This window comes from Domibacillus mangrovi (genome assembly GCF_001906925.1).
In the GTDB taxonomy this organism is placed as follows: Bacteria; Bacillota; Bacilli; order Bacillales; family Domibacillaceae; genus Domibacillus; species Domibacillus mangrovi.
In genome coordinates, this window is sequence record NZ_MRWQ01000007.1 from 1 (window position 1) to 57,671 (window position 57,671).

Genomic DNA, 57,671 nt, shown 5'->3' on the forward strand with positions numbered 1-57,671 from the left:
TCAAACTCTCCAAAAAGTGTTTGACTTGCTCATTTGTTTATCTGGCAGATGACAAGCATCTGCCAGATAAGATTTAAAACTAAAACGTTGACGTTTTTATTGATTTTGTTCAGTTTTCAATGTTCAATTTATTATGGAGCGGGTGATGGGAATCGAACCCACGACATCAGCTTGGAAGGCTGAGGTTTTACCATTAAACTACACCCGCACGATTGACTTTCACTATCAAAAGAAATGGTCGGGAAGACAGGATTCGAACCTGCGACCCCTTGGTCCCAAACCAAGTGCTCTACCAAGCTGAGCTACTTCCCGTTTTTACAATTTATATGGCGCGCCCGAGAGGACTCGAACCTCTAACCTTTTGATTCGTAGTCAAATACTCTATCCAATTGAGCTACGGGCGCTTATTATATTGGTGCGGCCGAGAGGACTTGAACCTCCACGGGGTTGCCCCCACTAGGCCCTCAACCTAGCGCGTCTGCCATTCCGCCACGACCGCATTAAGCATTTCGCACACCTTAATTTCTTTTACCAACAGAATCAAATTCTACACGATCCACATGAGTGTGTCAACACTTTTTTCAAAAAATTAATGGTGAGCCATGTAGGATTCGAACCTACGACCCTCTGATTAAAAGTCAGATGCTCTACCAACTGAGCTAATGGCTCAAAATGGCTGGGCTAGCTGGATTCGAACCAGCGCATGACGGAGTCAAAGTCCGTTGCCTTACCGCTTGGCTATAACCCAATCAAAAATAATAATGGCGGTCCGGACGGGACTCGAACCCGCGACCTCCTGCGTGACAGGCAGGCATTCTAACCAACTGAACTACCGGACCAAACGTAAAATCACATAGAGAAGAGAAGCCTTAAAAAAGCCGGCTTCCCGACAATGACCCCTACGGGATTCGAACCCGTGTTACCGCCGTGAAAGGGCGGTGTCTTAACCGCTTGACCAAGGGGCCTTTATAAAATGTTGCTCTGGCGGAGAAGGAGGGATTTGAACCCTCGCGCCGGTTACCCGACCTACACCCTTAGCAGGGGCGCCTCTTCAGCCTCTTGAGTACTTCCCCTAATAAATATGGCTCCGCAGGCAAGACTCGAACTTGCGACCGATCGGTTAACAGCCGATTGCTCTACCACTGAGCTACTGCGGATCAACAACAGTGCCTTATCGACAATTAATATTATAGTTTTTCTTTCTTTTTTCGTCAATACTTTTTTATAAAGAAATATATTAAAAAAAGCTGCTCAATTAAGATAGCAATTGAAACAGCTCTTGTCAATACATTAATTGGTTATTTCTGATATTCGTCCCTGGCATGCTCCACACATATATTTATGTATATTCATCTTCCTATATCGTTTATAAACAATTCCACATCCCTGACAACGATAGTGCAAAATCTGACGTATCTTCTTTTTCTCTTCTTTCCTTGGCAGTGCCCGACAATAACGGGGAGAACTTGTTTCGATCAACAGCTTTTTAAAATCAGCATCTCCATGCTTATACCCTTTTCCTTGTAAATGCAGGTGGTAATGACACAGCTCATGCTTTATAATACCGATCAATTCCTCCTTGCCATACTCCAACGCATATTTTTCATTTACTTCAATATGATGTGAATGTAGCAAATAACGGCCGCCGGTTGTACGCAGCCGTTTATTTATATATGCTTTGTGCCGAAATGGAAGCTTGAAAAACTGAAGCGACAATTGTTCTGTCAGTTGCTGAACTATTTCATCCGTTATAATCATTGCTGATCTGTCTGAACCATCGTTAGTGCGATCCGTTCTTTATCTGCATCAACACTCTCAACCCAGACCGTTACAATGTCGCCAACTGACACAACGTCAAATGGATTCTTCACAAATCCCTTTTTCAACTTAGATATATGGACGAGACCATCTTGTTTTACCCCTATATCTACAAACGCACCGAAGTCCGTTACATTCCGTACCGTCCCTTCTAGTTCCATGCCTTTTTTCAAATCTTCCATCTTTAATACATCTGTTTTCAACAACGGCGCTGGAAGTTCATCGCGCGGGTCGCGTCCTGGTTTTTGCAGCGATTCAATAATATCCCTCAATGTAATCTCACCGATATCAAGATCCACAGCCATTCGCTGCACATCAAGTGACTGCAGTGATTCAGCCAATTCTTCCGATCCGATTGCTTGCTTAGTAAAGCCTAGTTTTCCCAATAAAGCAGACACTTCTTTGTAACTTTCTGGATGAATAGGTGTCTGGTCAAGCGGTTCCTCCCCCCCTGTAATACGTAAAAAACCGATACATTGTTCAAATGTCTTCCCGCCGAGACGGGGCACTTTTTTAATGACAGCCCGCTTTTGGAATTTGCCATTTTCTTCACGATACTGAACAAGATTACGAGCAACGGTTTTATTTAGTCCAGCCACATGTTCAAGCAACGATGGAGAGGCTGTATTTACATCTACCCCCACTCTGTTGACCGCTGTTTCAACGACAAATGAAAGAGATGCGGATAATTTTTTTTGTGAAACGTCATGCTGATACTGACCTACACCGATAGACTGTGGATCAATTTTAACGAGTTCCGCAAGCGGGTCTTGAATACGTCTTGCAATTGACACAGCGCTTCGTTCTTCTACCTTCAAATCCGGAAATTCTTCGCGGGCAATTTCAGACGCGGAATACACACTTGCACCTGCTTCGTTCACAATGATATAAGCCGTCTGTTTTTTCAGCTGCGGGATCATTTCAACGACAAATTGCTCCGATTCACGCGAAGCGGTTCCATTTCCAATCGCAATGATATCCACTTCGTATTGATTGGCGATTTGTTTAAAGAGCTCCTCTGCCTCTTTCCTCTTCGCTTTTGGCGGATGCGGATAGATAACGTCAATAGAGAGTACCTTCCCTGTCTCATCAACGACAGCCAGTTTGCAACCTGTCCTATAAGCTGGGTCGACAGCCAAAACAACCTTTCCTTTTAATGGTGGCTGCAAAAGCAGATTTTTCAAGTTTTCAGAAAAAATATGAATCGCTCGTTCTTCTGCAATTTCTGTTAGTTCATTACGCACTTCACGTTCAACGGACGGGCGGATTAACCGCTTATACGCATCACGCGAAGCTTCAATAACAATTGGTGCTGCTTCACTTCTGTCTGTTGTGATAAATGTTTTTGTTAAAAAGTGCATGATCCGCTCTTCGTCGAACACAATGGTGACTTTCAAGACATCTTCGCTCTCGCCTCGGTTCACAGCAAGCGTTCGGTGAGGTGCAATTTTACTGATTGCTTCTTCGTATTCATAATACATTTTAAATATTTCTTTTTCGTCTTCGCCTTTTAATTCTGTTTTTATTTTTCCATATTTCATCATATCGAGACGGATGCGCTGTCTGACCGATGCATTATCCGCTATTTTTTCAGCAATAATATCAGACGCCCCTCCAATGGCTTCTTCTATATTGGTCACCTGATCTGACATATATTGTTCAGCTTCTTGCTTCACATTTACCTGCTTGGGAAAGGTTAAAAGCCATTCAGCAAAAGGTTCTAGCCCTTTTTCTTTCGCAATCGACGCTTTCGTTCGCTTTTTTTGTTTGTAGGGCCGATATAAATCTTCCACGGCCTGTAATGTGTCCGCTGCTTTTATATGCTGTTCGAGTTCAGGTGTCATTTTTTCCTGTTCTGTAATAGAACGGATCACATCTTCTTTACGTTGTTCCATATTTTTTCGGTATGTAAATCGTTCAAGTATAGTTCGAATCTCTACTTCATCGAGTGATCCCGTCATTTCTTTTCGGTAGCGAGCAATAAACGGAATCGTGTTTCCTTCTTTTGTTAATTGAATGACTGCACGTACATTTTTTAGTACGATATTCGTATCTGCCGATGTCGCTTTTAATAATTGCTCTTCCATCATCAAGCCTCCGCTTCTTTTATTGAATAATTTCATTTTAGCAAAAAAATAAAAAACCCGCTGAATCACAGCAGGTTTCCGACGACAAACGTTGCATCATCATTTGATTTTGCTGCTACCTCGTTGAGTTCGGCAGCGATTTGCTCTGTTGTTCGATAGCGCATTAATTCTTTCGTATTCAACAAGTTCACACCATCTGAATGGACGAGAAATTTACTGCCTTGCGCATACGGAAACCGTTCCATCCGGTAACGTTGCGGACGCCCAGACAAATACCCAGGGAGGGGAAGCGGATACGTTAATTTCTCATCTGGTCCATACAAATAAAACCGAATATTGCCGACACAGCTATATTCAAATTGACGGGTGCTGAATTTGATTTTAAAGAGAGCTGTAGCTGCTCCTCGTTTTTGATAAAGCGATTGATTAATCAATTCCAATAAACTCTCTACCGTCTCCGAGTGCCAGTTCTGCTCTACCACTTCAGCAGCAGCATAGGAGGATTCATAGGCGTACCTCCCGCTTCCAAGACCATCAGCAAGCAGACAAATAAATTCATCCTCTTTCTGATCAACATAATACGTATCTCCACAAAAAGAATTCCCATCTTTTGAATGACTGCCGGCAATCATTTCAATGAGTGTATTTTTCATACACTCCATCAAGATAGATGCCCCTTTGAATACGCCTCTGCATGAATCGCTTCTTTCAGTTTTTTAATAGCCCGTCTTTGCAGCCTTGATACATGCATTTGAGAGATACCTAACTTGTCACCGGCTTCTTTTTGGCTTAAATTTTCCAAATAAGTAAAATGAATAATTTGCTTTTCACGATCAGACAGGACATATAATACTTTTTCAAGCACAAGACGCTGATCAACACGCTCATAACCTTCTTCAGGGTTCCCCACAATATCAAGAAGCGTTACCGTACTGCCATCCGAGTCTGCCTCAATCGAGTGGTCGACAGACAATGCCTGATAGCTTTTCCCCATCTCCATCGCTTCAAGCACTTCTTCTTCAGAAATATCAAGATATTGCGATATTTCGTCGACACGCGGCGAACGCTGCAACGATGTTGTTAATTCTTCATTTGCCGATTTAATTTTTGGCCCAAGCTCCTTAATCCGGCGCGGAACATGCACGCTCCAGGTTTTGTCACGTAAGAAGCGTTTAATTTCACCGACGACTGTTGGGATCGCAAACGCTTCAAAGCTTTTGCCCAATGAATCATCATAACGACGAATAGCACCAAGTAATCCCATCATACCGACTTGAACAATATCTTCGTGATGGGAGCGGCCTTTTGAGTATTTACGTGCGATTGATTCCACGAGACCTTGATAATGTTTGACGAGCTTCTCCTGTGCCTCTCGATCGCCGTTTGCCTGAAATGCTTTAATCCATTCTATGGCCTGAAGCTTTGCGGCTTGATTAGGTCGAGACGGTTTCTGCATCCATCTCCACCTGCTCTCCTTCAAGATACTTAGTCATAAACAAAGTGATCCCTTCATTTTGATGCACTTTTACTTCATCCATTAATGTTTCGATTAAGTAAAGGCCCAGTCCTCCCTCTCGTAAAAATTCTACAGAATGATCTATGTAAGGACCAAGTAACTCTTTTGTTTTATGAAAATCAAAACTTTCTCCATTATCTGAAACAACAACTTCTAGATGATCATCATGCATGCCAAAACCGATCAGCACTTCGCCTTCTTCGCCTTTGTAAGCGTGCTGGACAGCATTCGTGATCGCTTCACTCGTCGCAATTTTCAAATCTTCAATTATCTCGTAAGAAAAGCCCATTCGGCTGGCAATACCAGACAGTGTTAAACGAGTGACTCCGACGAATTCTGGCTTTGCCGGGATTTTCATCTCGATATAGTCAACTGCTGCCATCATTCCACGCCACCTTCTGCTACTGTGTTAATATTCATAATGTCTGCAAGACCTGTTATATCAAAAAGACGTTTTAAACGGTCTGATAATCCAACAAGCTTTAATGTCCCTTCATTTGCATTTAAGCTTTTAAACAGGCCTACGAATACACCCAGGCCTGTACTGTCCATATATGAAACTCCGGACAAATCCATCACGACATTCGCATGTTGTTTTTCAGTGTATGGAAAAGCTGTTTCACGTAGTTTAGGTGCTGTATATGCGTCGATTTCACCTGCAAGGGTAATTATTGTCTGCAGTTCTTGCTCTCGTATGTCAATGGAAATGTTCATTCAAATTAAACCACCTTTTAATAAAATATCTTGATGTTTCTATGAGTTCAATATCTTTTTTTTACCCTACTGACTTGTTTCATAAACCTCTATCATGCCATCCGTTTTAAAATAATCAACGTAAAATCATCACGCAGCTGAAAATCCTGTAAATATTCAAGTTCTTTATAAACTTTATCAGCAATATCTTGAGCACCGAGCTCTATGTATTTTTCTATATAGCCAATGAGTGTGTCGACTTCTAAAAATCCATCTTCCGTCCGACATTCTGTCACGCCATCCGACATAAGTAAAATAGCATCGCCTACTTCTACTTTTCTTTCGTATTCATTATATTTCGCTTTTTTATCGACGCCTAGCAACAGGCCTTTTGCCTTTAATTCCTCAAAGGTCCCTTTTTCACCATTATAAAAAAAGCCCGGCTCATGCCCAGCCGACGAATAATGGAATGTGTGATTTTCGGGATAATATAATCCACTGAACATTGTGATAAACATTGTCGGGTCTACATTTTGTTCAACGACACGATTCAAGCGTTCCAGCACATCTCCCGGTGCCTGACTGTCATCCGGCATACTGTCCATTGAGTATTTAATCATCGACATGCAAAGCGCAGCAGGAATTCCTTTGCCGATAATATCGGCAATAGCTACACTAATTGCACCGTTTTCATGGGAAACGAAGTGATAGTAATCCCCACTCATCTGCTTAGCCGGTACACTGATTGCCCCGATATCTAGGAAAGAAAGACTCGGAATTTTTGTACCTAGAAGGGTTTGCTGCATGCTCGCAGCGACTTCAATTTCATTAATCAATTCCCGCTGAATCGTGCGTAAACTTTGATGTTCACGGTAGGCAAGACCATATGCCATCATCACTTCAAGCAAAATATCAAGAGATAAAAGCAATGATTCTGGCAGGTCAGGCTCTAACTCCATAACGGATGTTTTATGAAGACTGATCATTTCTTCTGGAGACACTTTACATTCAAGCAATTTTCTGCTGAACTTCTCACTCAAATAAAGTGCCTGTTCAGTTTGATCGCTAATATATGTTTTTAATATTTCTTTATAATTATCAAGCATCGCGTCTCTGAAATCCATCCTTCTCCTCCTACCTGAGCCACTTCACCGACTGAATAAGGGTGCCTTTCCGTGGATCGGATTCGATCGAAAACTCATCCATCAGCCGTTTAACGCCTGGCAGTCCTGCACCTAGTCCACCGGAAGTCGAAAATCCATCTTCCATTACTTTACGAAGATCGGAAATACCTGGTCCTGCGTCGCGTGAAATGATTATTATTCCTTTTTTCGCCTCATTCTCTATCTTTTCTATCGTAATTTCCCCCTGGCCTGCGTATAAATAAATGTTACGCGCCAATTCGCTGATTGCAGTCGTGATACGTGCCTGATCCACAGTACCAAAGCCAAGCTCTTTTGCGACATTTCTGCCAAGCTGTCTCGCCGCTACGATATCCCATTCATTTATTATTTTAACACTAGAGTCCATCATTTCAGTCCCCCAGTTCCCGTTGAAGTTTCTCCAAACCTTTTTCGAGATCCAGTGCAGTTATGACTTCTTCTAAATGAATGCCGAGCTCAATCAATGTAATCGCAACAGCCGGCTGAATACCAGTAATAACTACTTTTGCGCCCATCAACCTTGACATACTAATCACATCACCTAACACTTTTGCAATGAAGGAATCTATAAAATCAATGGACGTAAAATCAATCACAACGCCACGTGCACTCGTTTCATGAATTTTGTGAAGAAGGTCTTCCTGAAACTGAAGAGCCGTCTGGTCATCAAGTTCCCATTGAATCGAAACGAGTAAGCAGTCATGCAGTTTTAAAATCGGAATTCTCATGTTCATTCTTGCACCTCCACAATTTTCCTTGACGTCAGCGTAAGTGCCTGCTCAACACCTTTTTTCAGTGTACTTGTCGTTGTCACATCTTCCAAATTAATGCCTAAGTTAACGATCGTCTGAGCAATTTCAGGACGAATGCCGACAATTGTACATTTCGCGCCAACGAGCCGTACTGCTTCTGCTGCTTGAATAATATGGTGCGCGACCATTGTATCAACAACCGGTACGCCCGTAATATCGATTAAAACGACTTCCGCTCGATGACTGACAACTCCCTCAAGTAAATTTTCCATGATTTGCTTTGCCCGTTCCGTATCAATCGTTCCGATAAGGGGCATAACCGAAATCTTATCAAAAATAGGAATAAAGGGTGCCGTTAACTCCTGAAGCGCAATTTTTTGAAGAGAAACGGTTCGCTCCCATGATGTTGTATAGGCTTGTGTAATCGTTTTATACATCGGAAATATCCAGTTGTTAATTTCAGAAGCAAAATCGACATAACTGTTATGATCTATATTCCCTTCTTTTTTCATTCCCTCTTCAACGATTTGTCCAAATAACCGCAAACCATCTGTCATCATGGTCAGCGGCCAGCCGAGACGAACAATTTTTTCCGAGAATTCGATAGCTCGATCATGAAATGCTTCTACAGATTCTGAAAAATTAGATATGACTAATTCAACAAATTCCGCACACGTTTTCACGAACATACGATCTGACATTGTCTGAATAGCCCGCTCGTCTGCTTCCTTGCGTATGAGTTCAATCCATTCATTTAAAATCTCATCGTTATGAGAATATACATATTGATAAATTGTTTTACGCATTCAGTTCGCTCCAATCATCATTCCCTTGTAGCATATTACAAAGGGGGGTTCGTCAAAAACGTTCATTGTTTTCATTATAAAGGTTATGCAAGCAATTAAAAAGCAGAATCCTCTGTTTATTGTGGAGAAATAAGACTCATACAAAAAAAGCATCCACGGTTTCCCGCAGATGCCCTCATTAAAATTGAATAAGCCCTAAACTAATTTGCAAGGCGTCGTCCACTTTCTCCATCATTCCATCATCTAGCTGCGTTATTTTATCTGTCAGCCGCTGCTTGTCTATTGTCCGGATCTGCTCAAGTAAAATGACGGAATCTCTTTCAAAACCGTACCGCTCAGCATTAATTTCGACATGCGTTGGCAGTTTGGCTTTCTGAATCTGAGCTGTAATGGCCGCAACGATAATAGTGGGACTGAACCGATTCCCGATGTCGTTCTGGACGACGAGAACAGGACGGACGCCGCCTTGTTCGGAACCGACAACAGGGGACAGGTCTGCAAAATATACGTCACCACGTTTTACGATCACACGGTTTATCCTCCACTTACTAAACGTTCGACTGTGTTGCCTGCCTCATATTCAGCCTGCATCGCTTCAGAAGCAATAGCAAGGTTGATTTTCGCCATTTCCATGTATCCGCGGCGCATAGACTCACGAATATGACGCTTTTTTCGTTCACGCAAATACATTTTTGTAGCACGATAAATAAATTCACTCCGGCTAATTTCTTCCTGCTCCGCAAAACAATCAAGTTCATTTACAAACTGCTTGGGCAGGTTTACTAACACATCTTCTGTCATCGTACTGGATTCAGACAAGAACTACACCTCCACCAATCACTACACACGTCTCTTTTTTGTTACTGTCCTAGACATCATACCATTGCATGTCCTAGGATGGAAGAGGCAATTGAAAAATATTGCACAACGGTGAATAAAGAGTACGTCCACACCGATTATAACAACGGATTCGATACATGAACAACTTGCCCATTCTCTTTATAGACACGCGGAACACGAGCGGTGATGACACACGGAACTTCGTAATTGATCGTCTCGAGTTTCCTTGCCACTTCATCCATTATTATTTCATCATCACCTTGCCTGCCAATAAGCGTAACCTCTGTACCGCAGGAATATTCCCGTGGAAGGCGAATCATACACTGATCCATACAAATACGGCCGACAATTGGTGCCCTCTTGCCATCAACGAGCACTTCCTGCCCGCTCAGCTTACGAATCCATCCATCTGCATATCCAATTGGCAGTGTACCGATCCATTCTCCTTCTGATGCCTCATACGTCGCACCATAACTGACTTTCTCCCCCGCATGCATTTGTTTCACTTGAATAATTTTGGTACGCAAAGAAAAAGCCGGCTTCAATTCAAACGGTAGCAACGGTTGAATCTCAAGTGATGGTGTCAGTCCATACATCGAAATACCAAATCGCACTGTATTGACACCAGCACCTTGAAAACGAAGTGTTGCAGCGCTGTTTGCACAATGAATATAACGGGGTTTTTCTCTAATAGATGAAACGAGCTCTTGAAAAGTCTGAAGTTGCTTTTCAAAATAAGCTGTATGTACTTCATCCGCCGTCGCAAAATGAGTGAATATGCCTTCGAATACATAGGATTCAGATTGGTTCAGTTCATCGATGACCGATTGCAATTCACCTATCGTTTTCACACCAATTCGACCCATTCCTGTATCACATTTAATATGTATACGCAGCATTTGACCTTCTTCCATATGTATATGAGTAAGCCATTCTTTTTCATGAACGGTTAAAGAAATATTATATTTCGCTGCAATTCCTGCAGTATCTGGACGACTAGCACCGAGAACGAGGATTGGTGCTTTAATGCCTGCTTTTCTTAGTGATAAGGCTTCATCTAAAAAAGCAACTGCCAGCCCTTTTGCCCCTGCATTAAGTGCAGCCTTTGCTACCTGCACATCACCATGGCCATACGCATTTGCTTTTACAACAGCAAACATTGTCATTGAATCTGCTAAATGTTGAATTGTTTTTGCGACGTTCCATTTTATTGCATCAAGATTTATTTCCGCCCATGTATCGCGATAATAATCCATCTTCTTCACATCCTATTTTGTCAAAGTCACGATGCTTGCGCTTCTATTTTACACGCAAAAAAAGCGGCGGTAAACTATGACCGCCGTTCTTTACTTTACTGTACCCGGTTGCATGGAAGCTGCCATATATTCCATCTCACCTTTCGTCATCACATCGGATGCCATCATAAATTCAACATCATTATATATCCAGGTTAACGATCCTTCTGCTGATTCACCGGCCGCAAATCCCATATCCGTCATATTACCTGATGCAGAAACAACACTTTGTCCATTTAAGGCCAATGCTCTTTTTTGAATAAGCGTAAATGGCTTGTCTCCTCCATATGTTAACACGACTCTATCCCCTATTCTCGTTTCATCAATCAGTTGGGAATCCGTTATAGCAACTGGATAATGAACAGTGAATTCCTCTTCCACCGAACCTGCTGTTTCTTTTGTTGTCGTTTCCTTCCGCTCAAAATCTTTTTTGGCAAATGTCGGATTCAAATCTACCTTTTTAAAAATGACAGTAATAACGGGTTTTTCTTGTTTGTCCATCACTTTGACCATCACCGGTGTCAAATCACCTTTATTGAATGTTATTTGCTGACGCGGCAAAATCTTATTATTTGTGTAGCGTGTTTTCGTTTCAAATACGTAATGCTTGGCTGTTTCTTTAAATGTCGCTTCTCCATCTGCCTTTATATCTGCAGCGAGTGATTCAAATAAGTAAGACTGACTGCTGTTTTCGGGCCAATTATTATCATACTTAAAACTTTTACCGATCGAAGGTGTCATAACGTAAATGCCTGATTTGTTTTTTAAAATCGTCTGACTATGCTTATTAGTGACAGAAGCAAGATGAACTCGGTAATACGTGTGCTGCTTATTCCAAATGTCTACGTTATAGCTTTGTTTTTCTTTGCCGGCTTGAATTTCAAGTACGGCTTTCGCTTTATATCCAGCAGCGTTTTTTACTTTTTCGTTAATCTCCGTCACAACATCTTCTTTCGTCGGCGCTCCGCAGGCAGATACCAGGAGTAAAACGATTGCTAGTAAGCCCATCCACTTTTTCATTGCCGCACCCCTCTCATAAGCACTATATGAGGATGTTTAGGACAATATTCATTCGATCACAACAACTGCCGCCGCATATTCACGACTATGTGTAATTGTGATATGTACACCTTCTGAATAAGGACGAATTAAGATCGGTCGTCCTTTATCGTCTGAACTGATTTCAATATCTTGAAACGATAACTGCTCACCAATGCCGGTTCCTTCTGCTTTTGAAAAAGCTTCTTTCACTGCGAATCGGCCAGCTGCGTATTCCCACTTGCGGCTTCCATTTTTATCGTGAAAAAACGTGAGTTCCTGCGATGTTAAGATACGTTCAATGAACCTGGGCTGCCGCTCGATCAAACGGCGAATCCGATCAATTTCCACAATATCCATGCCAATTCCTTTTATCATCCAGTTTACATTCCTCTCCGAAAAAAAAGCCGTTCCGGTATAGACCAGAACGGCTTTTTCATTTATGAATTTGAAGAATATTTACGACGCCCGCCGCCTGATCCACCCGAACTACCTTTGCGGTCACGGTTTCCATAAGAACGGCCGCCACCTTGACGACCGCCACCGCCGCCTGATTTACGATAGCCACCACCTGAATTCTTGCTACGGAAATTATCGCGTTTTTGCGGAAGTGATGATTCATTTGTAATGTGAACCGGTGTACGGTCTGGCTCTTTTGTGATCAATTTTACAGCTGCTGCAACGATGTCTTCAGGGTTATATTGATCAAGCAAGTTCTTTGCAAATGTACGATATTCTGTTAATTCGTTTTTCGTAATTGCTCCTTCTAGTTCTGTTACTGCTGCTTGCTGCTGACCGCTAAGTGCGTCATCCCAAGTTGGAGCTTCCATTGGTGTCATGCGTTTTTTCGTTGTGCGTTCCACTTCACGAAGATAGCTCATTTCACGCGGATCAACGAATGTAATCGCCATTCCTTCTTTACCGGCACGACCTGTACGGCCGATACGGTGAACATAGCTTTCCGGATCCTGTGGAATGTCATAGTTATAAACATGCGTAACGCCAGAAATATCCAGACCACGTGCTGCAACATCGGTTGCGACGAGTACATCGATTTTCCCAGATTTAAAGCGGTTCAACACAGTCAAACGTTTCGCCTGTGTTAAGTCACCATGAATTCCTTCTGCCTGGTAACCGCGAAGGCTCAGTGCATTCGCAAGCTCGTCCACGCGGCGTTTTGTACGACCGAAAATGATCGCCAGCTCAGGTGTTTGAACGTCCATTAAACGGGCAAGAATGTCAAATTTATCGCGTTGTTGCACTTTCACGAAATACTGATCGATATTTGAAACCGTCATTTCTTTCGCTTTAATACGGATCATTTCTGGATCTTTCATGAAACGTTCTGCGATCGCACGAATTGGTCCTGGCATTGTCGCCGAGAATAGAAGCGTTTGACGTTCTGTAGGAACATTTGAAAGAATGGTTTCGATGTCTTGAATGAAGCCCATGTTCAACATTTCATCCGCTTCATCAAGAACAAGCGTTTGAATATTTTCAAGTTTCAATGTACGGCGATTAATATGGTCCAAAATACGTCCTGGTGTACCAACGATAATATGTGGACGTTGTTTTAATGCGCGAATCTGGCGTTGAATATCTTGGCCGCCATATACAGCTAATACACGTGCACGTTTACCGCTGCCGATTTTGTAAAGTTCTTCTGATACTTGAATTGCCAACTCACGTGTCGGTGCAATAATAAGACCTTGAATCGAATCGTTTTTCGTATCGATTTTTTCAACCATTGGAACACCAAAAGCAGTCGTTTTACCCGTACCCGTTTGTGCCTGTCCGATAATATCTTTTCCTGCAAGGCCTAGTGGAATTGTATCCGCCTGAATTGGTGTCGCTTCTTCAAAGCCCATTTTGTCAATAGCTCTTAGCGTTTCAGCGCTCAAGTTTAAATCTTTAAATTTCGTCAATAGTTTCTTCTCCTTCTATGTTAAACTGCTGTCCGCACAAAAAATACCCTTCTACGTTCATGCGAAGAGCAACATGTCTATTGTATCTTATCATCCCACGTCCAAATTTTCAATGCGCATTTTTATAACTCTACGTTAATTGCGTAAAAAAGTAAAGACCTTCTCAAAAAGTTCTTTTTTATCTCCTGTATGACAAATTAAATGCTTCGCTTCTGGAGAGTAATAAAGGTGTCGCTCAGCTGATGAAACACGCTTGTAAATATAATCTGCACTTGTGATCGGAACAATACCGTCTTTTGTTCCTTGGGCAATAAATACTGGTACTGTAATCTTCTTTAGCTCTGGGCGGGCGAGACGTACTACCTTTTGAAACTGACGCGCGGCAGCCGGCGGCGTTATAATCAGTTTTTCCCGGTAACGCAAAAATAATTCATTCTCATGAAGCTCCTTTTTCCGCAAATCTTGCACCATTTCCCGAACGTCTTCTTTTATTTGCGCCGGATTTACATATTTCGCCGCTGCGCTGAGCATCACAAGTTTACTGATCGAATAACGGGCGGTTAAATATGCGGCAATCAATCCGCCCATCGAAAAGCCGATCACATACACCTCTTCACATTCCTCAAACAGTTTTTGAAGTGCTAATTCAGCACAGTTAATCCAGTCTGTACAAGTACTACCTTTCAACGAATGCGTATCGCCATGCCCCGGTAAAAGAGGTACAACGAACTTCCAATCCGTATGCTGCTTCAAGTAATCTGCAAGCGGGTCTACTTCATATGGTGCTCCTGTAAACCCATGTATACAAAGGCAGCCAATCAAGACCGCTCACCGCTTTCCACATCTTATTCCGACAGTCCATCTACTACATCTTCCAACCTCATGCCTCTTGACGCTTTAATTAACAGCAGTTCGCCGCCTTTTAGAACACCATCGACCGCTTTAATTAATTCATGTTTGTCTTGAAAAGCAAAAACTCTGTCCGGACCCAGTGCATTTTTTGCTCCAGCTGCAATAAACTGACCGAGTGCACCATACGTGAATAAGTAGTCGATTTTATCCCCATCAATCACCTGACCCGTCTGATAATGAAACAGTTCTTCATCAAGGCCAAGTTCAAGCATATCACCGAGAACGACTATTTTTCGGTCATAGCCAGGCAGTTCTGATACGAGTGAAATAGCTGCTTTTACCGATGTCGGGCTGGCATTATATGCGTCATTTATTATCTTTATACCCTTTTTACCTTCCACCCACTCCATCCGCATTTTCGTCAGTTTCACTTTTCTGAGACCTGCCGCCATATCTTCATACGGCAAAGCAAACACGTTAGCCGCCGCAATAGCTGCGAGCGCATTTGTAACATTATGCTGACCAAGTACAGGCAAATCAAATCGGACGGACGGTTCTTTACTTATAGAAAAAATGCTTCCATTCTCCGTTTGTTCAATAGATACAGGATAAAATATATTCGACTCACCCTGACCGAATGTTATCGTTTGAAATAACGGTTCTTCAGGCATTTTTTCAGTAAGATACGGTTCGTCACCTAAGTAAACGAGTGTTCCTTTACTCGATAACCCCGCTGAAATCTCCAGTTTTGCATCTGCAATCGCTTCCCTTGATCCAAGATCCTCCAAATGGGATTCGCCGATATTTGTAATGATCGCCACATCCGGTGTAGCAAGCTTTGATAAAAGCTCAATTTCACCTCTGTTGCTCATGCCCATTTCAAGCACAGCAATTTCCGTATCTTCGTGTAATGACAACATCGTTAATGGCAGACCAATATGATTGTTATAATTACCTTCTGTTTTTTGTACACGGTATTTCTCCCCAAAAATGGCGGCTGTCATATCTTTAACTGTTGTCTTGCCATTACTGCCAGTAATACCGACGACTTTCACGTTAAGTGAATCACGATATGCTTTTGACAGCTGCTGAAGCGCAAGCAATGTGCTTTCTACGATCAGCACTGGCAAATCCTCCGGCGCTCCCGGTATATCTTTTTGCCACAATGCCGCTCCTGCACCATTTTCAATCGCTTGCCGCACATATTTATGTCCATCTGTATTTTCACCAATAAAAGGAACAAATAAACAGCTTCCTTCTACTTCACGCGAATCGATTGACACGCCTTCAATGAACCGTTCGTGCCAGATTGTTACATCGTTTTCTACATTTATCATTTTCGTTAACTGCTCAACCGTTTTGCGAATCATGAGCGCCCACCTTTAAACCGTATATTTAATCTTTTGTTTTTCTGTATGACGTTCAACCGCCAGGTCAATCATCTTTTCAATAAGCTGTGGATATTCAACCCCTGCTTCTTTCCAAAGAAGGGGGAACATACTGAATGGCGTAAAGCCAGGCATTGTATTCACTTCATTAATCAATAAACTTCCACTTTCCATTAAAAAAAAGTCAGCACGAACAAGCCCTGAACAGTCGAGTGAACGGAACGCACGAATCGCTAATTGTTCCATTTCCGCTTTTTGAGCATCTGTTAGATCAGCGGGAATAATGAGCGCTGTATCATCATCTTCATATTTCGCCTTGTAATCGTAAAAATCCTTTTTCGGTACAATTTCACCGATCACTGAGCATACAGGACTCTCATTTCCGAGGATTCCCACTTCAATTTCACGGGCAACGACCCCCTCTTCAATGATGACTTTTCGGTCATATTGAAATGCTTCTTCCATTGCACATGCAAGCTCTTCTTTGCTCTGACATTTGCTGATACCAACACTCGAGCCCAGATTCGCTGGTTTGACAAAACAAGGCCAGCCGATTTCACGCTCAATTAACGTACAGCCTGCTTCTTTATCTTGTTCCCATTCCATGCGTGTCATATGCGTATAGCCAACTTGTTTTAATCCTGCTTGCGCAAAGATATCTTTCATAACCACTTTGTCCATGCCTGCAGACGAAGCGAGCACACCGTTTCCTACATATGGAACATTCAAAACTTCGAGCAAACCTTGAACTGTACCATCTTCTCCGTTCGGACCATGTAAAAGCGGGAATACAACATCATATTTCCCCTGTGCAAGCATAGACAGAACATGTTCCATCCCACCATTTCCAGTGAACTTTAATTCTTCTATGGTAGAAACAGGCGTTTCTAGTTTTTCTCCTTCTGTCCATGTTCCATCGATAGAAATGTAAACAGGATATACATCAAATTTATATAAATCAAGCGCTGCTGTCACCGCTTTTGCTGTTTGTAATGATACGTTGTGCTCTGCTGATTTTCCCCCATAAAGTAACCCAAGTTTCTTTTTCATTATAAGCCTCCAAAAATTTCGGTATTTTCTATTTTACCATGCTTTCCCGCCATAAGAATAAACTTTCCATCCGACTTCTTACTCAAATTATATATTATGCTTCTTTCATCTGAATAATAACAATGTTCTGTCTGTCCGTTTTCATATTAACTTTTTAAAAAAAACGCTGTATACTCCTTTTATTAAATACACTTGTTTTTCACAGGAGGACATATATCATGCATCGCTTCGGTTTACTGCCTAAAATTGCAGCCGCGATCGTACTCGGCATCTTGTTCGGTTCATTCGCACCGCAATGGTTTATCAAACTATTCGTTACCTTTAACGGATTGTTCGGCAACTTCCTTAGTTTCGCGATCCCGCTAATTATTATCGGCTTTATCGCGCCAGGTATCGGCACAATGGGCAAAGGCGCTGGAAAATTACTTGGACTTACGACTGGTTTAGCTTATTTATCAACCGCCATTGCCGGTTTGCTCGCTTTTTTTGCAGCCAGTCTTTTGTACCCGGTTATTCTCGAGAACCAGGCAGCGCAAGCTTTTGAAAACCCTGAAGAAGCACTTTTAACCGGCTTTTTCACAGTAGAAATGGACCCTGTTATGGGTGTCATGACCGCATTAATTCTCGCGTTTACACTCGGTGTCGGAATGGCTGCTGTTAAAGGAAATGCCCTTCAAAAAGTGATGGATGATTTCCGCGGCATCATCGAACTGGTCATTGAAAAAATCATCATCCCGCTTTTACCTATTCATATTCTTGGAATTTTTGCCAACATGACGCAAGGCGGACAAGTAAGTGCCATTATGAGTGTTTTTGCAAAAGTATTTATCATGATTATTATTCTCCACCTTCTTTACTTGCTCTTTCAATACAGTGTAGCAGGCTCATTAAAAAAACAGAATCCGATTACGATGCTGCGTATAATGATGCCGGCTTACTTTACCGCACTCGGTACACAGTCATCTGCATCAACCATTCCTGTCACACTTGCCCAATCGAAAAAAAACGGATCAAGCGACCGTATCGCTGATTTCTCAATCCCCCTTTTAGCAACCATTCATCTGTCTGGCAGTACGATCACACTCGTCAGCTGTGCAATGGCCGTCATGCTCTTGCAAGGGGATACCTATACAATTAGTATGTTCTTCCCATTTATCTTAATGCTTGGTATTACAATGATTGCTGCGCCTGGTGTTCCCGGAGGCGCTGTGATGGCAGCACTCGGACTGCTTGAAACGATGCTCGGCTTTAATGGGACGATGGTGTCATTGATGATCGCTCTGTATCTTGCACAAGATAGCTTTGGCACAGCATGCAACGTAACAGGCGATGGTGCCATTACATCAGTAGTCGACAGCTTAACGAATAAACAGGAACTCAGGTAAAGAGCACCGCGTCCTGCGGCAATACGTGAGTGACCGGCTTCAGCCGGCCCGAACCAATTAGGCTCTTACAGGCAGTTAATCCCCCGCTTACCCTTCTTTTCTTTTCGAAGTCTTGAAGTGGGGGTCTTACTGCCAATTAATGGGGGATGAAAACATCAATCGAACCACTCTTAAGAACTTGACACCCTGTTCGCCAAAAAACGGATTCTCAATGTGAGAATCCGTTTTTCATTGTGAAAATACACTCCATTCATGTGTTTTCTTATCAAACACAAACCGGGCATTTGGCTCCGTTTTAAAACTGGTCATATAATCGTCAAACACATCGTCCATATTAATATGATCACCGACAATCCAAATTGGTACTTCTACTTTCAAACGGCTCTGCTCTGTTTTCGACAGCGAGAGAACAATCCCTTCTTTCATATCTCCATAGGCAAGTGCAATCATTTCCGCTGGAATCGGCGGAAATGAAGATCCTTTCTTCAAAGCAAAAAATGACCGTTCACTGCGAAAGAACCCGAGCTTTAATGAAATTACTTTACCTAGCACGTTATAAAAATCAGGCATGTGACGATAATACGTTTTATTGAACCACTCATCGTCGTGCGATAAGTACGCATAACGATTGTTCAGCTTGCTGTAAAACGGACGTTGCAAATGCTCCTTGCTATGGGCCAGATAAAGAAGTTCCGCAATCTCCCTTCCTTCTAGTTCATTCAGTCCATCTATATCCTCAAAATCAACCCAACAAAAATCGCCATACTCTCCTACATCTTCCTTTAATAACCTTTTCAGTTCATCTGGTTCAATGTAATCGAAACGGGTATGCATATTAAAGTCACTATTCTCATACTTGTGCTTCAATAAAAGCAAATGCGGGGGCGTCTCCGGAATGGCCTTTATAAACTCTTGAAATTCAATTCCATACGATACGACATATTGATTAATTGGGTGTAAATGTATATAAATCATTTCTTTCATATTTCCGGGATTTTTCAATCATACGACCTCCACATCGCGACGAATTGCATAGCTGCCTCTATCTTTTTTTGTTATACTGTTATTTTAACAAAATTTGTTCATCTTCGTATGTAAATTTACAATGAATTTCACAAAATGTGTGAAACTTTTGTCCCTCTTTCGTTTTATACTAGATGTGCAGCTGAAATTTCACAAAAAGGAGGGTCCCCTGTCTGTGATTTCGAACTTAACCGAAGACCAACTTACCCTGCTCGTCATCAAGCTCTTAAAAGAAGGCAAAAAAACGGACCTGCAGAATTTAATCGATGAACTCCACCCATACGATATGGCAGCCATCTATCGTAATCTGCCGGAAAAACATCAAACACGTTTTTTGCTTCATTTATCGATTCCGGTTTTGACCGATATGATACAGGAGCTTGAAAGTGACGAACAAATGACTGTACTTAAAAATCTTGGGAAAGAACGATCCCGAAAAGTGCTCGATGATATGGACAACGATGACCTCGCTTCTCTTCTTGATGACATGTCACCGGAAAATATTAAAATTTTCCTGTCTGGTATGAAAAAAGAAGAATCAACCATCGTTGAAAATATGATGAGCTTTCCTTCAGAAACAGCTGGACGCCTTATGACAAACCGATTTGTATGGATTAAGCACTCATACACGGTGAGAGAAGCTGTTGAAAAATTGAAAAGTTTCGCTGAGTTCGCAGAAACAATCAACTATTTATATGTTATTGATGATCATAAAAAGCTCGTTGGTGTTGTCTCTTACCGTGATATGCTCTTGGCAGATACCCTTGAAAAAATTGCTGATATTATGTACGCACGTGTTATTTCGGTCGATGCGCATACAGATCAGGAAGAAGTTGCCCGCCTCATTCAACGATACGACTTTCTTGCCATTCCCGTTGTCGATGAGAACAATATTTTAATCGGTATTGTCACGTTTGATGATATTATCGACGTCGTTATTCAAGAAGCAAATGAAGACATTGAAAAATTATCTGCTTCCGGTAAGTCGATTGACTTTGATACGAAAGCTGGTGTCGCAGCATTCAGACGTCTTCCATGGCTCGTACTGCTTTTATTTATCGGACTCGTATCCGGCAACATTATTTCCGGCTTTGAAGATACACTCCAACAAGTCGTTGCACTTACTTATTTTATGCCTATGATTTCCGGTATGACCGGCAACACCGGCACACAGTCTCTTGCTGTTGTCGTCCGCGGTCTCGCTTCACGTGATATTGATATGAGAACAGTTCTGACGCTGATCATGCGTGAGTTCGGTGTTGGATTAATCATTGGTGCTGTCTGCGGCATCCTAATCTTTTTTATCGCTTTTTTCTGGCAGGGCAGTACCGTCCTCGGATTTGTCGTCGGTGCTTCTCTTTTGCTTACATTAATCATCGGAACGCTTGCTGGCACGATTATCCCGCTCATTTTATATAAGATGAATATCGACCCGGCAGTCGCATCCGGGCCGCTTATTACAACAATTAATGATATTTTTTCACTCATCACATACTTTACAATTGCCTCATGGTTTTTATCACATCTTTTATAGAAAAGATTACATCATTTGACCGAATTATCTGTCTTTAATATAATAGAGATAATGAAGAATGATTCGGATGAAGGAGGGTGATCAAATGGGACATTAACGGTAAACATTGCATTATATTCTGCTGATTTTTCAAATTTGATCATCATATTTTATAGGAGGTGACTTCTTCTTTCGCACCATGCGGGAGAAGAAATCTGATTGGACATATGGATTTCATTTATCGCTGTTATCCTTTTAGCACTATCGTTTACAGCCATCCGGTTTATGAAAAGAAGAGAAAAAAATGAAACTGGAGACCCCCCCTCGACAGGGCGCTCCTCAGCTTTGCTCGCTGAAATAAGCGGTGAACATAATGACAATACTCTCTCTATATTAGGTGACAGAAGTGCGACAGAAGTTATGGTACCTCGCACAGAAATGGCCTATATGCCAAAAGATGAGACTGTCAAAGAATGCATTAGCTTGTTCCGGGAAACAAAATTTACACGTTACCCGGTTATTGATGGTGATAAAGACCGAGTCATCGGCTTTGTAAATTTTAAAGAAGTCATCGCAGAATACGTATCTGATCCTACAGTGGGGACAAAGAGCATTAAACATTTTATCCGTCCTGTCATTCGTGTCATCGATTCTATCCCTGTTCACGTTCTGCTCGCAAAAATGCAAGCAGAACGTATGCAGATGGCCATTTTAATTAATGAATATGGCGGCACTGCAGGGCTCGTCACGGCTAAAGATATTGTCAAAGTCATTGTTGGCGAGCTTCACGATGAATTTGATATTGCCTTACCACCTGTCATTCAGATAATAGGGGATCATCATTACATTGCTAGCAGCAAGCTATCTGTATCTGAAACAGCACAACTGCTGGGCATTGACATGAATGATGATGATGTTGATACAATTGGCGGCTGGATACTGACAGAAAACTTCGATATTCAATGCGGCCAAACGATCGAATATAGCGGATTTTTATTCACTGTTTTAGAAATGGAAGATCATCAAATCCGTCAGCTCGAAATCAAGCCGGTGACAGCTGTTAAACGAATAGAAGAATCATCTATGGATCCTTCTGCTATGTCTATAGCTGCACCCAATAATGCTTAAAACCCGCTTTTCAGCGGGTTTTATTTTTTCTATATTGGGAAATTGACTATAAGACAGGACTTTACTTTATCTCGCATTAACGGGCAGTAAGACCCCCGATTCAAGACGTCGAAAAGAAAAGGGATAAGCAGGGGATCAACTGCCCGTAAAAGCCGGATTGGTTCGGGCCGGTCGAAGCCGGTCACTCACGTATTGCCGCAGGACGCGGCGCTCTTTACCTGAGTTCCTGTTTATTCAGTCGGGGATAGCGAGGAACGCAGACTAAGGTCGTCACGTCCTGTGACAACGTCTGCATGATTCACATCCTGTGAACCTAACCCCACTGTATGAAGTTTCACTTTATAAGACTGGGGGTTTTTATGAAAATCATTGTACAAACAGCTCTTCTGCTAGCTGCCGCGTGGACGATTATTCCAACTGCAGCGGCACGAACATGCTCAACACATGTGAAAAAACGTGGATATGACCGGAAACAAATCGCGCTGACATTTGATGATGGTCCGGATCCAGTTTACACACCTCTTCTACTTGAGACATTACAGAAATACAATGTACAAGCGACGTTTTTCATTGTTGGGGAAAAAGCAGAACGTCACCCAGATTTGATACGTCGTATACAGAAAGAAGGACACGACATCGGTATTCATAATGACCGGCACATATCCAACTGGCTGCTGTCACCTTCCGCTATGAATCATCAGCTCGTTCGCGCGGCAGAAAGAGTATCTGCTATTACCGGAGAACGTGTTACATTGTACAGACCACCTTGGGGACATTTCAATCCAGTAACATTGTCCAAAGCAAAAAGGTTTGAGACGATTATGTGGACATCCATACCGGGTGACTGGAAAAAAAACATGACTACCCGAAGACTAGCAGATAAATTACGCAATGCCCGGTCAAACGGCGCTATTATTACATTACATGACAGCGGAAACACACTCGGTGCCTATAAAATGGCCCCGCGTATGATGATCGAATCACTTCACCTATTTTTATCCGATGAAGATTCCAGACAATACGAATTTGTTACAGTTACCAATTTGTTCAACAAACAGAGGGCTTAAATGGAATCATTAATCATTACTTATTTATCAAAATACGGATACGCCATCTTGTTTTTATCCGGCCTATTCGGCATTGTAGGCATTCCTGCACCGGAAGAAAGTTTGCTTGTCTATATCGGTATGCTCGCGAAAAACGGTTCCATTTCCTTTGCTTATGCTGTTGCTATTTTAACATCTGGAGCCTTTACTGGCATGCTTATTAGCTACACGCTCGGACGAATGGTCGGACAGCCGCTCCTTGACCGGTATGGTAAATATTTGGGCGTAACGAAAAAGCGGCTTCATAAAACGATGATGCACTGGAATTTATCAAAATCATTATTAGCCGGATTTTTCATCCCTGGTATTCGCCAGTTTAATCCTTACTTCGCCGGTATCACAAAATTCTCCATACCTGTATTTATGGCTCTTTCCGTTTTAGGTTCTTTTACGTGGGTATTGATATATATATCTGCCGGTTTTCTAATAGGTTCATACATTCAAATTAAGCCGATCTATTTAAGTATCGCTGGTGCATTTTTTTTCATCGTCTTTATGATCCGTTTTATTGTAAAGTGGAGAAAGTCATCCTATTCCAGCCGTTAAAGGAGTCAAAACTATATGAAAATCATTGTACTTCCTTTATTCCGCTTGCCTTCGGGTCACCATAAAGCAGCAGAAGCTATTATTGAACGCATTACTTGTATACGACCTGACGCCCAAATTCAAACGGTAGATTTATTAAGCTATTGTCATGAATCGCTCGAAACAGTTGTTTCAAAAATGTACATGCAATGGATTAACAAAAAACCCGAATCGTACAGCAAGTTTTATAAATCATTTATTTATACACCCGAGGGTAAACGAAATGAACAGATGCCCATTCACGTCTGGGATAAATATTTTGAGTTTCGCCTTGCTCGCATCATTGAAAAAGAATGTCCAGATTATATTATTTGTACACACAGTTACCCGTCAAAGCTGTTAAATCATTTAAAACAACTGCGAAAAATGGATGTACCTGTCATTAATGTATATACTGACTTTTTCGTCAGTGATGTATGGGGAAAACAAGGCATCGACTATCATTTTGTTCCTCACCTTGAAGCAAAAAAATGGCTTTCAAAATTCCATGTGCCAGGGAATCGAATTTTTGTAACCGGCATTCCTGTACATCCTTCATTTGAAGTAGAGTACGTGCATTCCGAACATCGTTCTATTCTTATAGCCGGTGGAAACAGCGGGCTCGGTCACCTCGAAAAATTGCTGGACAATTTGCAAGCCGATACACTTTCGTACACGTATAACGTCCTATGTGGTCATAATGTAAAACTACGTGAATTCATTTTATCTCTTGATCATCCACGTATTAAAGCACTTCCTTATATGAACAGCCGGGAAGAGATGAACCGGTATTATGAAGAGGCATCGGCCATTATTACAAAACCAGGAGGCATTACCGTCAGTGAAGTTCTTGAAAAAGAACTGCCTGTTTTTATTGCAGGTACTCTTCCTGGACAGGAAGAATTTAATGCGGATTATTTAAAAAAACGGCAGCTCATTTATGAATTAACCAATGATAGACCGGTTGAACAGCAAATTACAGCGATTATTGACAATGAAATCGAGTGCAATAAATGGAAAAAAAGGATTGACATGTACCGCTTCGAAAAAGAACATTCACTTGAAACAACCCTTGTCAATATATTTGGCAAAGAATCATCTTTAATCCCGCTTTGAATGCGGGTCTTTTTAATGGTGAAGATAAACTGCATAGTGCTATAATTTCATCTTAGGCGTTAAGCGCAAATCTTTTTTCGAGAAAGGAATGGCCATGGAAAATTGGATTATATCAATGATGGAGCAATACGGATTATGGGGTGTCTTTTTTTTAATCGCCCTTGAAAATTTATTTCCACCGATTCCGTCTGAAGTCATTTTAACATTTGGTGGTGTCATGACCGGCTCAACGGATTTGACCGTCACTGGCGTTATTTTCGCGTCAACAGCTGGATCAGTTATTGGGGCCGTTATATTATACGGATTCGGCCTGTTAATTGATGTTGAAAATTTAGAGAAAATTATTGACCGGTATGGCCGTTTTCTTCGTGTCTCAAAAAAAGATATTCATCGTGCGGATAAGTGGTTTGATAAGTATGGTGTATGGACTGTATTTCTTTGCCGAATGGTTCCCCTTATCCGCAGTTTAATCTCTATTCCAGCTGGGATGTCGAACATGAACTTCTTTTTATTTTTAATCTTCACGACAGCCGGAACGCTAATATGGAATACAATCCTTGTGAATCTTGGTGCAACATTTGCTGATTCATGGCATATAATCGTTGAATACATGGATGTGTATTCAAACGTTGTATATGCAATCCTTGCCGTACTGTTTATTGCTGCGATTGTCTGGTACATGAAAAAAATGCGCCGTCGCCCATGAGAAAAAGTCCGGAAACGATTTCCGGACTTTTTCAAATCGCATAACGATTGCCCTTTCTTATCCGATATGATAAGACATGACCATCTTTGCACACCTAGCCGTTTCACAACTGCCCTGTAATGCTTTCCAAAGCTCCAATCTGGATTTAGTTGCTGTTACTTTTACACCAAGCCTGGCAATTTTATCAACTATGTCGCGAGTCCTATCTGCACTCTGCATCATTATCCACCCTTTAATGTTTTTTTGTATATACGTTTTATATAAAAAATTGTTTCACTTTTTTAGATGTATTCTTCTTTTTCCCCGTTTCGCTCATTTCAATTCGGTTTATTCTGATTTTTTTCCTGTATAATAAACAGCAAGAACAATTTGAAACAGGTCGGTGATAAACGTGACAATCGATATTACAATCTGGCCATGGGCTGCCTATATTTTATTCGCATTGAATGTTACATTCGCTGTAGTCATTATTTTCCTCGAACGGCGTGACCCTAGCGCAACTTGGGCATGGCTTATGGTGCTCTTCTTCATGCCTTTTCTTGGCTTTTTTCTCTATCTCGTCTTCGGACAAAATTTAAGCAGAAGCCGACTTTTTGATTGGGATGATAAAAAGAAAGTCGGCATTGAAGAGCAGATTGACCATCAAAAACAAGCCATCAAAGGGAGTGTTTTTCCTTTTGCCAATCCACATACACAGGAAAATGCAAAACTGGTGTATATGCTGCTCAGCCACAATGACGCTGTTTTATCTGAAGATAACAGCGTCGATATTTATATAGACGGTAACGCTAAGTTTGAAGCATTAATAGAGGATATACGCCATGCAAAAGACCATATACACCTTCAGTATTACATCTTCCGCTTTGATGAACTTGGAAAAAAGTTAATTCATATTTTAACTGAAAAAGCACGGGAAGGTATTGAAGTATGTGTGCTTTTTGATGACTTGGGCTCCAGAAAGTTAAGACGGCATCATTTTAAAGAATTAATTGAAGCAGGAGGCGTTGTAGAAGTATTCTTCCCGTCGCCCATTCCTTATGTTAATTTACGCCTTAACTATCGTAATCACCGAAAAATCGTTGTCATTGATGGGCAAATTGGCTACATTGGTGGATTCAATGTCGGGAACGAGTATTTAGGTAAAGATCCATCATTCGGCTACTGGCGTGATACACATTTGCGGGTGAAAGGCAGCGCTGTCCATTCGCTTCAGACACGCTTCATATTAGACTGGAATCAGGCGTCAAAACAGTATGATTTTATATATGCTGAACGACTTTTCCCTGTGCCCACAACAAAAGGCAATGTCGCACTTCAGGTGGTCACAAGTGGCCCAGACTCTGAATTGGAGCAAATTAAAAGCGGTTACTTTAAGCTTATTACAACAGCTAAAAAGTCCATTTACATTCAGACCCCCTATTTTATTCCAGATGCAAGCATTTTAGATGCACTTCGGATCGCAGCGTTGTCCGGGGTTGATGTGAAAATTATGATTCCAAATAAGCCTGATCATATGTTTGTGTACTGGGCAACATACTCATATGCGGGTGAGCTTATGAAAGCCGGGGCAAAAATTTACATTTATAATAATGGATTCATTCATGCAAAAACGATTGTCGTAGATGAACAGTTAAGTTCGGTCGGTACAGCTAACATCGATGTGCGCAGCTTTCGATTAAATTTTGAAGTGAATGCGTTCATATATGATTATGAAAGCGGTCAAGCATTGGCAAAAAATTTTATGGATGACATGCTCGTGTCGTATGAATTAACACCTGAATTATATCATCAGCGACCTTTGATAATTAAGTTTAAAGAATCTATTTCTAGATTGCTTTCTCCAATCCTTTAAAAAAAAGTAAATTAGCTTCTTTTTATTTTTTTGTGACAAATATGTAAATATGTTTTGAATTTTCTGTGAACATGTAGTATGATATCTTTACAAACTACTTAAGGAGTGATTGATATGGATCGAGTATTGACAAAGCGTTTAAATAAACAAGGACTTATTTTTGCGGCGGTCCATACGATATTTTTCCTTAACCTCGCAATCGAGTTCATTGTATCTTCTTAATTTTTAAAAATAATCATGGGTACACTGCTCACTGCAGTGGCCTTTTTTATTTTGCACATGTAAAATAAAAGAAACAGCTTAAAGGCGGGATTCTGATGAAAAAATCACAAATCGAATATAAAATTGCCGAACTTAAAATGGATTACATGCGTGTACAAGGTGATATTGAAAAATTAGAGTCAACTGGGCATGGCACAACAAAAGCAGAAGAATTGTTGATAGCAATGGAAATAGAATTGAAAGCCTTAAATGAACAGCTGCTCGCAGCGACAGAATAACAAAACCTTGATTTTAATTTGGTCAAAAAAAGAGCTGCCTCACTGCCTGAGGCGGCTCTTTTCAATAATAACGCCACGATTTTTCATAGACTTCAATTAAATTCGGACGTATTAATGTATTCGGTTTTAACGTCATAGGATGGCCGTTCTCATCTTCTATAAGAGCATCCTCATCTTTGCCGAATTGTGCTAGACCTGGCAGCATATCCGTCGTTAAATATCGCGTGTCGTCCATAATACTCAGTTGAGATAACTGTACAGGTTTACGCGATGCTAAAATAAATCCCCACCCGCCAAAGCTTGGAATATCAGCATGTAAATTTTCCGTTTTCAACCCCGTTTCTTGAATTGTTTTATCAATCGTCCAGTATACTTCCGGCGCAAAAACAGGGCTTGTCGCCTGTATCATCGAAGCACCATCTGGCTGCAAATGATTACGGATAAGTGAATAAAATTCCTGCGTATACAGTTTATTGAGCGATTCATTATTTGGATCCGGTAAATCGACGATAATAACATCATATAAACGATCCGCTACTTCAAGAAACTGAAAGGCATCGTCATTCACTACTTTTACACGACTGTCATCAAGTGAACCTTCATTTAGTTCCGTCAATAAGTGATTCGTTCTCGCCTTTTCTGTCATTGCTGGATCAAGATCGACGAGTGTTACCTTTCCCAAATCTTCATATTTCAACAACTCCCTTACGGCAAGCCCGTCGCCACCGCCCAGGACAAGTACATCATTATGGCGCGTAGCCGCGGACATAACTGGATGCACAAGTAGTTCATGATATCGATGCTCATCTGAAGAGCTGAACTGTAATTGCCCGTCTAAATAAAGACGTGTATCCCCCTGCTCACGCGTCAAAATAATTTGCTGATACGCTGTCTGCTCGGAAAGCACGATTGGATCATGATACAATTTTTGTTCAAAATGAAAAGCTGCTTCTTCTCCAAATAAGGCACCTGCAATTAAAATAAGCAATAATACAACACCTGATGCTGCATGTAACATGAAACGTTTCAATTCTTTTTTAAAACGGAAGACAATCCAAAGTGCAACTGTCACATTAATAAGAGCGACGAGAAACGATGTTTTAACTAAACCAAAGTATGGACGGAGTAAAAATAAAAAGAGCAGCCCGCCCACTAACCCGCCGGCATAATCAGAAAACAGTACTTTCGCCGCGCTTTTTTGCAATGAAACACCAATTTCACTTGCTTTCCGAATTAAAATTGGCAATTCCACACCAGTCAATGTTCCAACAAACAATGTAACGCTATATAAAAAAAGGGCATCAGTCCCATCTGGCAAATAAGCCGTTACACCAAAAAGCAGCATCGCTGAAAAACCGCCAACAAGGCCGATGCCGTATTCAATCCAAATAAACGATGCAATCAAATGATTCGTCATTTTTTCACTTACATAAGCGCCGATGCCCATTCCAGTCAAAAAAAGGGAGATGGTGAGCGTATACTGCTTCACTCCATCTCCTAAAATGTACGAACCGAGTGCACCGAACAGCACTTCAAATATAATTCCGCAAATCGATACGATACCTGATGCGTAATATATTGATCGGCTTTGCCGGATGGATTCCTGTTCAGTCATGTGAGCACCGCCTTACGAGATCGAGGCGCCAATAACAAACGCCAGGCCAATGGAAACAGAAAATGAGACAATCCCTACTGCTAGATTTCCCTCTTTCAACTGCTCTTCCACTGAAAAATTTCTTGTGAATAGTTCAAATAAAACATAAGCTACTAATTGAAGCACCATTCCGAATAATCCCCAGTATACCGTCTCTAAAATCGTATCGTTGTGGATAATAGAAAACGTAAGAATGATGCATATACCGATCATTTTTCCGCCAATCGACAACGCAACCGCTGCATTGCGGCCTTTAATTTCATCCCAATCTTTATACTTTCTCGTTATTTGTTCAAAAATCACCAAACCTACTACTACAACTGCAATGGCCATCGCATAATATAAAAACGTCAACAAAAATGGGTTCACAAACGAATCCCCTCTCTTAATATACTATTACTTGCCTGATCCTGGGCCGCCGCCTCGAAATACAGAGCCTCTTCCGTATGTACTAGATGAAAACGAACCGTAGTATCCACCGCCTGAGTAACAATCATCGTTACGTTGACGGCACTTGTTCGACTGCTTCCTCTCCCAATTTGAACCGAAACGGCCATTTAAAAACGAGCCAAGCAGCATACCGGAAAAGAAACCGGGATTGTAATGCGTACGGACAAACTCATCTTCTGCTACTTCAACAAGTGTCGATCCTGGATTGTCTGGATCTTCTGTTAAAATAATAAACTCGTCATCATAGACGAGCACTTGCCTGCCATCTACTTCTTCACCGATTTGTTCTGGTTTCTGTACTTCGATCAACTCTGCTGCTGTATCCGAGACACTTTTATTGACCCGGTATACAAGTGCACGGTCGTTTGAACTCGTGCTGTTTTGAACGGCGTCGATGAACGTATAATTTTCATCAATATAATCATCCGCCTCTGACAATCCGCATGCAGCAAGAAATACAACAAACGCGATCGTTCCGGTTAACCATCCTTTTTTCATCATAACTGAAACACTCCAAATGAACAGAAACGGCCCCCAGCTGTACGGGCCGCAGTTCCTTATTCTTTTCCGAGCTTTTGTTTAAGTGCGGCCAGTTCATCATCAACGGCACTGTTTTTCTTCAAAGCAGCCAGTTCATCATCAAGGCTACGCGACCCCGCACGCAAATCTTCTGATGTTTCTGCTTCTGCTTCATACTGCATCACTTTCTCTTCCATCCGTTCAAAACCGCGGCGTGATTCATCACCGCCAACGGATGACATTGCACGGTTCATTTTTGTTCTCGTTTTCGCAGATTCTGCACGCGCTTTTAACGAATCTTTTTTCAAGCGCATTTCCTCATACTCACGCTTCATTTCAGACAATTTGTTGCGCAGGTTCGCGACATCTGATGCTGCTTGTTCATGCGCGGCATACATGGAGTCTGCCTGCTGAGCGTGAATATTTTTATCCTCAAGCGCACGGCGTGCCAAACCTTCATTGCCTGCTTCAAGAGCGTCAATTGCTTGCTGCTGGCGCTTTTTCACCATACTGTTTGCATCATCATATTTCTTTTTCAACATTTTTTCATTCGCCATTTGTTTCGCTACAGCTGTTTCCGCATCTCGAATATCTGCCGCCATTTCCCGCATAAATTGATCAAGCATTTTAATCGGATCTTCTGCTTTTTCAAGTGCCGCATTTAGCTCTGACCCTACATATGTCTGTACACGCTTAAAAAATTGAAACATTTTATCTCCTCCAATTCGTTTAGCTTCCTGCCAAGATCGTCACTTCATATTCTTCAATTTCATATCCGTAACTAACTTCCACATCGCCGCCCCACACTTCAACCGATAAATAATGTTCTCCGGAGTCGTCCGCATAGTCGTAATAGTCCACATTTTTCCCATGGACGTTCTCACTTCGGCCTTCACCTTTTACATATGCCTTTCCCTGCTCTTCTAAATAATACGCGCACCCGTTATACGTCACTTTTCGCGCACCCGGTTCAAGCCCCGGCAGACGAATCGTTTCATACATCCCCACCTCAATCTCATCATCAAGCTCAACGCTGAGCCAAAGCGCTTTTCCGTTTGCCGCCAACTGGTACGCATCCCACGTATAACCGCTGTCATTGTAATGAATCTTGCTGGTCACTTCATAATCAACAAGATCATATGTGACAAAATCGCCTACACGTATATTTAAAAGTGTACGATCTTTCGTTTCGGGAATTTTTTCATCTGCTCCTTTGAACAGACGCTTTAAAAAACTCATTTGTTTCTCACCTCACATATGCATACGCACAAATTATCCCATAGTTTCATTTTTTTGAGTATATTAAACAATACTGCATTAAAAAGACGAAAACAGTGGAATTGTACCCATTGTCATTTACAAAACCGAGCAGACCATCTGTTTTAAGGCGTAAAAATATTCAAATGACCTTGAAGCACATGTAAATTAAACGGAACAGTATCCGCCATATCACCGTCCACATTCGCTTTCAACTTCAGTGATGAATTGATTTTTAATTTTTTTGATGTGAAGTATATGACATCTGGATCTTTTTGGAAGTCTCCTTTTAATAAATTTGCTCCAATCCGAAGCAATTTGGGCAGTGCCACATCTTTCACGATAAAGCAGTGAAACTTTCCATCGGCTACTTTTGCATCAGGTGCGAGCTTTTCAAAACCAGCGACCGAATTCGTTAATGCTGCTAAAAAAAGAAGCGATTCTTCTTCATATGTGCCGCTATCTGCTTCCACTGTAACCGTAAATGGTGTTTTGTCCTTTAATGTTTTTAACCCTTCGATAATATACGCAAGCGATCCCATTGATGTTTTTTGTTCAGATGTGACTTCACCGGTCGCTTCAGCAATGCCTCCTAGTGCTAAAATATTCAAAAAACAACGGCCATTGATTTTACCGATATCCGCCAATTTCGTTTTGTTGCCCAGCACGTCAATCGCTTCGACCGGATCGATTGGCACATTGAGGGCACGTGCAAAATCGTTCACTGTTCCAAGAGGGATCACACCCACCTTAGGACGATGTGGGTGTTCGGCAAGGCCATTGACTGTTTCATTCATCGTCCCATCACCGCCCATTGCAACAACGGCATCATACTTTGAATCACACGCGTCTTTTGCGAAGCATGTCGCGTCTCCTTTCCCTTCTGTCAAACGTATATCAACGTTATATCCCAATTTTTCAATCCGTTCCTTTATTTGATCAATGTGTTCCTTTGCTTGTTCCTTTCCTGATGATGGATTCACAATAATCATCGCTTTTTTCACTGCGGGACCCCCTGTTTTTTCGATTTACGATTACGGGAAAAGTGACCGGTGCCTAGTTCAGCGTTTAATCGTTGTTCCATTTGTTCGAAATTTTCTTTCGTCACAAGTGAATCATCTTTCGATCAGTTGACATTATAAATGAAAGAATATCGGTTGATTTCGGCAACTCGGCATAGATGGCTTTTATGTTATATTGCTTTATGTAAGACCACTTTATCCCGTAGTAACGGGCAGTAAGACCCCCCGTTTCAAGACTTCGAAAAGAAAAGAAGGATAAGTGGGGATAGCGGGAAACGCAGACTAAGATCGTCACGTCCTGTGACAACGTCTGCATCATTCACATCCTGTGAACCTAACCCCCACTGAATGAAGTTTCACTTTATTAAATTCATGCTTTTTCACCTAAGCATGGTATACCCAAAAATTGACGAAAAGAACATCGTCATGTGTGCTTTTTCGCTAAAATTAGTGAAAGGAATATACAAGCGGACGAAGAAAGAGTTTAAAGATAACATTAGGAAACGGAGGGCTAACATTGGCTGGAAGGTACAGTGCAAAAGAAGTTGCAGCAGCGCTTGAGATCAGCCTGTCGACGCTTAGCAAATATGTGATGGCTCTTGAAGCGGCAGGGTTTCGATTTGAAACAGGCAAATGCAATGCACGGCTATTTGATGAAAAAGAGCTGGCAACGCTCCGACGCATGATCGAAACCGCTTCTTCCGAAAAATTGCCCCCAGGTCAAGCAGCAAATCTTATTGGACAAAACGCATTTTTTTCAGTTATTGACAACCGCCTTTGTGCACTTGAAGAACAGCAAGCACATATACTAGCGATGCACACAGAACTGGCTGAAAAAATAGCTCGGCTTCCGACCCAGCGTGTTCCCGATTATACACCGCCTCCTTTTTTATCTTTTCCGCGTCAAAAAGGAGGATTTTTACGCTTTTTGTCGAAATAGCACCTAGACTACGCATATATGAAGGAGACAACATTTTGAAAAAAGTACTATTCTTTGACCTCGATGACACACTTCTCAACGATAAAAAAAGCATTCAAACGGCATTTGACGTAACGTGCGGTGAGATTGCCGAAAAATATGAAAAAGATGCTGGAGAGATTGAACAGCATGTCCGTACTGCTGCTCATGCACAATATGAAACGTATTCTTTTTATCCAGTGACGGTTTCTATTGGCATTAACCCATTTGAAGGACTATGGGGTGATTTTGGTGACGTTCATTATAGTCCTTTCCGTGATATGGGTGAAAACATTGCGGATTATCAGCTAAAAACGTGGAAAAATGGTCTATCTGCAGCAGGTATCCCTTCTTTTGAAGCCGAATGGGCACGTGAGCGTTTCCGTTCCGTTCGCCGCGAATCACCATTTGTCTATGAAGAAACGTTCACGGTACTTAATGAACTCCGTGAAAAAGGGTACCGTCTTCTTTTATTAACAAATGGAGCGCCTTCCCTTCAGTTAGAAAAATTAACGATGACTCCGGAGCTTGTCCCTTATTTTGATTATATTTTAATTTCGGGCCATTTCGGGTTGGGCAAGCCGGAAAAAGCAATTTTTGATCATGCGCTGAAACTAATGAATGTCGAAGCGGAAGACGCCCTTATGGTTGGCGATAATCAAGGCACGGACATTCTTGGTGCAACACGCGCCGGCATAGAGTCTGTCTGGATTAATCACGGTGAAGGCAAAATCATTGATGGAGCGAACCCCCACCATACGATCAGCCGCTTAAAAGAAATTTTGACGATCGTATAAAAAAAGTTTATTCTTCTCTGTAAATGGGTATCTGAATTAAAAAAAGAGAGAGACCTGTTTAACAGGCAGAGGAGAGAAATAGATGAATAAGCATTTTGAACCGTCCAAATTGGACATTAAAATTTTTGATCAGAAAGATAGCCGCCCGTTTTTAGAGAATGTGATGATGGATAAAGAAGTATATGAACTTCGCGACGACACGATGAGAACCCCGCTTGAAAAAGCAGAAGTCTTTGAACAGCTGCTCCAAACGGAAAATGCTTGTGAGCTGTGGATCGTCCCGGTAACAGAATCAACGTCTTCATTTACACAGACACTGTCAGAAGAAAAGACATCAGCTCTTTTCAATATGCTGTCATCAATCCGTGAAAAGGTTCAGCGCGACCGTACTTTTTTAGTCGTTGGCCCCGACTGCTCTAAAAATATAACCGGTAAAGTTGAACAACTGGGTTATACCGTTGTTCCATGTAAACAATCTGAACTTGAATCTCTGACAGTCAAATATTAAAAAGCGATGAACTCTCTGTTGAGCGTTCATCGCTTTTTTTGTGAATGCATTCCTATTTAGTTATTAATATACTTTTCAAACACTTTCCCAAAGTCTTTCACACGGTATCTTGAACTTGATTGCACTAACCAGTTAAATGCATAATTATTTATTTTTTCAAATTCGCCCGCTAGATCAATTTGCGTCTTCGTAATATGTTGTACGCTATTTGCTGACATATTAAGACTTTGCTGAGAATAGCCTAGATACATCTCATTTTCATGCTGCATTTCAGCAATTTTCAATAATGCCTTATACAAATCTTTTAATTCTTCCAGATGCTTTTTGTGCACGTCGATTGAATACGTTTCATTGCCGAGTGTAAATTTAATTTCCACATCAAGGTCAACCGTACCCGCTGTCTCAAGCATGACATTTGAGATGCGATTCGTGACATAGTTGAACCGGCGTAGCATTCTCTTTTTGCTAACAGCATTCGCACCATCAACGTGAACGAGACCGAGATTCGTGAAGCAATACTCATCTGCTTTTGATTTAATGAGAAAATAAATCTTCTCATTATCTTCATGCATGATGTAGTCATCTGCATCTACCTTATCGTAATCCGCTGGTTTAATCACCGCTCCCACATCGCTCAATCCGAGCATGTCCGCTGCTACTTTTCCAAACATAAAGCCCCATCTCCTTTTTTATACTGTATGTGAATGAATACGCTTTAAACATTTAAACGTTTCATTATTTGTATTAATGGACCCAATCTGGAATATTCCTCTTTAATGAATATTTCTTTTCTTAAATCTTCCCCCGCGCACTTCTGCAATATCCCCTACCGCGAGAAATGCACTATCGTCCATATCTTCTACGATCGATTTTAGTTTCGCTTCTTCAAGGCGGTTGATCACACAAAAAATAACTTTTTTATGATCACCCGTGTATGCGCCTTCACCGTTCAAATAGGTCACACCACGTCCAAGACGGGCAATAATTGCTTCTCCAATTTCCTGGTATTGATCGCTAATGATCCATACTGATTTCGATTCATCAAGGCCTTGAATGACAACATCAATTGTTTTAAATGCGATAAAATAGGCTAGAACAGAATACATCGCCCGGTCCCATCCGAATACGAATCCACCCCAGGTAAAAATAAAAATGTTAAAAAACATGACAATTTCCCCTACGGAAAAAGGCAGTTTTTTATTAATTAAAATGGCCAGAATCTCTGTCCCATCAAGCGATCCTCCATAACGAATAACAATGCCGACACCCGCTCCAAGTGCCAGACCGCCAAATACTGCTGCCAATAAAATATCCTCTGTAAAGGCCGGGATAGGATGGAAAAAAGTGGAGGCAATCGATAAAATCGCGATACCGAAAACTGTCGATAGCGCAAATGTCTTTCCGATTTGCTTATAGCCGAGGTAAAAGAAAGGAATATTTAATAGGAATAAATACAGACCAAGCTTCACGCCTGTCAATTTCGATAAAATAATAGAGATCCCTACAATCCCACCATCCATAATCGAATTTGGAACAAGAAAAATTTCAATTCCAACTGCCATCATAACTGCACCGATAAAAATAAATAGGATTCGCTTAATCAACCTTCTGAACGTCAATCTTCGATGCTTTTTTTGAAGCAAACTTTCCTGTTCCGTCATTGGTTCATTATCCATGCACCCACGCTCCTACACTCTGTTTCTTTTATTATAACTATTTTTTACATAAAACAAAAGCGACTCAATTGAAAGCGTTCTTAATTTTCCAGGCAAATATTCTTCTTTCCATAAAAAACCCTTCCGAAAAGAAGATTCTTTTGAAAGGGTTAGATAAAGAGCTTATTTCACCTGCAAAATTTCAGTTAAAACCGGAACGATTTGTTTTTTACGTGATACAACACCCTTTAGAAGGGCCGTATTGTTATCGAGCTTCACACTGTATGCTTCTTCAACAGCAGATGCTTCCGTCCCGATGGCAATCGCAACCGAATCGCTGTTTAAAATGTCCGTAATGACGACAAGGAATAAATCCAATGTTTTTTCATTAATCGCATTTGTCACCGCTTCTTCCAGATCTGCTTTAAGGGCCAGCACGTCCGCTGGATCAATCGCATTAATCTGAGCAATCTCAACCTTTTTGCTGCCCATTGGAAATACTTTTGCATCAATTGAAATAAGCTCTGCAGCTGTTTTGCCGCTTAAATCAGCGCCTGCTTTCAACATATCAAGACCATATTCGTCTACGTTTACACCAGCAATTGTAGCTAATTCTTTCGCTGCTTTTACATCTTCTTCTGTGCAAGTCGGTGATTTAAATAAAAGAGAATCGGAAATGATCGCAGATAGCATTAAGCCAGCGATATTTTTTTCAATTTCCACACCATTTTCTTTGTACAGTTTATTTAAAATCGTTGTTGTACAGCCAACCGGCTCAGCGCGATAATACAACGGATCAGCCGTTTCAAAGTTTGCGATACGGTGATGGTCGATGACTTCTAGCACTCGCACGTCGTCAATATCGTCAACACTTTGCTGGCGTTCGTTATGATCGACAAGAATAACCGTTTCGACTTCCGTTGCTGCTTTTTCGATTAAACGTGGTGCTGCTGTATTGAACTGTTTCAATGCATATTCTGTTTCACCGTTTAGATCGCCAAGACGGACTGCTTCTACGTCAAAGCCTAGCTTTGTTTTCAAGTCTGCATAAACAAGTGCAGAGCAAATTGTGTCAGTATCCGGATTTTTATGGCCGAAAATAAATGTTTTTCCCATGTGTTTCCCCTCACTTTATGTATAATGTTCCGTTTTATCGCAGGTTAACGGGCAGTAAGACCCCCACTTCAAGACATGGAGAAATCCAAAAAGGATAAGTAGGAGATAAACTGCCCGTAAAAGCCCGATTCGTTCATCTAACCATCAGCGGAGGACGAAAGGAAACCTCCGCTGATAGAAGATTCACTTTATTTTAACGCAAAACAGAAAAAGTTGCCTTACTTAATTTTAGTATAACTGAAAATCAATTAAATTCACATAAGATTAATTGGTTTAAACATTAAGTTATTGTAAAACAGCAGGATACATTCATTATAGTGCGAATTAGTATATAAAACGGAGGTGTTTTATGCAAAAAATCCATAATCGGAAATTATTCTTAACCCTTCCTGTACTTTCATGGGCGCTTTACGATTTTGCAAATACTATTTTTTCATCTAATATTACGACCATTTTTTTCCCTTTCTACGTGCAGGAAATGGCTGGCGGTGACGAACGGCTTGATCAAATTGCCAGTACATTTTTATCTTATGCGAATGCCGTATCGAGCTTTTTCCTCGTGTTATTTTCACCGCTGTTCGGTGTGTGGATTGACCGGACTGGACGAAAAAAACGATACGTCATGGCATTCGCGCTAGCTGCCATTATCTTCACTGCGTTGATGGGCTTTATAGCACCGCTCAGTCTCGGCCAATTTGGCGGACTTCCGGCAGCTTTTGCTGCAGTCGTTGCCCTATTTGTCGCCGCAAAGTTCTTTTATCAGTCCAGTTTAATTTTTTACGATGCGATGCTGCCAGATATCAGTACGAAAGACACAATGGCTGTGCTGTCCGGTTTTGGAGTCGCAGTCGGTTATATGGGGACGCTTGTCGGATTAACGGTCTATCCGCTTGTAAGTAAAAGCAATTATGCGGATGCTTTTATTCCTACCGCGGTTCTCTTTTTCATCTTTACGATGCCGATGTTATTTTTGTATAAAGAGACACCTGATCCTGTCTTAGAAAAAAGGCCGTTTTTCGCTGGATACCGCGACGTTTGGTATACGTTTAAAGATATGCGCCGCTACCGGCCGATTTTTCTGTTTATGATTGTCTACTTTTTCATTAATGACGCCATTGCCACCGCTATTGCCATGATGGCTGTCTATGCAAAAGCGATTGTTGGTTTCACATCTGGCGAGTTCATTTTGCTTTATCTCGTATCAACAATTTCAAGCATTATCGGCTCGTTTATTTTCGGCTACATTACCCGGACTGTTGGTGCAAAAAAGGCCGTCTTTTATGTTGGTATTATTTTATTCTTCGCCCTGCTGCTCGGCACATTTGCAATTAACCGACCCATGTTCTGGGTAACCGGCAGCCTGTTCGGCGTCGCACTTGGCGCAGTCTGGGTGACTTCGCGCATTTTCATTATTGAGCTGTCACCTAAGGACAAGCGCGGCCAGTTTTTTGGTTTGTTCGCTTTTTCAGGCAAATTATCGGCGATTGTCGGCCCGCTCATATACGGGACAATCACGCTCGTACTCGCTGACTATGGCAATATTGCGAGCCGAATAGCACTCGCTTCTCTTATGCTATTCGTTTTAGCGGGGCTGTTCATTCATCGGAAGATTCCCAAGTAATTCACACAAATTTTTCATATCAGAATGAATAAGTTCCAGTAAGCGACGATTGTAAAAAATGGATGCTGGATGAAAGGTTGGGAATATCCAGTATTCTTTTTCCGTCCATTCATATTGATCTCCATTCAAGCGCAAAACGGGTTGTTCCAGTAATTTTCCATGAAGTTCAGATACTTTATTCTCTTTTCCGATGAGCCGCTTTAAGCCAATGTTGCCAAGTGCGACGATCACAGGGGCTTTTACATGCTCAATTTCATAATCTAAGAGCGGCGCATGAGCCATGATTTCACAGCTTGTCGGCGCCCGGTTGTATTTTCGTTTAATTTTTGTACCGTCCGGACCGTTTTTCTCACCCCATTTATAGGGACGGCTCCGGACAGCACTCGTTATGTACACCTCTTCCCTTGTGACACTGGCTATCTCCAAAAACTTCATCAATTCATTACCGGCGCGCCCGCTGAACGGAATGCCATTGCGGATTTCTGTTTCACCGGGTGCTTCACCGACAAGCATTACTTTTGCATATTCTGGACCGCTTCCGTGTACAAACCCTTCGACTGGATAAGGTGCAATTCTCTTCTTTCCCTGTTCTGCCAGCTCATCCGGGATTCTCATATCATTCACCTCCTTCTCTTTTCTAATAATGCCCTTATTGCCGTTATCCATCCGCAAGAAACCCCCGTTTTTAAACGGGGGTTTTTTGAATATTACAGCTGTAGTTCCTGTGCGGTGTTCAGGATGTCTTCTGGTACTATGATCGCTTCTACACCATTATAATTACTGTAGTCGGCATTCATTACCTGATTCATTTCCATCGATTCGCCGTCTATTTTCATCGTCATATCCATGATCATGTCAACTGCCGTTGTCTCGAACGTTTCTTTATCAATATAAATCGTGTAATCTACCTTTTCAATGTTCATACCGGCCGTCATTTGATCCATCATTGCCTGGCTTTCTTCTCCCTCAAGCGTCGGCATAAACTGGCTCATCTGTTCTTCAATGAGTGCATTAAACTTTTCACCTTCTGCTGATAATTTCAGCACATATTCGCTGTCTGTCTGTTCAAATGTGAAATCATCTTTAAATGCTTCAAGCTGCTTTAACTGCTGTGACGGGTCCGATTGCTGTTTAGACATTTGTGTAATTTGATCATACATTTCTGACGGCATCTTTACCCATTGTCCCGTCGTTTCATCGTTCATAAAAAAGCCGGCTTCTGTCATGTACATTTCCATTTTCATCGATTCTGCTTCCTCAGAGCCATCCATTTTCATCGTTGTTGTACCTGTTTGGTGCAGAGCAAGCGGATCTATTGTGATATCCATGTCCATAACAGATACTGTTTCCATCAATAAATTCTGAGAAGGCTGTTCCATTTTCTGCGTCATATCAATCTTAGCACTTAAACTTTTCGTTTCATTCGATACTGCCATGGATTTGTCAAACACTTCCTCCAGTGTCATATCGCTCATCGCATCTTTACTCGTTTCCGGCGTCGGTTCTGCTGTTTGACCACAAGCAGCAAGTCCCATCGTTAATACACTTGCTGCTACAAGTTGTGTCCACTTTTTCAAATTCATCTTCTCCCGTTTTTGAATTCCCCGTTTAGAGGTTATACATCTTTATACGAAAGTAATTTAAAAAAGTTTCGACAAATTTCCATTTATGTATAAAAAATCATAATAACGACTCAATTCCATCTACATAAATGACCGAGCCGGTCACATGACTTGCGGCATCACTTGCCAAATAATGAACGAGATCCGCAACCTGTTCAGGCTTTCCAGAACCTCCCGCAAGTGGCTGATTCCCTTTCGGATACTCAATAGGTATACGAATTTCTTTTAGTTTCTCATCTTCCATATGAGTACTTTCATCAATATTTGTTTCAATTGCACCTGGGCAAACTACATTGACACGCACTTTAAACTGGGCAAGTTCAACAGCAGCCATTTTGCCAAGACCAACTTGACCCGCTTTCGTTGTCGCATAGGCAGAAAAACCAAAATTTTTAAATGTCCTTGTTCCATTAATGGACGATGTAATAATGACGCTTCCGCCTTTTTTTTTCAAATATGGTATAGAATATTTTAACGTTAAGAAGGTACCGGTTAAATTCGTCATCATAACAGAATTCCAGTCGTCCGGATCCAAATGTTCAAGCGGTGTAAATGTCCCATTTTGTCCGGCATTTGCAAATACAATATCAATGCCACCCCACTTCGCAGCCGCTTCATTAATCGCTTTTTCCATCTCATCTGCTTTTGACACATCCGCTTTTACATGCAAAGCACGGTCTTCACCGATTTTTTTCACAAGATCATCTGAATTTTCCGGGCTCCGATCCAGAAGGATGACATTGGCTCCCGCTTCCGCAAAACGAATGACTGTTGCGCGGCCAATGCCAGAACCCCCGCCTGTGACGAGCGCTGTTTTTCCTTTCAACGAAATATTCATTTATTTTTCTCCTTTCTTAATGACGCATACCGGTTCTTGAATCGTAACTTTCTCTTCTATAAAAATGGGTAACCCATTTTTCTCTATTTTAAACAAGGCAAGTTCATTTGAATCTTGATAAGCTGTAACTAAATACGGCGCGTCCGGCAACACGTAAAAACTGCGTGGCGTTTTCCCTGCTCCTTCTACATGACGCGGCTGTGAAAGTTCACCTTCTCCTTGAACATCAAAAATAGCAAATCCGTTCCATCCGCGAATAGACGCATACAGAAACCTCCTGTCCGGACTAAATTGTAAATCGGCGCCTGTATGAACGCCTTTGTATCCGTCTGGAAGCGCGGCGACTGTATCTAGATGCATCATATACCCATCCATTTCCACCTTGTAAATGGAAACAGTTGAATTCAGCTCATTTATGACATATAAAACCGGCAAATCCGGATGAAAAAGCGCCATTCGCGGTCCCGAACCCGGTGCTGTTTTCACTTCTTTCACAAGCTTAAGTTCATTTTTTTCATATACAGCAAGTGTATCGGTCCCGAGGTCACACACGACTATATGCAACCCGTCTGGAAACGGTGTAACAGAGTGAACATGCGGTGCATCCTGCCGGTCTGCATTCAGCCCGCTTCCTTCATGTTTCACAAATGCCGTTTTCGTCAAACGATCGCCGTCACGTTCATATTTTGTCACTGATCCCCCATAATTAGCCGTCCAGACTGATGTGTCTTCTGCATAAATATGACAGGGCGCCATTTCGCCTGCTTCTGCTATCGCCCGTCTATCCAATCCTTCTTCATCAATTTTAAAGAGAACTGCTTGGCCCTTCATCGTTTCGGATGCCACAAATAAATACCCGCCTGCTTCTGCTAAATAAGACGGATTTTCAACACCCGCGTATCGGCCCGTCACGTTTAACTTTTCATTTTCCGTATCCACGTTCACTTTATAAATGCCTCGTTCTTCTTTTTTTGCATAGCTGCCAATCCAGAGTGTATAGTTCAAACAGTCATCTCCTCTATTTTAAACATCTCTTTTCTTATTACCCACCTTTCTCTTTTTCATACGGAAAAAGAAAAGTTTACACTTTTCCAGGTATATATTTTTTCAGCAAACGCATGAAATTGACGGGCTTCCAGTGATAATGCCACCTTTTTTTCGTACCAAGCGCGATTTTCTAGAGCGCATCATAGTCATTTATTTCAAGAAAGTGAACCGATTCGTTAGCAATTTCATTTTTGCGCGGCAACACTGAAATGCCCAGGCCTACGCCAACAAATCCGGCGACGGCTGTCACTTCCTCACCATCAAAGATAATCTCTGCTTCCACGTTCAAGGTCTTGCACACCTCATCAAAAAGAAAGCGAATTCCATATTCTTCTTCATATTCAATAAAGGGGTTAATTGATAATAACTATAAATTGGATCTATGATTATGGAAAGCGTATAGTATTGATAGAAAGATCATATACACGTTTCATAGAAAGAAGGCTGCTTATGTCTTATATTGAACAGGGAACAATTGAACAAAAAAAAGCAAGTTTTGCCCTGTTTCTCGGCGGGTTCGTCACATTTGCAACATTATATACGACACAGCCGCTCATGCCGCTATTCGCCATACAATTTGGCATCTCTGCCTCGACTGCAAGTCTAGCTTTGTCATTGTCGACCGGCTTGTTGGCAATCGCCATGATTGCTGCCGGGGCACTGTCCAGTGAATTCGGTAAAAAGAAACTGATGATCATTTCTATGTTCGCCGCTTCCATTATCGGTATTCTGACTGCCTTCAGTCCGAACTTCTGGACATTGCTTACATTTCGAGCACTGCTCGGTATATTTTTAGCGGGTGTACCAGCCATTGCGATGGCATACGTGTCAGAAGAATTCAACCCGAAAGCAATTGGAACGGCGATGGGCTTATACATTAGTGGCACGACGATAGGCGGCATGTCCGGACGCATGCTGACAGGATGGTTGACCGACTTATTCAACTGGCGGATTGCTTTGATCGTCATCGGTCTCACTGCACTCGCGGCGAGCATTACATTTTTATTTACACTGCCAGAACCGCGCAATTCAGAGAAAAAGCATGCGACATTAAAAGAAATGCTCTTTGCCTACAAAGTACACTCATATAATCGCCCGCTGATCGCTGTCATATCACTCGGCTTTTTATTAATGGGCAGCTTCGTTACATTGTATAATTACATCGGTTTTTTATTAATGGAACCTCCTTACTCATTAAGTCAGACGTTTATCGGATTCATTTTCATCGTTTTTTTAACTGGTACATTCAGCGCGATGTACATGGGCAGAAAAGCGGATCTCTACGGCAACCCTCGTACATTGAGATGGTCCATCGGCATTATGGCTGCCGGTGCGGTCATGACACTTATGCCGATACTTTCATTAAAAATTATCGGCATTGCCGTATTCACATTTGGCTTTTTCGCTTGTCATTCGATCGCAAGTGCCTGGGTCGGCGAGTATGCCAAGTTTAATAAAACACAAGCATCATCCATGTACTTGCTTCTTTATTATCTCGGTTCAAGCGTTGTCGGTTCATTTGGTGGCTGGTTCTGGGCTCACCTTCATTGGAGCGGCGTTATCGGACTTGTCCTTGTCTTACTAGTCATCGCCATTCCGCTTATTTATTACGCAGAGAACCGTGAACCTGGTGTCTATTCAACGCTAAAAAAAGAAAAAAGCTCAAACGCGATGGATTGCGTTTGAGTTTTTTCTTAATTATTTATTTGTTTCTATCATTTAAATGAATCAATTCATCAACGGTTAATTCATACAGCTGACGGTCTCCGTATTTAAAAATTCCTTTTTCCATTAACCGTTCAATCCATATCATTTGTTCTTTCTCTGTTATTTGCATGCGGTCTTCCCCTTTTATCTTATTACATTTATTCTATTCACCTTACACACAGATTATGAAACATATTTCATTACAAATTTTCACAAAAATAAATTCCATCGTTTTTTCTTGTGATTTTACAATATTATTTTCATGCGTGACATTGCCTGATTAGTGTGATAAGCTAAAAAAAATTAAATATCAATCCACTGGAGGTGCCTTTTTAAAGGGCTGAGATCAAAGTGATTACTTTGGGATTCCTGGAACCTGATCCAGTTCGTACTGGCGTAGGAAAGTGGCGTGACCTTTGTTTTTTATCTTGTTTATACAGCGCTGTTTTCCATACTGGAAAGCAGCGCTTTTTGTATGTTTGATAATGGAGATGATGCATTTGATCCATGCAGTAACGGATGGTACAGGCCTTCGTGAAAATACAATCGCGACAGTTGCCTCTCTTTATCCAGATGTTGAAGCGATTTGTATACGTGAAAAACAGCTTTCTGAACAAGATACGTGTTTGAAAATAAAGCAACTGATTGACCGCGGCATACCAGCCAAAAAATTAATTGTTCATTCGCACCCTGATCTGGCAATTCAATATCATTTGCAGGGCGTTCACTTTACAGAATTCGATAAACGATTAAAAGCATTCAAGCAATCCTATCCTTACATGAAGGCCGGCAAATCTGTTCATTCTGTGGCTACAGCGAGACAGGCAGAGATAGATGGCGCAGACTACATTTACTTCGGCCATATTTTCACGACCTCTTCAAAAGAAGGTCTCCCTGGGCGCGGACTAAATGCGCTGCGTAGTGTAACAAAGGCCGTTTCTATTCCCGTCATCGCAATCGGTGGGATTCATTCCGGTAACGTGAAAACAGTAATGGAAGCAGGCGCGGCTGGTACGGCGATGATTTCTGCTTTTTTTAAATAGAGGAGTGATAAAGTGAAATCGATGAGACGATACGATGTCATTATTGCTGGCGGCGGTGTGATTGGCTGTTCAATTGCCTACCGGCTAGCGAAATCTGGTTTGTCTGTAGCGGTGTTTGACGCCGGTACAGCAGGCAAAGCATCGATTGCAGCAGGCGGGATGCTTGGTGCTCAAAATGAATTTGAGTATGAAAATCCGCTTATGAATATAGCGCTTGAAAGCCGGGCTATGTTTCCAGATCTTCGCGATGAATTGTTGGATGAATCCGGTGTGGATATTGAATTACGCAAAGCCGGACTGTTAAAAGTAGCGGCTACAGCCGATGATCAGCCAGCTCTTCTCAAACAGTATGCCTTTTTATCCAGCAAAGATGCATCTGTTAAATGGCTCGAGCCAGATGAGGTGCCGTCTGTAGAGTCGTGTATGTCAAATGAAACAGCCGGTGCTATTTATTTGGAAAAAGACAATCAAGTAAAAGCACCGCTGCTTGCCCACGCATTTTTGCAGGCGGCGATGAATGCCGGTGTACATGTGTATGAACAAGAAGCAGTCATTCGCTTCGTAGTGGAAGCGAATACAGTTTGCGGTGTACATACAGCCCGCGGATTGTTTCATTCAGACCGAGTTATTAATGCGGCTGGTGCGTGGAGCGGTACATTATTTGGAGAAGAACCGGGTTACATGCCGCCAATCATTCCAGTAAAAGGTGAATGCGTGTCAGTGAAACTGAGCGAAGCAGCACCTGTAAAAACCGTTTTTGCGGTTGATGGCTGTTATATCGTGCCAAAGCGCAATAAAGAAATGTTGATTGGCGCGACATCTTATCCCGGATCGTTTGACTCATCTGTTACAGCAGGCGGCATCCGCTCTTTATTAAACCGGGCGGCGCGGCTTTTGCCCGTGCTTGACGAAGGGATCATTGACCGTATGTGGACTGGGGTAAGACCGCAATTATCTGATGGATTGCCGATTATCGGGGCTCACCCTTCGATTAAAGGACTTTACATATGTACAGGACATTATCGAAATGGTATTTTATTAAGTCCTATAACCGGGGTGTTAATGGAACAGTATTTGAATGGCTGTGAAAAAACAGCCGCTGTTCTGGCTCCTTTCTCTCCGTCCCGGTTTCAAATAAAAAAGGAGGAATTACTTGTATGAACATGACCGTAAACGGACGTGACGTGCAACTTCCAGACTACGTCACAACAGTCCGCGATTTGCTTGATCACTTTAAGTTGAATAAAGATATGGCAATTGTTGAACTCAATCAATTGATTTTAGACAAAACAACACGCGATGATGCGGCGCTCAGTGATGGCGACCGGATTGAAATCGTTCAATTTGTAGGAGGCGGATAATATGTTAAACATTGGACCTTATTCATTTACATCTAGATTACTGCTTGGAACTGGGAAATTCCCGAATTTCGATATTCAAAAAGAAGCGGTGGAAAAATCAGAAACAGACATTTTAACGTTTGCGGTACGCCGGATGAATATTTTCGAACCAAATCAACCGAACTTTTTAGAAAAGATTGACGTGAAAAACTACACGTTGCTGCCAAATACAGCGGGCGCTAAAACAGCGGATGAAGCGGTCCGCATCGCAAAACTTGCAAAAGCATCCGGACTTTGTGACATGATTAAAGTCGAAGTGATCGGCTGTGCTAAAACGTTATTGCCTGACCCGATTGAAACACTAAAAGCATCTGAAATGCTGCTTGAAGAAGGATTTATCGTTTTGCCTTACACGTCAGATGATGTGCTGCTCGCAAAACGGCTTGAGGACCTTGGCTGCCATGCGATTATGCCAGGTGCATCGCCAATCGGCACGGGCCTTGGCATTATCAATCCACTCAACATTCGTTACATTATTGAACAGTCTTCTGTACCGGTTATTGTCGATGCCGGAATTGGCGTGCCTTCTGATGCAGCAAAAGCGATGGAACTCGGTGCCGATGGTGTCCTTCTTAACACAGCTGTGTCGGGAGCAAACGACCCCGTGAGAATGGCTGAAGCGATGAAATACGGCGTGCTCGCAGGACGTGCCGGATTTGAAGCTGGACGTATCCCGAAAAAGATGCATGCTGCTGCTTCAAGCCCACTGGAAGGAATGAGTGTACTTTGACCGAACGGTATTCGCGCCAAGTGCTATTCCCCGGGATCGGAAAAAATGGGCAGGAAGCACTTCGCAATAAGCACGTCTTAATCATCGGGGCTGGTGCACTCGGTGCAGCAAATGCCGAAATGATCGTCCGTGCCGGCGTTGGCCGCATCACAATCATTGACCGGGATTATGTTGACTTTTCCAACTTACAGCGTCAAAACTTATACACCGAGCAAGATGCGATTGAGCGGATACCGAAAGCGGATGCGGCAAGAAAAAGGCTGCTATCGATTAACTCGGACATCATCATTGATTCATTGACTCTTGACGCAGATGCTGATTTTTTTGAGCGGTTTTTACCCCGAGAAGCTGTCGACCTCATCATTGACGGCACTGACAACTTCGATATCCGCTTTATTATTAACGATGCTGCTCAAAAATATGAAATTCCATGGGTATACGGCGCTTGTGTCGCGTCAGGTGGTCTATCACTACTTGTCATCCCAGGAAAAACGCCATGCCTTCATTGTTTAATGAATACAATTCCTCAAGCAGGCGCTACGTGTGATACAGCCGGGATTATTTCTCCTGCTGTTCAAATGACAGCTTCTGCACAGACTGCAGAAGCATTAAAATGGCTAACAGGCAATGTCGATGCTTTACGCGGTACGATTTTTTCATTTGATTTATGGACGAATCAGTTTTCATCCGTTGATGTAGCCAAACTAAAAAAACCGGACTGTCCATCATGCGGAGCAAATCCGGTTTATCCATTTCTTTCATATGAACAATCGACAAAGTTTGCTGTATTATGCGGACGGGATACCGTTCAAATTCGACCAGCTGGCATTGACCGGCGCGATCTCCATCTTTTATTTGAAAATGTGAAAAAGAATGCCGATGTCACGCATCAAAATGCCTTTTTACTTTCATTTAAAAACGATCCTTATACAGTTACCGCGTTTAAAGATGGCCGCGTATTTATACAAGGTGTATCCTCTGTAGAAGAAAGTAAAAAAGTATATTACCGCTACTTCCAATAACCTCTCCCATTTTGCCGGTCATCTTCTTTGGCCTTAAATTAGTTTTCTTTTAAAGTTAAAAAAGGTATAAATGGAGATGTCAAAATACAATAGTTGATCATTACTTATTTGAAAATTTAAAGAGAATTGAAAAGATTTTAAGATCATTAATTTGCAAGTATCCTAGGTACATACACAGGTTGCCTTTGATCGTCGTCAAATTAATAATATCTTTTAAAGCAAAGTCCCTGGCTCGACATATTTTATTAAATGTCCACGTTCGAGTTGTGCTACACTGAAAAAAAGAACGTGAAAGGACAGACAGTTAATGAAACGATTTATTTTTGTCATTCCGATTATGGTCCTCGTTTTTTCGATTGCAACGTGGATGCTGAATAAAGATTTTTCGATGATTGACACACAGACACGCACATTAATTGCCACTGGGGCTTCTGTGTTTTCTGGCATTATTTCCTTTTTTCTTATGCGTAGTGACATTGAACATATCACTGAAGTACATCTGAAAAGACAGAATGCAAAACGAAAAAAGTAAAGAAACGCCTGTCCATTATGAGGATAGGCGTTTTTGCTCGGATTTCTTGAATATTCTTTTTTCATACACCAGCGTGATTAAATAGCCGTGAAAAGCAGCGAGTAGTTGTTGGAACAACATACAGACGATAACTGGAACCGCGACTTTTGGCGGAAAAAAATTAACGGCAATAACCGCGCCGGCGCTAAAATTGCGCATACCGCTTGTATAAATGATTGCAACTGTATTTTCTTTGCTTTGTTTAAATACATACGCAATTCCCCACGAAAATAAATAGATAGATAATACAATGAAAAAGATCGTCACCAAAATTCCCAATAATTCCAAATCAATGTTTTTCATATAGGGGGCAATAATTGAACTATTGATCGCAACGACTACGGGCAATGATAGTTTTGAAAATGGCGATAATTTCTGGCTGATGCGGCTTGCCCGTTCCGCCTTTAGCCATTGGTTTACACCCATCCCTGCCAATGACGGAATGACAATCATCCAGAAAAGTCCGTTCATCACATCCATAAAGCTCATTTCAACATTGCTTCCGACTAAAATAGATAAACTGAACGGCGCGATAATAGGCGACAGCATCGTATCAATTAAAATAACCGCCAGCGCCAGCGGTACACTTCCTTTATACATTGTTACCCAGATCATACTCGTAATCCCCGTCGGAATGACAAGGGCTAGTGTAATCCCTGTTACAGTCAATGGATCATGTGGAAAAACAATCTGCCCAACAATGAGCGCCCATACCGGTGCAACAATATGCAGCGTAACGAGCGCTATTACAATTGGAAATGGATGGGTCATCGTATGATGAAGCATGTTAAAATTCGAATTCACACTGCCTGCAAACGTCATAAAAGCAAATAACCATGGGACAATAAACACCCACGAATGCAAGTATTCGGCAGCGATGATCCCTGTTACGACACTAATCGGTGTCAAAATAGGCATCCATTTCCCGAGCAATGCATTCAATAATTGAAGCATAAACAAGAACTCCATTCAACTTTTTAAAAACATTGTATCATTTTGTCGACAAAAAAAGCGAACCGGTCTAACACCGGTTCACCATTATTCACTTATTGGTTTCCCTTTTTTACCCACTCTGCTACGGTCACTGTCCGTTTCGCTTGATGTTTAACAGCTGCCTGTACGTCTTCTATCATTTTTCCATTTTGGTCAACACTTACACTTGTACCATACGGATTGCCGCCCGCCGCAAATGTGACTGGGTCTGTGTAACCTGGTGATGCAACGAGTGCTCCCCAATGGTGCATTGTTGTGTATAGGGCCAAAATCGTCGCTTCTTGACCGCCATGCGCATTTTGTGCGGATGTCATCGCACTAACTACTTTGTTTGCAAGCTTTCCGTGGAACCAAAGGCCGCCTGTTGTATCTAAAAATTGTTTTACTTGTCCTGGCATATTTCCAAATCGTGTTGGTATGCTGAAAATGATAGCATCTGCCCATTCAAGATCGTTCAACGTGACTTCTGGAACACTTTTCGTTTCTTCTACATGTGCTTTCCAAGCTGGATTTGAATCAATCGCTGATTGTGGAGCCGTTTCAGGTACTTTTAATACTTTCACTTCAGCACCTGCAGCTTTTGCGCCTTCTTCTGCCCATTTCGCCAGTTGATAATTCGTTCCTGTTGAACTGTAATAGACTACCGCTAATTTGACGTTTTCCATCGTTTGTTCCTCCTCATGATTGGATGATTTCCCAAATAATTTACTCAAAAAACCCATTTCTTTCACCGCCGATTTGTTTTTGAAAATCTGCTTTAACTCGTATGCTCGTTTACCTAAAAAAACGATCTTTGTTTTAATCTTTTCCTATTAGCTGACCAATTGAGTATTTTTTACTTCCATTGATCGCAATGTACAGTGCGATAGCCAGTAATGCTAAATCCAATTCATATCCGGCCATTTGCCCATTGCCAAGAAAACCGGCGGCCAATTTCACTTTCAAGGTAGCACCAATCATAAGCAGCGCCAATAAAGCTGATACAATTTTCGTTCCAAATCCAACGATTAATGCAATACCTCCAACTAATTCAATGATGGCTACAACATAAGCAAGCCCTCCTGGAATACCAATACTGTCAAACCACCCTACAGTATTCCCAATTCCTCCTTGAAACTTTACTAAACCATGCACAAAAAAGATAATTCCTAATACAACCCGTAAAATCAGAGCTCCTGTTTCTGCTTTTCCTGACACTTATAATCCCTCCCTTTCATTCTCCTCAATACCTTCATTTCATATATTTTTAATTAAAGATATATGAGCAAAAAAAACTATTTTTCACTTGCATGAAATCCCACCTTTTTCAATAAACAAGTAACTGTTTTCAGTTCTTCTTCTGACAGCTCTTCAAAGATTGAATCAATTGTTTTTTCGTGCGCAGGAAACACCTCCTCTATAAACTTCTTTCCTGAATGAGTAATAACAGCGTAGGTGACGCGGCGATCTTTCAAGCAATCTTGACGAACGATCAATCCTTTTTGTTCAAGTTTATCGACGACATAGGTAATACTGCCGCTTGAAAGCAATATCTTTTTGCCAATATGCTGAATGGGCTGATCGCCTTCATGATACAAAAGTTCAAGCACCGCAAACTCTGTTGTATTTAACCCATACGCTTTAATATCTTTTCGCAATACATCCTGAACCGACTGTGAGACCCGCATTAACACGACTAACGCCTTCAACCTGGCATTCATTTCTTATCACTTCCAACCCCATATCTCAGTTTAAGTTATCTCTAATTCAAGGTAATAATACCATGCTCAATTTAGTCTGTCAACAGAAAAAACAGCAAGCCATCATTGACTCGCTGTTTCACTATTAAATACCAACTTGCTTCATGAGTCGGGCACTTTGTCCATTTAATCCCGTTAACTGAACCGGAACTTCGTTTTCCCGGTATTTCATAATCACTTTTTCAATGGCAGCGACCGCTGAATCATCCCATATATTGGCTTCTGTTAAATCAAGCACAACCCTGTCTACTTCTTCTTTATAATTAAATTCATTTAAGAAATCCGTCACGGATGCGAAGAAAATTTGTCCTGTTACGCGATAAATCTTTGCATTTGAATCGCCTGCTTCTTGCGTAACCTTTACTTTTGAGATTTTTGCCGTAAAGAACAACGCACTTAAAATAATACCGGCAAACACGCCTTTTGACAGGTCATGAGTCCAAACAACAACAGCTACTGTGACGACCATGACGATTGTATCCGTGATCGGAATTTTGCGCACTGTTGTCAGTGATGCCCAATCAAATGTGCCGATCGATACCATGATCATCACGCCGACGAGCGCCGCCATCGGGATTTGAATAACAATATCGCTTAATACAATAATTAACAGAAGAAGAACGATGCCTGCTGTAAATGTTGAAAGTCGACCTCGGCCACCTGATTTGACATTAATGACCGATTGTCCGATCATCGCACATCCTGCCATGCCGCCAAGTAAACCAGTCGCAATGTTCGCAATCCCCTGTCCTCGCGCTTCTCTATTTTTATCACTTTCCGTGTCCGTCATATCGTCGACAATAGATGCTGTTAATAATGACTCAAGCAAGCCGACGATCGACATTGCCAATGCCGTTGGGAAAATAATGGACAGCGTTTCAAAATTGAGCGGGACATCCGGGAAGAAAAATGACGGAAGCGTGCCACTAATATTGCCAAGATCTCCGACTGTCCGTAAATCAAAGCCGGCAAAAACCGCAATAATTGTCATCACAACGATCGCTACAAGCGGTGATGGAACTGCTTTTGTTATACGCGGCAGCAAATAAATAATCACCAATGTCGCCGCTACAAACACATACGTCATAGTCGATACACCGATGAAATGCGGCACTTGTGCCATAAAAATTAAAATAGCCAGCGCATTAACAAACCCAATCATAACGGACCTTGGGATGAACTTCATGAAGCGAGCCACTTTTAAAGACCCGAACGTTATTTGCAAAAGACCCGTTAAAATCGTCGTCGCAAATAAATATTGCAGACCGTAATCTTTCACAAGGGTGACCATCAAGAGTGCCATTGCACCGGTCGCGGCAGAGATCATAGCCGGACGGCCACCCATAAAAGCAATTACGACAGCCATTGAAAACGATGCATACAGCCCGACCATCGGATCGACACCGGCAATAATAGAAAACGCGATCGCTTCCGGGATGAGTGCAAGCGCGACAACAAGACCCGACAGCAAATCCCCTTTTACATTGCCAAACCATTCTTTTTTCATTTTTTGAACAGATAAATCCATACTTCACCTCTTATATATATGTCACTTTCGACTCTCACGAAAGATTACTGCGTGTTTATGAACGATTTCCATCGTACCATATCCCATTCTTTTTGAACATGATTGATAAACAAAAGTCCCACGAGTTCTTTTAATTTTCTTTTTTCTTCTTACTCAAATTTCTTTATTGTAAGTTATGAAAAATAACAAAAAGCTCAACCATCGAATCAATAACGGTTGGGCCTTTTGCTATGAGTACAAACTTATTCCATTTTTTCAATTTAGCATATATCAATTCATTAACCTGATTGATGCTCCTAACCGATCGAGATAACATCTACTAGTTTTTGATTTATGTTTCATTTTCATACTCAACTAACCAGCAATCCTTTTTCTTTCCTTCATACAATGTATGTTCAAGAAGATGCTTCACTTTTTGAAATCTACACTTTCATATTTTTCTATCATAAGGACTTTTAGCTTCCCTTTTTGAAACAGCATGACAATGTCCTCCTATTCCATTTCATCTTCTCACCTTAAAAATACACAATTTTCAAATAAAAATAAACAAATTCCCTTAAAAAGTCGACCATTTAAATAAGTTGATTATACGGTCTCTGTTCCTGAAAAAACGAGCTGATCAGGGTGATTTGATTTACTCTGGAACACTATGAATAACACATGTAAAAAAAAGTAAATGATTATTGTGTTATAATATTAATAGTTTGTTATTTTATAAAGGAGGAAATTATGAAAAAAACGATTACACCTGTGTTCTGGATTGCGTTCTCCATCTCTGTTTTGTTTGTCATTTGGGGATGGACAGCGCCGCAACATCTTATTAAAATCATGACTGGATTACAAGGGGATTTACTAAATCGATTCGGATGGTTTTATCAATTTTCCGTAACATTTCTGCTTATTTTTGCTTTAATTCTAGCATTTAGCCGCTATGGAAAGATTAAACTAGGTAAAGATGAAGATCAGCCGGAATTTAGTACTCCTACCTGGTTTGCGATGCTGTTTAGTGCAGGAATGGGGATCGGTCTTCTTTTTTATGGGGTAGCTGAACCTGTTTCTCATTACGCCAATCCTCCAGTGGGAGAAGGACACTCTATTGAATCGGCTAAAATAGGATTGCGTTACACCTACTTACACTGGGGCTTTCATGCATGGGCTATTTATGGCGTCGTCGCATTAGCACTAGCCTATTTTAAATTCCGCAAAGACTCGCCTGGACTTATGAGTGCCACATTATATCCGCTTTTAGGTGAAAAGGTGAAAGGTCCCATCGGGTATACAATTGATGTAATTGCTGTATTGGCCACTCTCTTTGGCGTTGCGGCTTCATTGGGCTTAGGATCGGCTCAAATTAACAGTGGGTTCAACTACTTATTTGGAATCCCCATCAATTTCCCCACTCAACTAACCATTATTCTCGTGACAACAACTGTGTTCATTATTTCAGCTGGAACAGGCGTATCAAAAGGGATTAAGTATTTAAGTAATACTAATATGATTCTAGCCATTGTATTATTTTTCTCGTTTCTTTTTCTTGGCCCCACTCAATTTGTCTTGGAAACGTTCTTAACGACGTTTGGTGGTTATATTCAGAATCTTCCGAGCATGGGACTACGCTTCGCTCCTTTTAACGATGAGAATAATCAATGGGTGAAGGACTGGACTATATTTTATTGGGCTTGGTGGATTTCGTGGACACCATTTGTAGGTACATTCATCGCTCGTGTATCAAAAGGACGGACGGTGCGCGAATTCATTATGGCTGTTCTAATTGTTCCAACCATTGTATGTTCACTATGGTTCGGCGTGTTCGGCGGTACTGGGATTTATTATGATTTTGTCCAAGGGATGGATGTGACTAAACAAAGTTTGGAAACGTCATTATTTTTCATTTATGAGCAGCTTCCTTTTGGGGGATTTTTAACGATTATATCTTTAGTCCTTATCTTCTCTTTCTTCGTAACGTCAGCCGATTCAGCTACATTTGTTTTAGGCATGCAAACGACAAATGGAGGATTGAACCCTTCATTTCTTTCGAAATTAACCTGGGGAGTCATCTTATCAGCAGTTGCAATTATCTTGACAAGATCTGGGGGTATGCAAGGCATACAAGCCACCATTATTGTAAGTGCACTGCCTTTAGCTATTTTTCTCCTTTTCATGTCGTACAGTCTGACTAAGGCTCTCAGAAACGAAATGAAAGGAAAAAAAGATAAGGTGAAAACAGAAACCATCGCATAATTAAAAAACCGTTCCTTATTTCGCCCAAAATAAACTGTACCCCGAATAGTAGACACTGCTCGGGATACAGTTCATTTCAAGAGTTATTTTCATTCTTTATGCACAGTTTCTGTAAGTCGTTTCAACCGCTCATTTTTATAAAAAGAAGAGAACTTTTTTAAAAAGTATTTTACTCAAGACATTTAGAGGTGAAAACTTCATGATTTTCTTTCGCAAATTATTTTTCAAAGCTGTTTATATGAACAACTGGACCTTATTTTTTGCCACATCTACGCTCATTTTGTTCAGCAGTTTTTTCATGTATTTTGTCGAGCCGGAAACATTTTCATCACCATTCGAAGGACTATGGTGGACAATGACAACGGTCGTGACGGTTGGATACGGGGATGTCTCCCCGGTGACAGTACTTGGCAAAATTTTCGCCATGTTTTTATACGTCATTGGTATTGGCTTGATGACAGTACTGATCAGCAAAGTGATTGACACATTGAGCATTCGAAAACGGATGAAGGAGGAAGGCAGATTGCAAATTACACGTGAAAATCATATTTTACTCATTAACTGGACGAGCCGGGCACAGATTGCGTTAAACGAATTGCTTAAATCTTTCCCTGACATTCACGCTGTCATTATTGATGAAATGACTGAAAAAATTCCTTTTCTACATGAACGTGTTGACTTCGTTAAAGGTGCACCGGCAGCAGAATCAACATTTATGCAGGCCAATTTATTAAAAGCAAAATCAGTCATGATTTTTTCGCCGGATGACGCACGGAACGCATCATCTGCCGATGGATTAACACTGCTCATTGCTTCCACACTTGGAGCAACGGCGAAAAAATACGGTCAAAACCTATATACGATTTGTGAAGTGACGGATTCCAAACATATCAGCGCGTTCACTCACGCTAATGTGGAGGAATTTATTACACCAAATGATACAGCAGCCCAACTTGCCGCACGCTCTATACAGTTTAACGGCTCGAGCGAAATTATTCGTCAGTTGACATGCAACGACGGACATGATTTGTACTGTATTCCGAAACAGTCAGACTGGACGACATACCGAGATGCGAAAAAGGCACTCGCTGAAAAAGGCATCCTCCTCGTCGCCAATCATCAAGACTTGTCTGTTACGGCTAAGCTTGATGAACCTATTCCGGATGATGCTCGTCTATTTATTATTTGTGATAAAGAAGCATATAGCCATCTTCAAACAGATAAATCCTTTCGTTTATAAACGGCGTATGCAATCAAAACGCCTATGACGATAATACTGACCATAAAACTAGCATAAAGTGGCTTGATGGCCGCATGTTCGATAATGTAAGCTGAATCCACGTATTCAAACGGCGTCACATATTTCAGCGGTTCGAATTTCTCGGCAATACTCTGCACGATATCGAAAAAGTACGAAAGAAGCACAACTGCCAGTGATATCGATGTGACTGCCCGGCTTTTTCGCATGATTGCCGAGATCGCAAACGCGATCGCCGCAAACGTTAAATGAAGCAAAA

64 protein-coding genes, 10 tRNA genes and 1 riboswitch (1 of these 75 running past the window's edge) are annotated in these 57,671 nt (G+C 41.5%); of the genes, 22 read left to right on the plus strand and 52 right to left on the minus strand.

The window, feature by feature from the left end:
- Positions 1-134: 134 nt before the first annotated feature.
- From BLL40_RS09510 to BLL40_RS09650, 29 genes are all read right to left on the minus strand, one after another.
- A tRNA-Gly gene (locus BLL40_RS09510) sits at positions 135-208 on the minus strand.
- Between the two features lie 27 nt (positions 209-235).
- Positions 236-312 (minus strand) — tRNA-Pro (locus BLL40_RS09515).
- Between the two features lie 15 nt (positions 313-327).
- Positions 328-404 (minus strand) — tRNA-Arg (locus tag BLL40_RS09520).
- A 9-nt stretch (positions 405-413) separates the two neighbouring features.
- Positions 414-499, minus strand: a tRNA-Leu gene (locus BLL40_RS09525).
- A gap of 94 nt (positions 500-593) precedes the next feature.
- A tRNA-Lys gene (locus BLL40_RS09530) sits at positions 594-669 on the minus strand.
- A gap of 4 nt (positions 670-673) precedes the next feature.
- Positions 674-748 (minus strand) — tRNA-Gln (locus BLL40_RS09535).
- 14 nt (positions 749-762) lie between these two features.
- Positions 763-839: transfer RNA gene (locus tag BLL40_RS09540), tRNA-Asp, on the minus strand.
- Between the two features lie 54 nt (positions 840-893).
- Positions 894-965 (minus strand) — tRNA-Glu (locus tag BLL40_RS09545).
- A 17-nt stretch (positions 966-982) separates the two neighbouring features.
- Positions 983-1,073 (minus strand) — tRNA-Ser (locus BLL40_RS09550).
- Positions 1,074-1,082: 9 nt separating this feature from the next.
- Positions 1,083-1,157: transfer RNA gene (locus BLL40_RS09555), tRNA-Asn, on the minus strand.
- Between the two features lie 133 nt (positions 1,158-1,290).
- A complete protein-coding gene (locus BLL40_RS09560) occupies positions 1,291-1,752 on the minus strand; it encodes a SprT family protein (RefSeq protein ID WP_073711761.1) in 462 nt (153 codons plus the stop codon).
- A gap of 2 nt (positions 1,753-1,754) precedes the next feature.
- Entirely contained in the window at positions 1,755-3,908 is a 2,154-nt protein-coding gene (locus BLL40_RS09565; RefSeq protein WP_073711762.1) for a Tex family protein, read from the minus strand.
- Positions 3,909-3,970: 62 nt separating this feature from the next.
- A complete protein-coding gene (locus BLL40_RS09570; protein WP_073711687.1) occupies positions 3,971-4,567 on the minus strand; it encodes a PP2C family serine/threonine-protein phosphatase in 597 nt (198 codons plus the stop codon).
- Positions 4,567-5,361 carry an RNA polymerase sigma factor SigB gene (sigB, locus tag BLL40_RS09575; RefSeq protein ID WP_073711688.1) on the minus strand — a complete coding sequence of 265 codons (795 nt, stop codon included), beginning with the start codon at positions 5,359-5,361 and terminating at the stop codon, positions 4,567-4,569. Before sigB ends, BLL40_RS09570 begins: the two co-directional genes overlap by 1 nt.
- Complete coding sequence (gene rsbW, locus BLL40_RS09580; RefSeq protein WP_083566473.1) at positions 5,339-5,806, minus strand: anti-sigma B factor RsbW; 468 nt, start codon at positions 5,804-5,806, stop codon at positions 5,339-5,341. Before rsbW ends, sigB begins: the two co-directional genes overlap by 23 nt.
- Positions 5,803-6,135, minus strand: a complete 333-nt coding sequence (locus BLL40_RS09585; protein ID WP_073711689.1) for an anti-sigma factor antagonist — start codon at positions 6,133-6,135, stop codon at positions 5,803-5,805. The genes rsbW and BLL40_RS09585 overlap by 4 nt, the downstream gene beginning before the upstream one ends.
- Before the next feature lie 92 nt (positions 6,136-6,227).
- On the minus strand, positions 6,228-7,238 hold the full coding sequence (locus BLL40_RS09590; RefSeq protein ID WP_073711690.1) for a PP2C family protein-serine/threonine phosphatase: 1,011 nt from the start codon (positions 7,236-7,238) through the stop codon (positions 6,228-6,230).
- Between the two features lie 10 nt (positions 7,239-7,248).
- Positions 7,249-7,647: an anti-sigma regulatory factor gene (locus tag BLL40_RS09595; RefSeq protein ID WP_073711691.1), complete on the minus strand. Its 399-nt coding sequence runs from the start codon at positions 7,645-7,647 to the stop codon at positions 7,249-7,251.
- A gap of 1 nt (position 7,648) precedes the next feature.
- Positions 7,649-8,005 (minus strand): STAS domain-containing protein, encoded by a 357-nt coding sequence (locus BLL40_RS09600; protein WP_073711764.1) that lies wholly within the window; start codon positions 8,003-8,005, stop codon positions 7,649-7,651.
- A gap of 2 nt (positions 8,006-8,007) precedes the next feature.
- Positions 8,008-8,835 (minus strand): STAS domain-containing protein, encoded by an 828-nt coding sequence (locus BLL40_RS09605; RefSeq protein WP_073711692.1) that lies wholly within the window; start codon positions 8,833-8,835, stop codon positions 8,008-8,010.
- A gap of 178 nt (positions 8,836-9,013) precedes the next feature.
- Positions 9,014-9,364, minus strand: coding sequence for a type II toxin-antitoxin system PemK/MazF family toxin (locus BLL40_RS09610; protein WP_018395451.1), 351 nt, complete (start codon positions 9,362-9,364; stop codon positions 9,014-9,016).
- Positions 9,365-9,369: 5 nt separating this feature from the next.
- A complete protein-coding gene (locus BLL40_RS09615; RefSeq protein ID WP_073711693.1) occupies positions 9,370-9,654 on the minus strand; it encodes a CopG family ribbon-helix-helix protein in 285 nt (94 codons plus the stop codon).
- Between the two features lie 137 nt (positions 9,655-9,791).
- Positions 9,792-10,931 carry an alanine racemase gene (alr, locus tag BLL40_RS09620; protein ID WP_073711694.1) on the minus strand — a complete coding sequence of 380 codons (1,140 nt, stop codon included), beginning with the start codon at positions 10,929-10,931 and terminating at the stop codon, positions 9,792-9,794.
- Between the two features lie 90 nt (positions 10,932-11,021).
- The gene (locus tag BLL40_RS09625) at positions 11,022-11,990 is read right to left on the minus strand and encodes a LolA family protein (protein WP_073711695.1); all 969 of its coding nucleotides are present in this window, start codon (positions 11,988-11,990) and stop codon (positions 11,022-11,024) included.
- Between the two features lie 48 nt (positions 11,991-12,038).
- A complete protein-coding gene (gene acpS, locus BLL40_RS09630) occupies positions 12,039-12,386 on the minus strand; it encodes a holo-ACP synthase (protein WP_073711696.1) in 348 nt (115 codons plus the stop codon).
- A gap of 62 nt (positions 12,387-12,448) precedes the next feature.
- Positions 12,449-13,933, minus strand: coding sequence for a degradosome RNA helicase CshA (gene cshA / locus BLL40_RS09635; protein WP_073711697.1), 1,485 nt, complete (start codon positions 13,931-13,933; stop codon positions 12,449-12,451).
- Between the two features lie 135 nt (positions 13,934-14,068).
- Positions 14,069-14,755, minus strand: coding sequence for an alpha/beta hydrolase (locus BLL40_RS09640; protein ID WP_073711698.1), 687 nt, complete (start codon positions 14,753-14,755; stop codon positions 14,069-14,071).
- Between the two features lie 23 nt (positions 14,756-14,778).
- Positions 14,779-16,155, minus strand: a complete 1,377-nt coding sequence (locus BLL40_RS09645) for a UDP-N-acetylmuramoyl-tripeptide--D-alanyl-D-alanine ligase (protein WP_073711699.1) — start codon at positions 16,153-16,155, stop codon at positions 14,779-14,781.
- Between the two features lie 12 nt (positions 16,156-16,167).
- Complete coding sequence (locus tag BLL40_RS09650) at positions 16,168-17,223, minus strand: D-alanine--D-alanine ligase (RefSeq protein ID WP_073711700.1); 1,056 nt, start codon at positions 17,221-17,223, stop codon at positions 16,168-16,170.
- 218 nt (positions 17,224-17,441) lie between these two features.
- Here BLL40_RS09650 and BLL40_RS09655 point away from each other — a divergent pair, with 218 nt between their 5' ends.
- The gene (locus BLL40_RS09655; protein WP_073711701.1) at positions 17,442-18,608 is read left to right on the plus strand and encodes a dicarboxylate/amino acid:cation symporter; all 1,167 of its coding nucleotides are present in this window, start codon (positions 17,442-17,444) and stop codon (positions 18,606-18,608) included.
- A 228-nt stretch (positions 18,609-18,836) separates the two neighbouring features.
- Here BLL40_RS09655 and BLL40_RS09660 read toward each other — a convergent pair whose 3' ends face one another.
- Entirely contained in the window at positions 18,837-19,610 is a 774-nt protein-coding gene (locus tag BLL40_RS09660) for a hypothetical protein (RefSeq protein ID WP_073711702.1), read from the minus strand.
- A gap of 196 nt (positions 19,611-19,806) precedes the next feature.
- Here BLL40_RS09660 and mgtE point away from each other — a divergent pair, with 196 nt between their 5' ends.
- The 6 genes from mgtE (at position 19,807) to BLL40_RS09690 (ending at position 25,764) form a co-directional block, all read left to right on the plus strand.
- Complete coding sequence (gene mgtE / locus BLL40_RS09665; protein WP_073711703.1) at positions 19,807-21,165, plus strand: magnesium transporter; 1,359 nt, start codon at positions 19,807-19,809, stop codon at positions 21,163-21,165.
- Positions 21,166-21,363: 198 nt separating this feature from the next.
- On the plus strand, positions 21,364-22,272 hold the full coding sequence (locus tag BLL40_RS09670; RefSeq protein WP_073711704.1) for a hemolysin family protein: 909 nt from the start codon (positions 21,364-21,366) through the stop codon (positions 22,270-22,272).
- A gap of 359 nt (positions 22,273-22,631) precedes the next feature.
- Positions 22,632-23,339 carry a polysaccharide deacetylase family protein gene (locus BLL40_RS09675; RefSeq protein ID WP_159434217.1) on the plus strand — a complete coding sequence of 236 codons (708 nt, stop codon included), beginning with the start codon at positions 22,632-22,634 and terminating at the stop codon, positions 23,337-23,339.
- Positions 23,340-23,924, plus strand: a complete 585-nt coding sequence (locus BLL40_RS09680; protein ID WP_073711705.1) for a DedA family protein — start codon at positions 23,340-23,342, stop codon at positions 23,922-23,924.
- A gap of 15 nt (positions 23,925-23,939) precedes the next feature.
- On the plus strand, positions 23,940-25,058 hold the full coding sequence (locus BLL40_RS09685; protein WP_073711706.1) for an MGDG synthase family glycosyltransferase: 1,119 nt from the start codon (positions 23,940-23,942) through the stop codon (positions 25,056-25,058).
- A gap of 94 nt (positions 25,059-25,152) precedes the next feature.
- Positions 25,153-25,764: a DedA family protein gene (locus BLL40_RS09690; RefSeq protein ID WP_073711707.1), complete on the plus strand. Its 612-nt coding sequence runs from the start codon at positions 25,153-25,155 to the stop codon at positions 25,762-25,764.
- Between the two features lie 57 nt (positions 25,765-25,821).
- Here the strand turns inward: BLL40_RS09690 and BLL40_RS18030 are convergent, their stop codons facing one another.
- A complete protein-coding gene (locus BLL40_RS18030; protein ID WP_342743120.1) occupies positions 25,822-25,986 on the minus strand; it encodes an Lmo0850 family protein in 165 nt (54 codons plus the stop codon).
- A gap of 169 nt (positions 25,987-26,155) precedes the next feature.
- Here BLL40_RS18030 and cls point away from each other — a divergent pair, with 169 nt between their 5' ends.
- Together cls and BLL40_RS09700 are read left to right on the plus strand one after the other, a co-directional pair.
- A complete protein-coding gene (cls, locus tag BLL40_RS09695; RefSeq protein ID WP_083566475.1) occupies positions 26,156-27,616 on the plus strand; it encodes a cardiolipin synthase in 1,461 nt (486 codons plus the stop codon).
- 317 nt (positions 27,617-27,933) lie between these two features.
- A complete protein-coding gene (locus tag BLL40_RS09700) occupies positions 27,934-28,116 on the plus strand; it encodes an SE1832 family protein (RefSeq protein ID WP_073711708.1) in 183 nt (60 codons plus the stop codon).
- A gap of 61 nt (positions 28,117-28,177) precedes the next feature.
- Here the strand turns inward: BLL40_RS09700 and BLL40_RS09705 are convergent, their stop codons facing one another.
- From BLL40_RS09705 to BLL40_RS09730, 6 genes are all read right to left on the minus strand, one after another.
- Entirely contained in the window at positions 28,178-29,731 is a 1,554-nt protein-coding gene (locus BLL40_RS09705) for a polyamine aminopropyltransferase (protein WP_073711709.1), read from the minus strand.
- A gap of 12 nt (positions 29,732-29,743) precedes the next feature.
- On the minus strand, positions 29,744-30,139 hold the full coding sequence (locus BLL40_RS09710) for a DUF350 domain-containing protein (protein ID WP_073711710.1): 396 nt from the start codon (positions 30,137-30,139) through the stop codon (positions 29,744-29,746).
- A 27-nt stretch (positions 30,140-30,166) separates the two neighbouring features.
- The gene (locus BLL40_RS09715; RefSeq protein WP_073711711.1) at positions 30,167-30,721 is read right to left on the minus strand and encodes a DUF4247 domain-containing protein; all 555 of its coding nucleotides are present in this window, start codon (positions 30,719-30,721) and stop codon (positions 30,167-30,169) included.
- A gap of 56 nt (positions 30,722-30,777) precedes the next feature.
- Positions 30,778-31,449, minus strand: coding sequence for a PspA/IM30 family protein (locus BLL40_RS09720; protein ID WP_073711712.1), 672 nt, complete (start codon positions 31,447-31,449; stop codon positions 30,778-30,780).
- A gap of 19 nt (positions 31,450-31,468) precedes the next feature.
- Positions 31,469-31,978: a DUF4178 domain-containing protein gene (locus BLL40_RS09725; RefSeq protein ID WP_073711713.1), complete on the minus strand. Its 510-nt coding sequence runs from the start codon at positions 31,976-31,978 to the stop codon at positions 31,469-31,471.
- A gap of 143 nt (positions 31,979-32,121) precedes the next feature.
- Entirely contained in the window at positions 32,122-33,000 is an 879-nt protein-coding gene (locus tag BLL40_RS09730; RefSeq protein ID WP_073711714.1) for a YegS/Rv2252/BmrU family lipid kinase, read from the minus strand.
- 535 nt (positions 33,001-33,535) lie between these two features.
- On the opposite strand from BLL40_RS09730, the gene BLL40_RS09735 reads away from it, so the two are divergent.
- The 3 genes from BLL40_RS09735 to BLL40_RS09745 all read left to right on the plus strand — a co-directional run bounded on the left by BLL40_RS09735 (position 33,536) and on the right by BLL40_RS09745 (position 35,281).
- Positions 33,536-33,958, plus strand: a complete 423-nt coding sequence (locus BLL40_RS09735; RefSeq protein WP_073711715.1) for a MerR family transcriptional regulator — start codon at positions 33,536-33,538, stop codon at positions 33,956-33,958.
- A gap of 35 nt (positions 33,959-33,993) precedes the next feature.
- Positions 33,994-34,773, plus strand: a complete 780-nt coding sequence (locus tag BLL40_RS09740) for an HAD family hydrolase (protein ID WP_073711716.1) — start codon at positions 33,994-33,996, stop codon at positions 34,771-34,773.
- 82 nt (positions 34,774-34,855) lie between these two features.
- On the plus strand, positions 34,856-35,281 hold the full coding sequence (locus tag BLL40_RS09745) for a hypothetical protein (protein WP_073711717.1): 426 nt from the start codon (positions 34,856-34,858) through the stop codon (positions 35,279-35,281).
- A 56-nt stretch (positions 35,282-35,337) separates the two neighbouring features.
- On the opposite strand, the gene BLL40_RS09750 is transcribed toward BLL40_RS09745, so the two are convergent.
- From BLL40_RS09750 to BLL40_RS09760, 3 genes are all read right to left on the minus strand, one after another.
- Positions 35,338-35,952 carry a PH domain-containing protein gene (locus BLL40_RS09750; RefSeq protein ID WP_073711718.1) on the minus strand — a complete coding sequence of 205 codons (615 nt, stop codon included), beginning with the start codon at positions 35,950-35,952 and terminating at the stop codon, positions 35,338-35,340.
- 102 nt (positions 35,953-36,054) lie between these two features.
- Positions 36,055-36,942 (minus strand): YitT family protein, encoded by an 888-nt coding sequence (locus BLL40_RS09755; protein ID WP_073711767.1) that lies wholly within the window; start codon positions 36,940-36,942, stop codon positions 36,055-36,057.
- Between the two features lie 177 nt (positions 36,943-37,119).
- On the minus strand, positions 37,120-38,052 hold the full coding sequence (locus BLL40_RS09760) for a manganese-dependent inorganic pyrophosphatase (RefSeq protein WP_073711719.1): 933 nt from the start codon (positions 38,050-38,052) through the stop codon (positions 37,120-37,122).
- 349 nt (positions 38,053-38,401) lie between these two features.
- Between BLL40_RS09760 and BLL40_RS09765 the strand changes: the two genes are divergently transcribed.
- Positions 38,402-39,673: an MFS transporter gene (locus BLL40_RS09765; protein WP_073711720.1), complete on the plus strand. Its 1,272-nt coding sequence runs from the start codon at positions 38,402-38,404 to the stop codon at positions 39,671-39,673.
- Here the strand turns inward: BLL40_RS09765 and BLL40_RS09770 are convergent.
- From BLL40_RS09770 to BLL40_RS17410, 5 genes are all read right to left on the minus strand, one after another.
- The gene (locus BLL40_RS09770) at positions 39,635-40,288 is read right to left on the minus strand and encodes a uracil-DNA glycosylase (RefSeq protein WP_073711721.1); all 654 of its coding nucleotides are present in this window, start codon (positions 40,286-40,288) and stop codon (positions 39,635-39,637) included. The two genes, BLL40_RS09765 and BLL40_RS09770, sit on opposite strands and share 39 nt — an antisense overlap.
- 92 nt (positions 40,289-40,380) lie before the next feature.
- Entirely contained in the window at positions 40,381-41,250 is an 870-nt protein-coding gene (locus BLL40_RS09775; protein WP_073711722.1) for a DUF6612 family protein, read from the minus strand.
- 103 nt (positions 41,251-41,353) lie between these two features.
- Positions 41,354-42,133 carry an SDR family oxidoreductase gene (locus BLL40_RS09780; RefSeq protein WP_073711723.1) on the minus strand — a complete coding sequence of 260 codons (780 nt, stop codon included), beginning with the start codon at positions 42,131-42,133 and terminating at the stop codon, positions 41,354-41,356.
- Complete coding sequence (locus BLL40_RS09785) at positions 42,134-43,138, minus strand: lactonase family protein (protein WP_073711724.1); 1,005 nt, start codon at positions 43,136-43,138, stop codon at positions 42,134-42,136.
- A gap of 172 nt (positions 43,139-43,310) precedes the next feature.
- Positions 43,311-43,469, minus strand: coding sequence for a type 2 periplasmic-binding domain-containing protein (locus BLL40_RS17410; RefSeq protein WP_159434218.1), 159 nt, complete (start codon positions 43,467-43,469; stop codon positions 43,311-43,313).
- 161 nt (positions 43,470-43,630) lie between these two features.
- Here BLL40_RS17410 and BLL40_RS09790 point away from each other — a divergent pair, with 161 nt between their 5' ends.
- Entirely contained in the window at positions 43,631-44,866 is a 1,236-nt protein-coding gene (locus BLL40_RS09790; RefSeq protein ID WP_073711725.1) for an MFS transporter, read from the plus strand.
- A gap of 16 nt (positions 44,867-44,882) precedes the next feature.
- On the opposite strand, the gene BLL40_RS09795 is transcribed toward BLL40_RS09790, so the two are convergent.
- Positions 44,883-45,017, minus strand: coding sequence for a Fur-regulated basic protein FbpA (locus BLL40_RS09795; RefSeq protein ID WP_083566476.1), 135 nt, complete (start codon positions 45,015-45,017; stop codon positions 44,883-44,885).
- 180 nt (positions 45,018-45,197) lie between these two features.
- A riboswitch (TPP riboswitch) is annotated at positions 45,198-45,307 on the plus strand.
- Positions 45,308-45,387: 80 nt separating this feature from the next.
- On the opposite strand from BLL40_RS09795, the gene BLL40_RS09800 reads away from it, so the two are divergent.
- The 6 genes from BLL40_RS09800 (at position 45,388) to BLL40_RS09825 (ending at position 49,614) form a co-directional block, all read left to right on the plus strand.
- On the plus strand, positions 45,388-45,930 hold the full coding sequence (locus BLL40_RS09800) for a thiamine phosphate synthase (RefSeq protein ID WP_159434219.1): 543 nt from the start codon (positions 45,388-45,390) through the stop codon (positions 45,928-45,930).
- 21 nt (positions 45,931-45,951) lie between these two features.
- Complete coding sequence (gene thiO / locus BLL40_RS09805; RefSeq protein WP_073711769.1) at positions 45,952-47,091, plus strand: glycine oxidase ThiO; 1,140 nt, start codon at positions 45,952-45,954, stop codon at positions 47,089-47,091.
- On the plus strand, positions 47,088-47,291 hold the full coding sequence (gene thiS, locus BLL40_RS09810; RefSeq protein WP_073711726.1) for a sulfur carrier protein ThiS: 204 nt from the start codon (positions 47,088-47,090) through the stop codon (positions 47,289-47,291). The genes thiO and thiS overlap by 4 nt, the downstream gene beginning before the upstream one ends.
- A gap of 1 nt (position 47,292) precedes the next feature.
- Positions 47,293-48,060, plus strand: coding sequence for a thiazole synthase (locus BLL40_RS09815; RefSeq protein WP_073711727.1), 768 nt, complete (start codon positions 47,293-47,295; stop codon positions 48,058-48,060).
- On the plus strand, positions 48,057-49,082 hold the full coding sequence (locus BLL40_RS09820) for a ThiF family adenylyltransferase (RefSeq protein WP_073711728.1): 1,026 nt from the start codon (positions 48,057-48,059) through the stop codon (positions 49,080-49,082). The genes BLL40_RS09815 and BLL40_RS09820 overlap by 4 nt, the downstream gene beginning before the upstream one ends.
- Positions 49,083-49,389: 307 nt before the next feature.
- Positions 49,390-49,614: a hypothetical protein gene (locus BLL40_RS09825; RefSeq protein WP_073711729.1), complete on the plus strand. Its 225-nt coding sequence runs from the start codon at positions 49,390-49,392 to the stop codon at positions 49,612-49,614.
- A gap of 15 nt (positions 49,615-49,629) precedes the next feature.
- On the opposite strand, the gene BLL40_RS09830 is transcribed toward BLL40_RS09825, so the two are convergent.
- The 5 genes from BLL40_RS09830 to BLL40_RS09850 form a co-directional block, all read right to left on the minus strand.
- On the minus strand, positions 49,630-50,607 hold the full coding sequence (locus BLL40_RS09830; protein WP_073711730.1) for a bile acid:sodium symporter family protein: 978 nt from the start codon (positions 50,605-50,607) through the stop codon (positions 49,630-49,632).
- A 92-nt stretch (positions 50,608-50,699) separates the two neighbouring features.
- A complete protein-coding gene (gene wrbA / locus BLL40_RS09835) occupies positions 50,700-51,368 on the minus strand; it encodes an NAD(P)H:quinone oxidoreductase (RefSeq protein ID WP_073711731.1) in 669 nt (222 codons plus the stop codon).
- A gap of 76 nt (positions 51,369-51,444) precedes the next feature.
- Positions 51,445-51,843, minus strand: a complete 399-nt coding sequence (locus BLL40_RS09840) for a DoxX family protein (RefSeq protein WP_073711732.1) — start codon at positions 51,841-51,843, stop codon at positions 51,445-51,447.
- 77 nt (positions 51,844-51,920) lie between these two features.
- Complete coding sequence (locus BLL40_RS09845) at positions 51,921-52,346, minus strand: MarR family winged helix-turn-helix transcriptional regulator (RefSeq protein WP_073711733.1); 426 nt, start codon at positions 52,344-52,346, stop codon at positions 51,921-51,923.
- A 124-nt stretch (positions 52,347-52,470) separates the two neighbouring features.
- Positions 52,471-53,913, minus strand: a complete 1,443-nt coding sequence (locus BLL40_RS09850) for a SulP family inorganic anion transporter (RefSeq protein WP_073711734.1) — start codon at positions 53,911-53,913, stop codon at positions 52,471-52,473.
- Positions 53,914-54,642: 729 nt separating this feature from the next.
- Between BLL40_RS09850 and BLL40_RS09855 the strand changes: the two genes are divergently transcribed.
- Together BLL40_RS09855 and BLL40_RS09860 are read left to right on the plus strand one after the other, a co-directional pair.
- Positions 54,643-56,154, plus strand: a complete 1,512-nt coding sequence (locus BLL40_RS09855) for a glycine betaine uptake BCCT transporter (protein WP_073711735.1) — start codon at positions 54,643-54,645, stop codon at positions 56,152-56,154.
- A 199-nt stretch (positions 56,155-56,353) separates the two neighbouring features.
- On the plus strand, positions 56,354-57,394 hold the full coding sequence (locus BLL40_RS09860) for an ion channel (RefSeq protein WP_073711736.1): 1,041 nt from the start codon (positions 56,354-56,356) through the stop codon (positions 57,392-57,394).
- Here the strand turns inward: BLL40_RS09860 and BLL40_RS09865 are convergent.
- A protein-coding gene (locus BLL40_RS09865; protein ID WP_073711737.1) for an ABC transporter permease subunit crosses the window boundary here: on the minus strand, positions 57,367-57,671 show its 3' end. The gene runs 493 nt beyond the window's last position; only the last 305 of its 798 coding nucleotides appear in the window; its start codon lies beyond the right edge, outside the window — the gene reads right to left on this strand; the stop codon is at positions 57,367-57,369. The two genes, BLL40_RS09860 and BLL40_RS09865, sit on opposite strands and share 28 nt — an antisense overlap.

What these genes read in the sequence shown, in the direction of transcription:
- BLL40_RS09760 (WP_073711719.1), bottom strand. Translation starts at nt 38,052, where the DNA reads ATGGGAAAAACATTTATTTTCGGCCATAAAAATCCGGATACTGACACA.
- BLL40_RS09845 (WP_073711733.1), bottom strand. Translation starts at nt 52,346, where the DNA reads ATGAATGCCAGGTTGAAGGCGTTAGTCGTGTTAATGCGGGTCTCACAG.
- BLL40_RS09565 (WP_073711762.1), bottom strand. Translation starts at nt 3,908, where the DNA reads ATGATGGAAGAGCAATTATTAAAAGCGACATCGGCAGATACGAATATC.
- BLL40_RS09625 (WP_073711695.1), bottom strand. Translation starts at nt 11,990, where the DNA reads ATGAAAAAGTGGATGGGCTTACTAGCAATCGTTTTACTCCTGGTATCT.
- BLL40_RS09600 (WP_073711764.1), bottom strand. Translation starts at nt 8,005, where the DNA reads ATGAGAATTCCGATTTTAAAACTGCATGACTGCTTACTCGTTTCGATT.
- BLL40_RS09645 (WP_073711699.1), bottom strand. Translation starts at nt 16,155, where the DNA reads ATGATTCGCAAAACGGTTGAGCAGTTAACGAAAATGATAAATGTAGAA.
- BLL40_RS09755 (WP_073711767.1), bottom strand. Translation starts at nt 36,942, where the DNA reads ATGACGGAACAGGAAAGTTTGCTTCAAAAAAAGCATCGAAGATTGACG.
- BLL40_RS09675 (WP_159434217.1), top strand. Translation starts at nt 22,632, where the DNA reads ATGAAAATCATTGTACAAACAGCTCTTCTGCTAGCTGCCGCGTGGACG.
- BLL40_RS09830 (WP_073711730.1), bottom strand. Translation starts at nt 50,607, where the DNA reads ATGCTTCAATTATTGAATGCATTGCTCGGGAAATGGATGCCTATTTTG.
- BLL40_RS09690 (WP_073711707.1), top strand. Translation starts at nt 25,153, where the DNA reads ATGGAAAATTGGATTATATCAATGATGGAGCAATACGGATTATGGGGT.
- BLL40_RS09770 (WP_073711721.1), bottom strand. Translation starts at nt 40,288, where the DNA reads ATGAGAATCCCGGATGAGCTGGCAGAACAGGGAAAGAAGAGAATTGCA.
- BLL40_RS09725 (WP_073711713.1), bottom strand. Translation starts at nt 31,978, where the DNA reads ATGAGTTTTTTAAAGCGTCTGTTCAAAGGAGCAGATGAAAAAATTCCC.
- BLL40_RS09855 (WP_073711735.1), top strand. Translation starts at nt 54,643, where the DNA reads ATGAAAAAAACGATTACACCTGTGTTCTGGATTGCGTTCTCCATCTCT.
- BLL40_RS09825 (WP_073711729.1), top strand. Translation starts at nt 49,390, where the DNA reads ATGAAACGATTTATTTTTGTCATTCCGATTATGGTCCTCGTTTTTTCG.
- thiS (WP_073711726.1), top strand. Translation starts at nt 47,088, where the DNA reads ATGAACATGACCGTAAACGGACGTGACGTGCAACTTCCAGACTACGTC.
- BLL40_RS09790 (WP_073711725.1), top strand. Translation starts at nt 43,631, where the DNA reads ATGTCTTATATTGAACAGGGAACAATTGAACAAAAAAAAGCAAGTTTT.
- BLL40_RS09780 (WP_073711723.1), bottom strand. Translation starts at nt 42,133, where the DNA reads ATGAATATTTCGTTGAAAGGAAAAACAGCGCTCGTCACAGGCGGGGGT.
- thiO (WP_073711769.1), top strand. Translation starts at nt 45,952, where the DNA reads ATGAGACGATACGATGTCATTATTGCTGGCGGCGGTGTGATTGGCTGT.
- BLL40_RS09655 (WP_073711701.1), top strand. Translation starts at nt 17,442, where the DNA reads ATGCATCGCTTCGGTTTACTGCCTAAAATTGCAGCCGCGATCGTACTC.
- BLL40_RS09715 (WP_073711711.1), bottom strand. Translation starts at nt 30,721, where the DNA reads ATGATGAAAAAAGGATGGTTAACCGGAACGATCGCGTTTGTTGTATTT.
- BLL40_RS09750 (WP_073711718.1), bottom strand. Translation starts at nt 35,952, where the DNA reads ATGTTTGGAAAAGTAGCAGCGGACATGCTCGGATTGAGCGATGTGGGA.
- rsbW (WP_083566473.1), bottom strand. Translation starts at nt 5,806, where the DNA reads ATGATGGCAGCAGTTGACTATATCGAGATGAAAATCCCGGCAAAGCCA.
- BLL40_RS09815 (WP_073711727.1), top strand. Translation starts at nt 47,293, where the DNA reads ATGTTAAACATTGGACCTTATTCATTTACATCTAGATTACTGCTTGGA.
- BLL40_RS09860 (WP_073711736.1), top strand. Translation starts at nt 56,354, where the DNA reads ATGATTTTCTTTCGCAAATTATTTTTCAAAGCTGTTTATATGAACAAC.
- BLL40_RS09605 (WP_073711692.1), bottom strand. Translation starts at nt 8,835, where the DNA reads ATGCGTAAAACAATTTATCAATATGTATATTCTCATAACGATGAGATT.
- BLL40_RS09595 (WP_073711691.1), bottom strand. Translation starts at nt 7,647, where the DNA reads ATGATGGACTCTAGTGTTAAAATAATAAATGAATGGGATATCGTAGCG.
- BLL40_RS09685 (WP_073711706.1), top strand. Translation starts at nt 23,940, where the DNA reads ATGAAAATCATTGTACTTCCTTTATTCCGCTTGCCTTCGGGTCACCAT.
- BLL40_RS09585 (WP_073711689.1), bottom strand. Translation starts at nt 6,135, where the DNA reads ATGAACATTTCCATTGACATACGAGAGCAAGAACTGCAGACAATAATT.
- sigB (WP_073711688.1), bottom strand. Translation starts at nt 5,361, where the DNA reads ATGCAGAAACCGTCTCGACCTAATCAAGCCGCAAAGCTTCAGGCCATA.
- BLL40_RS09795 (WP_083566476.1), bottom strand. Translation starts at nt 45,017, where the DNA reads ATGCAAATAACAGAGAAAGAACAAATGATATGGATTGAACGGTTAATG.
- BLL40_RS09570 (WP_073711687.1), bottom strand. Translation starts at nt 4,567, where the DNA reads ATGGAGTGTATGAAAAATACACTCATTGAAATGATTGCCGGCAGTCAT.
- BLL40_RS09705 (WP_073711709.1), bottom strand. Translation starts at nt 29,731, where the DNA reads ATGACTGAACAGGAATCCATCCGGCAAAGCCGATCAATATATTACGCA.
- alr (WP_073711694.1), bottom strand. Translation starts at nt 10,931, where the DNA reads ATGGATTATTATCGCGATACATGGGCGGAAATAAATCTTGATGCAATA.
- wrbA (WP_073711731.1), bottom strand. Translation starts at nt 51,368, where the DNA reads ATGGGTTTTTTGAGTAAATTATTTGGGAAATCATCCAATCATGAGGAG.
- BLL40_RS09745 (WP_073711717.1), top strand. Translation starts at nt 34,856, where the DNA reads ATGAATAAGCATTTTGAACCGTCCAAATTGGACATTAAAATTTTTGAT.
- BLL40_RS09590 (WP_073711690.1), bottom strand. Translation starts at nt 7,238, where the DNA reads ATGGATTTCAGAGACGCGATGCTTGATAATTATAAAGAAATATTAAAA.
- BLL40_RS09700 (WP_073711708.1), top strand. Translation starts at nt 27,934, where the DNA reads ATGAAAAAATCACAAATCGAATATAAAATTGCCGAACTTAAAATGGAT.
- BLL40_RS09850 (WP_073711734.1), bottom strand. Translation starts at nt 53,913, where the DNA reads ATGGATTTATCTGTTCAAAAAATGAAAAAAGAATGGTTTGGCAATGTA.
- BLL40_RS09680 (WP_073711705.1), top strand. Translation starts at nt 23,340, where the DNA reads ATGGAATCATTAATCATTACTTATTTATCAAAATACGGATACGCCATC.
- BLL40_RS09720 (WP_073711712.1), bottom strand. Translation starts at nt 31,449, where the DNA reads ATGTTTCAATTTTTTAAGCGTGTACAGACATATGTAGGGTCAGAGCTA.
- BLL40_RS09650 (WP_073711700.1), bottom strand. Translation starts at nt 17,223, where the DNA reads ATGAAAAAGAAACTTGGGTTACTTTATGGGGGAAAATCAGCAGAGCAC.
- BLL40_RS09765 (WP_073711720.1), top strand. Translation starts at nt 38,402, where the DNA reads ATGCAAAAAATCCATAATCGGAAATTATTCTTAACCCTTCCTGTACTT.
- acpS (WP_073711696.1), bottom strand. Translation starts at nt 12,386, where the DNA reads ATGATAAAAGGAATTGGCATGGATATTGTGGAAATTGATCGGATTCGC.
- BLL40_RS18030 (WP_342743120.1), bottom strand. Translation starts at nt 25,986, where the DNA reads ATGATGCAGAGTGCAGATAGGACTCGCGACATAGTTGATAAAATTGCC.